Origin of the sequence: Streptomyces lacrimifluminis, assembly GCF_014646095.1 — a bacterium.
GTDB lineage: Bacteria > Actinomycetota > Actinomycetes > Streptomycetales > Streptomycetaceae > Streptomyces > Streptomyces lacrimifluminis.
Genome location: NZ_BMMU01000003.1, coordinates 114636 through 172306 on the forward strand (window position 1 = coordinate 114636; position 57671 = coordinate 172306).

53 protein-coding genes and 1 tRNA gene (2 of these 54 cut by a window edge) are annotated in these 57671 nt (G+C 69.7%); 8 read left to right on the top strand and 46 right to left on the bottom strand.

All coding sequences use genetic code 11. The features are described from left to right. From IEY89_RS05915 to pyrR, 7 genes are all read right to left on the bottom strand, one after another. Nucleotides 1-79, bottom strand: partial view of a quinone-dependent dihydroorotate dehydrogenase gene (locus IEY89_RS05915; protein ID WP_189146196.1) — the 5' portion only. Its footprint begins 1028 nt before the window's first position; 79 of the gene's 1107 nt are visible here — the first part of the coding sequence; the start codon lies at nucleotides 77-79; its stop codon lies off the left edge, out of view. Nucleotides 80-156: 77 nt separating this feature from the next. Beyond that, the gene (carB, locus tag IEY89_RS05920; RefSeq protein ID WP_189146197.1) at nucleotides 157-3465 is read right to left on the bottom strand and encodes a carbamoyl-phosphate synthase large subunit; all 3309 of its coding nucleotides are present in this window, start codon (nucleotides 3463-3465) and stop codon (nucleotides 157-159) included. Then, nucleotides 3458-4615: a glutamine-hydrolyzing carbamoyl-phosphate synthase small subunit gene (gene carA / locus IEY89_RS05925; protein ID WP_189146198.1), complete on the bottom strand. Its 1158-nt coding sequence runs from the start codon at nucleotides 4613-4615 to the stop codon at nucleotides 3458-3460. Before carA ends, carB begins: the two co-directional genes overlap by 8 nt. Further along, entirely contained in the window at nucleotides 4612-5199 is a 588-nt protein-coding gene (locus IEY89_RS05930) for a PH-like domain-containing protein (protein ID WP_189146199.1), read from the bottom strand. The genes carA and IEY89_RS05930 overlap by 4 nt, the downstream gene beginning before the upstream one ends. Continuing rightward, nucleotides 5196-6482, bottom strand: a complete 1287-nt coding sequence (locus IEY89_RS05935) for a dihydroorotase (RefSeq protein ID WP_189146200.1) — start codon at nucleotides 6480-6482, stop codon at nucleotides 5196-5198. Before IEY89_RS05935 ends, IEY89_RS05930 begins: the two co-directional genes overlap by 4 nt. A 5-nt stretch (nucleotides 6483-6487) precedes the next feature. Further along, the gene (locus IEY89_RS05940) at nucleotides 6488-7465 is read right to left on the bottom strand and encodes an aspartate carbamoyltransferase catalytic subunit (RefSeq protein ID WP_164408620.1); all 978 of its coding nucleotides are present in this window, start codon (nucleotides 7463-7465) and stop codon (nucleotides 6488-6490) included. A 91-nt stretch (nucleotides 7466-7556) separates the two neighbouring features. Next, complete coding sequence (pyrR, locus tag IEY89_RS05945) at nucleotides 7557-8138, bottom strand: bifunctional pyr operon transcriptional regulator/uracil phosphoribosyltransferase PyrR (RefSeq protein WP_189146201.1); 582 nt, start codon at nucleotides 8136-8138, stop codon at nucleotides 7557-7559. A gap of 265 nt (nucleotides 8139-8403) precedes the next feature. Between pyrR and bldD the strand changes: the two genes are divergently transcribed. Next, nucleotides 8404-8904, top strand: a complete 501-nt coding sequence (gene bldD / locus IEY89_RS05950) for a transcriptional regulator BldD (RefSeq protein WP_007380685.1) — start codon at nucleotides 8404-8406, stop codon at nucleotides 8902-8904. Nucleotides 8905-9169: 265 nt separating this feature from the next. Here bldD and nusB read toward each other — a convergent pair whose 3' ends face one another. The 18 genes from nusB to IEY89_RS06040 form a co-directional block, all read right to left on the bottom strand. Beyond that, the gene (nusB, locus tag IEY89_RS05955) at nucleotides 9170-9604 is read right to left on the bottom strand and encodes a transcription antitermination factor NusB (RefSeq protein ID WP_189146202.1); all 435 of its coding nucleotides are present in this window, start codon (nucleotides 9602-9604) and stop codon (nucleotides 9170-9172) included. 2 nt (nucleotides 9605-9606) lie between these two features. Next, nucleotides 9607-10173, bottom strand: coding sequence for an elongation factor P (gene efp, locus IEY89_RS05960; RefSeq protein ID WP_006382090.1), 567 nt, complete (start codon nucleotides 10171-10173; stop codon nucleotides 9607-9609). A 59-nt stretch (nucleotides 10174-10232) separates the two neighbouring features. After that, nucleotides 10233-11342, bottom strand: a complete 1110-nt coding sequence (locus IEY89_RS05965) for an aminopeptidase P family protein (protein ID WP_189146203.1) — start codon at nucleotides 11340-11342, stop codon at nucleotides 10233-10235. Between the two features lie 319 nt (nucleotides 11343-11661). Continuing rightward, on the bottom strand, nucleotides 11662-12567 hold the full coding sequence (locus IEY89_RS05970) for a Pro-rich N-terminal domain-containing protein (RefSeq protein WP_189146204.1): 906 nt from the start codon (nucleotides 12565-12567) through the stop codon (nucleotides 11662-11664). Nucleotides 12568-12732: 165 nt separating this feature from the next. Next, on the bottom strand, nucleotides 12733-13827 hold the full coding sequence (gene aroB / locus IEY89_RS05975) for a 3-dehydroquinate synthase (protein WP_189146205.1): 1095 nt from the start codon (nucleotides 13825-13827) through the stop codon (nucleotides 12733-12735). Beyond that, nucleotides 13824-14330, bottom strand: coding sequence for a shikimate kinase (locus IEY89_RS05980; protein ID WP_189146206.1), 507 nt, complete (start codon nucleotides 14328-14330; stop codon nucleotides 13824-13826). Before IEY89_RS05980 ends, aroB begins: the two co-directional genes overlap by 4 nt. 5 nt (nucleotides 14331-14335) lie before the next feature. Then, nucleotides 14336-15520, bottom strand: coding sequence for a chorismate synthase (aroC, locus tag IEY89_RS05985; protein WP_189146207.1), 1185 nt, complete (start codon nucleotides 15518-15520; stop codon nucleotides 14336-14338). 166 nt (nucleotides 15521-15686) lie between these two features. Next, entirely contained in the window at nucleotides 15687-16541 is an 855-nt protein-coding gene (locus tag IEY89_RS05990; RefSeq protein ID WP_189146208.1) for a shikimate dehydrogenase, read from the bottom strand. Further along, nucleotides 16516-18267 (bottom strand): endolytic transglycosylase MltG, encoded by a 1752-nt coding sequence (gene mltG / locus IEY89_RS05995; RefSeq protein ID WP_189146209.1) that lies wholly within the window; start codon nucleotides 18265-18267, stop codon nucleotides 16516-16518. The genes IEY89_RS05990 and mltG overlap by 26 nt, the downstream gene beginning before the upstream one ends. Nucleotides 18268-18392: 125 nt before the next feature. Beyond that, nucleotides 18393-18857: a Holliday junction resolvase RuvX gene (gene ruvX / locus IEY89_RS06000; RefSeq protein ID WP_189146488.1), complete on the bottom strand. Its 465-nt coding sequence runs from the start codon at nucleotides 18855-18857 to the stop codon at nucleotides 18393-18395. 17 nt (nucleotides 18858-18874) lie between these two features. Next, nucleotides 18875-21547 carry an alanine--tRNA ligase gene (gene alaS, locus IEY89_RS06005; protein ID WP_189146210.1) on the bottom strand — a complete coding sequence of 891 codons (2673 nt, stop codon included), beginning with the start codon at nucleotides 21545-21547 and terminating at the stop codon, nucleotides 18875-18877. Next, a complete protein-coding gene (locus tag IEY89_RS06010) occupies nucleotides 21547-21906 on the bottom strand; it encodes a DUF6167 family protein (protein WP_189146211.1) in 360 nt (119 codons plus the stop codon). Before IEY89_RS06010 ends, alaS begins: the two co-directional genes overlap by 1 nt. An 8-nt stretch (nucleotides 21907-21914) precedes the next feature. Next, a complete protein-coding gene (locus IEY89_RS06015) occupies nucleotides 21915-22361 on the bottom strand; it encodes a DUF948 domain-containing protein (protein WP_189146212.1) in 447 nt (148 codons plus the stop codon). Nucleotides 22362-22613: 252 nt separating this feature from the next. Beyond that, a complete protein-coding gene (gene rpsD / locus IEY89_RS06020) occupies nucleotides 22614-23228 on the bottom strand; it encodes a 30S ribosomal protein S4 (RefSeq protein ID WP_086766745.1) in 615 nt (204 codons plus the stop codon). Between the two features lie 299 nt (nucleotides 23229-23527). Continuing rightward, on the bottom strand, nucleotides 23528-24883 hold the full coding sequence (locus IEY89_RS06025; protein ID WP_189146213.1) for a replication-associated recombination protein A: 1356 nt from the start codon (nucleotides 24881-24883) through the stop codon (nucleotides 23528-23530). A 76-nt stretch (nucleotides 24884-24959) separates the two neighbouring features. Continuing rightward, the gene (locus IEY89_RS06030) at nucleotides 24960-25619 is read right to left on the bottom strand and encodes a vitamin K epoxide reductase family protein (RefSeq protein WP_189146214.1); all 660 of its coding nucleotides are present in this window, start codon (nucleotides 25617-25619) and stop codon (nucleotides 24960-24962) included. A gap of 460 nt (nucleotides 25620-26079) precedes the next feature. Further along, the gene (gene hisS, locus IEY89_RS06035) at nucleotides 26080-27342 is read right to left on the bottom strand and encodes a histidine--tRNA ligase (RefSeq protein WP_189146215.1); all 1263 of its coding nucleotides are present in this window, start codon (nucleotides 27340-27342) and stop codon (nucleotides 26080-26082) included. A gap of 13 nt (nucleotides 27343-27355) precedes the next feature. Next, nucleotides 27356-28078 (bottom strand): MBL fold metallo-hydrolase, encoded by a 723-nt coding sequence (locus IEY89_RS06040; protein WP_189146216.1) that lies wholly within the window; start codon nucleotides 28076-28078, stop codon nucleotides 27356-27358. Between the two features lie 178 nt (nucleotides 28079-28256). On the opposite strand from IEY89_RS06040, the gene IEY89_RS06045 reads away from it, so the two are divergent. Beyond that, nucleotides 28257-29075 (top strand): peptidylprolyl isomerase, encoded by an 819-nt coding sequence (locus IEY89_RS06045; RefSeq protein WP_189146217.1) that lies wholly within the window; start codon nucleotides 28257-28259, stop codon nucleotides 29073-29075. Nucleotides 29076-29209: 134 nt separating this feature from the next. Further along, a complete protein-coding gene (locus tag IEY89_RS06050; RefSeq protein WP_189146218.1) occupies nucleotides 29210-30439 on the top strand; it encodes a DUF349 domain-containing protein in 1230 nt (409 codons plus the stop codon). Between the two features lie 108 nt (nucleotides 30440-30547). Here the strand turns inward: IEY89_RS06050 and IEY89_RS06055 are convergent, their stop codons facing one another. The 15 genes from IEY89_RS06055 to pgsA form a co-directional block, all read right to left on the bottom strand. Next, nucleotides 30548-33091, bottom strand: coding sequence for a RelA/SpoT family protein (locus tag IEY89_RS06055; protein WP_189146219.1), 2544 nt, complete (start codon nucleotides 33089-33091; stop codon nucleotides 30548-30550). Between the two features lie 193 nt (nucleotides 33092-33284). After that, nucleotides 33285-33824 (bottom strand): adenine phosphoribosyltransferase, encoded by a 540-nt coding sequence (locus IEY89_RS06060; protein WP_189146220.1) that lies wholly within the window; start codon nucleotides 33822-33824, stop codon nucleotides 33285-33287. Then, nucleotides 33821-34936, bottom strand: a complete 1116-nt coding sequence (secF, locus tag IEY89_RS06065) for a protein translocase subunit SecF (protein WP_189146221.1) — start codon at nucleotides 34934-34936, stop codon at nucleotides 33821-33823. The genes IEY89_RS06060 and secF overlap by 4 nt, the downstream gene beginning before the upstream one ends. A gap of 1 nt (nucleotide 34937) precedes the next feature. Continuing rightward, a complete protein-coding gene (gene secD / locus IEY89_RS06070; RefSeq protein ID WP_189146222.1) occupies nucleotides 34938-36704 on the bottom strand; it encodes a protein translocase subunit SecD in 1767 nt (588 codons plus the stop codon). A gap of 146 nt (nucleotides 36705-36850) precedes the next feature. Beyond that, entirely contained in the window at nucleotides 36851-37354 is a 504-nt protein-coding gene (yajC, locus tag IEY89_RS06075; protein ID WP_189146223.1) for a preprotein translocase subunit YajC, read from the bottom strand. Between the two features lie 175 nt (nucleotides 37355-37529). Next, a complete protein-coding gene (gene ruvB / locus IEY89_RS06080) occupies nucleotides 37530-38603 on the bottom strand; it encodes a Holliday junction branch migration DNA helicase RuvB (RefSeq protein WP_189146224.1) in 1074 nt (357 codons plus the stop codon). Between the two features lie 187 nt (nucleotides 38604-38790). Continuing rightward, complete coding sequence (gene ruvA / locus IEY89_RS06085; protein WP_189146225.1) at nucleotides 38791-39399, bottom strand: Holliday junction branch migration protein RuvA; 609 nt, start codon at nucleotides 39397-39399, stop codon at nucleotides 38791-38793. Then, a complete protein-coding gene (ruvC, locus tag IEY89_RS06090) occupies nucleotides 39396-39995 on the bottom strand; it encodes a crossover junction endodeoxyribonuclease RuvC (RefSeq protein WP_189146226.1) in 600 nt (199 codons plus the stop codon). Before ruvC ends, ruvA begins: the two co-directional genes overlap by 4 nt. A 141-nt stretch (nucleotides 39996-40136) precedes the next feature. Next, nucleotides 40137-40889 carry a YebC/PmpR family DNA-binding transcriptional regulator gene (locus IEY89_RS06095; protein WP_189146227.1) on the bottom strand — a complete coding sequence of 251 codons (753 nt, stop codon included), beginning with the start codon at nucleotides 40887-40889 and terminating at the stop codon, nucleotides 40137-40139. 48 nt (nucleotides 40890-40937) lie between these two features. Further along, nucleotides 40938-41570 (bottom strand): pyridoxal 5'-phosphate synthase glutaminase subunit PdxT, encoded by a 633-nt coding sequence (gene pdxT, locus IEY89_RS06100; protein WP_189146228.1) that lies wholly within the window; start codon nucleotides 41568-41570, stop codon nucleotides 40938-40940. A 14-nt stretch (nucleotides 41571-41584) separates the two neighbouring features. After that, the gene (gene pdxS / locus IEY89_RS06105; protein ID WP_053744690.1) at nucleotides 41585-42499 is read right to left on the bottom strand and encodes a pyridoxal 5'-phosphate synthase lyase subunit PdxS; all 915 of its coding nucleotides are present in this window, start codon (nucleotides 42497-42499) and stop codon (nucleotides 41585-41587) included. 232 nt (nucleotides 42500-42731) lie between these two features. Continuing rightward, nucleotides 42732-43277 (bottom strand): LemA family protein, encoded by a 546-nt coding sequence (locus IEY89_RS06110; protein WP_189146229.1) that lies wholly within the window; start codon nucleotides 43275-43277, stop codon nucleotides 42732-42734. A 60-nt stretch (nucleotides 43278-43337) separates the two neighbouring features. After that, nucleotides 43338-44504: a glycosyltransferase family 4 protein gene (locus IEY89_RS06115; protein ID WP_189146230.1), complete on the bottom strand. Its 1167-nt coding sequence runs from the start codon at nucleotides 44502-44504 to the stop codon at nucleotides 43338-43340. After that, nucleotides 44501-45478 carry a phosphatidylinositol mannoside acyltransferase gene (locus IEY89_RS06120; RefSeq protein ID WP_189146231.1) on the bottom strand — a complete coding sequence of 326 codons (978 nt, stop codon included), beginning with the start codon at nucleotides 45476-45478 and terminating at the stop codon, nucleotides 44501-44503. Before IEY89_RS06120 ends, IEY89_RS06115 begins: the two co-directional genes overlap by 4 nt. Continuing rightward, nucleotides 45475-46209, bottom strand: coding sequence for a phosphatidylinositol phosphate synthase (pgsA, locus tag IEY89_RS06125; RefSeq protein ID WP_189146489.1), 735 nt, complete (start codon nucleotides 46207-46209; stop codon nucleotides 45475-45477). The genes IEY89_RS06120 and pgsA overlap by 4 nt, the downstream gene beginning before the upstream one ends. Before the next feature lie 262 nt (nucleotides 46210-46471). On the opposite strand from pgsA, the gene IEY89_RS06130 reads away from it, so the two are divergent. Further along, complete coding sequence (locus IEY89_RS06130; RefSeq protein WP_189146232.1) at nucleotides 46472-48670, top strand: elongation factor G-like protein EF-G2; 2199 nt, start codon at nucleotides 46472-46474, stop codon at nucleotides 48668-48670. Between the two features lie 219 nt (nucleotides 48671-48889). Next, a complete protein-coding gene (locus tag IEY89_RS06135; RefSeq protein ID WP_189146233.1) occupies nucleotides 48890-50557 on the top strand; it encodes an AbeC-like domain-containing protein in 1668 nt (555 codons plus the stop codon). A 97-nt stretch (nucleotides 50558-50654) separates the two neighbouring features. Here the strand turns inward: IEY89_RS06135 and IEY89_RS06140 are convergent, their stop codons facing one another. Continuing rightward, complete coding sequence (locus IEY89_RS06140) at nucleotides 50655-51248, bottom strand: HIT family protein (protein WP_189146234.1); 594 nt, start codon at nucleotides 51246-51248, stop codon at nucleotides 50655-50657. A gap of 67 nt (nucleotides 51249-51315) precedes the next feature. Between IEY89_RS06140 and IEY89_RS06145 the strand changes: the two genes are divergently transcribed. After that, the gene (locus IEY89_RS06145; RefSeq protein WP_189146235.1) at nucleotides 51316-51999 is read left to right on the top strand and encodes a potassium channel family protein; all 684 of its coding nucleotides are present in this window, start codon (nucleotides 51316-51318) and stop codon (nucleotides 51997-51999) included. Between the two features lie 40 nt (nucleotides 52000-52039). Here the strand turns inward: IEY89_RS06145 and thrS are convergent, their stop codons facing one another. The 3 genes from thrS to IEY89_RS06160 form a co-directional block, all read right to left on the bottom strand. Beyond that, nucleotides 52040-54016: a threonine--tRNA ligase gene (thrS, locus tag IEY89_RS06150; protein ID WP_189146236.1), complete on the bottom strand. Its 1977-nt coding sequence runs from the start codon at nucleotides 54014-54016 to the stop codon at nucleotides 52040-52042. Between the two features lie 122 nt (nucleotides 54017-54138). Beyond that, complete coding sequence (locus tag IEY89_RS06155) at nucleotides 54139-55362, bottom strand: hypothetical protein (RefSeq protein ID WP_189146237.1); 1224 nt, start codon at nucleotides 55360-55362, stop codon at nucleotides 54139-54141. Then, nucleotides 55359-55925, bottom strand: coding sequence for a DUF4365 domain-containing protein (locus IEY89_RS06160; protein ID WP_189146238.1), 567 nt, complete (start codon nucleotides 55923-55925; stop codon nucleotides 55359-55361). Before IEY89_RS06160 ends, IEY89_RS06155 begins: the two co-directional genes overlap by 4 nt. Nucleotides 55926-56093: 168 nt before the next feature. Here IEY89_RS06160 and IEY89_RS06165 point away from each other — a divergent pair, with 168 nt between their 5' ends. Then, entirely contained in the window at nucleotides 56094-56819 is a 726-nt protein-coding gene (locus IEY89_RS06165) for a 3'-5' exonuclease (protein WP_189146239.1), read from the top strand. Nucleotides 56820-56895: 76 nt separating this feature from the next. Here the strand turns inward: IEY89_RS06165 and IEY89_RS06170 are convergent. Together IEY89_RS06170 and IEY89_RS06175 are read right to left on the bottom strand one after the other, a co-directional pair. Continuing rightward, nucleotides 56896-56967, bottom strand: a tRNA-Val gene (locus IEY89_RS06170). A gap of 39 nt (nucleotides 56968-57006) precedes the next feature. Next, a complete protein-coding gene (locus IEY89_RS06175) occupies nucleotides 57007-57453 on the bottom strand; it encodes an SRPBCC family protein (RefSeq protein WP_189146240.1) in 447 nt (148 codons plus the stop codon). 77 nt (nucleotides 57454-57530) lie between these two features. On the opposite strand from IEY89_RS06175, the gene IEY89_RS06180 reads away from it, so the two are divergent. Further along, nucleotides 57531-57671 carry the 5' portion of an SCO7613 C-terminal domain-containing membrane protein gene (locus IEY89_RS06180; protein ID WP_189146241.1) on the top strand. 2328 nt of this gene lie beyond the right edge of the window, so only the first 141 of its 2469 coding nucleotides appear in the window; its start codon is at nucleotides 57531-57533; its stop codon lies beyond the right edge, outside the window.

The window sequence follows — 57671 nt, forward strand, 5'->3', positions numbered from 1 at the left end:
GGATCCAGCGGACGGCGAGGTGGTGGGCCTCTTCGGGGTCCATCCGTGTGAAGACCAGACGGAAGAAAAGCTTGTACATGGTGGTGTCCTCGCTACGGCCTCTCGGTGAGGCCTCATGAAGAGGGGGACACCGTTTCCGGTGTCCCCCTCGGGCTGCTAGTCGCGGGCCGCGGTCAGATGTTCGGCGTGTTCCTGGAGCGAACGCACGCCCACGTCACCGTGTTTGAGGGCGTCGATGCCCTGGACGGCCGCGGCGAGCGCCTGGACGGTCGTCAGGCAGGGCACGGACCGTGCCACGGCCGCCGTACGGATCTCGTAGCCGTCGAGGCGGCCTCCGGTGCCGTACGGGGTGTTGACGATGAGGTCGACCTCGCCGTCGTGGATGAGCTGGACGATGGTCTTCTCACCGTTGGGACCCGTGCCCTCGTTCTGCTTGCGGACGACCTTCGCGTTGAGGCCGTTGCGCCGGAGGACCTCGGCCGTGCCGGAGGTGGCGAGCAGTTCGAAGCCGTGGGCGACCAGTTCACGGGCCGGGAAGATCATCGAACGCTTGTCCCGGTTGGCGACCGAGATGAAGGCGCGCCCCTTGGTCGGCAGCGGGCCGTACGCCCCCGCCTGCGACTTGGCGTAGGCCGTGCCGAAGACGGAGTCGATGCCCATGACCTCGCCGGTGGACCGCATCTCCGGGCCGAGCACGGTGTCGACGCCGCGCCCGGAGGTGTCGCGGAAGCGGTTCCAGGGCATGACGGCCTCCTTGACGGAGATCGGCGCGTCCAGCGGCAGCTCGCCGCCGTCGCCGTTCGCCGGCAGCAGTCCCTCGGCCCGCAGCTCGGCGACGGTCGCGCCGAGCGAGATCCGGGCGGCGGCCTTCGCCAGCGGCACCGCGGTCGCCTTCGACGTGAAGGGGACCGTGCGGGACGCGCGCGGGTTGGCCTCCAGGACGTAGAGGATGTCGCCGGCCATCGCGAACTGGATGTTGATCAGGCCCCGGACTCCCACCCCGCGCGCGATGGCCTCGGTCGAGGTCCGCAGCCGCTTGATGTCGAAGCCGCCCAGCGTGATCGGGGGCAGCGCGCACGCCGAGTCGCCGGAGTGGATACCTGCCTCCTCGATGTGCTCCATCACGCCGCCGAGGTAAAGCTCCTCGCCGTCGTACAGGGCGTCGACGTCGATCTCGATCGCGTCGTCGAGGAAGCGGTCGACCAGGACCGGCCGGGAGGGGCTGATCTCGGTCGACTCGGCGATGTAGGAGGACAGCCTGGTCTCGTCGTACACGATCTCCATGCCGCGTCCGCCGAGGACGTACGACGGGCGGACGAGGACCGGGTAGCCGATCTCGTCCGCGATCGCCTTGGCCTCGGTGAAGGTGGTCGCCGTGCCGTGCTTGGGGGCCGGGAGACCGGCCTCCGCGAGGACCCGGCCGAAGGCGCCCCGGTCCTCGGCGGCGTGGATGGCCTCGGGCGGGGTGCCCACGATCGGTACGCCGTTGTCCTTGAGTGCCTGCGCGAGGCCGAGCGGGGTCTGGCCGCCGAGCTGCACGATCACGCCCGCGATGGGGCCGGCCAGGGACTCCGCGTGGACGATCTCCAGCACGTCTTCGAGCGTCAGCGGCTCGAAGTACAGGCGGTCGGAGGTGTCGTAGTCCGTGGAGACGGTCTCGGGGTTGCAGTTGACCATCACGGTCTCGTAGCCGGCGTCGCTCAGCGCGAAGGAGGCGTGGACACAGGAGTAGTCGAACTCGATGCCCTGGCCGATGCGGTTGGGCCCGGAGCCGAGGATGATGACGGCCGGCTTCTCGCGCGGCGCGACCTCCGTCTCCTCGTCGTACGAGGAGTAGAAGTACGGCGTCTTCGCCGCGAACTCGGCCGCGCACGTGTCGACCGTCTTGTACACAGGACGCACGCCCAGCGCGTGCCGCACCTCGCGCACGACGTCCTCGCGCAGGCCCCGGATCTCGGCGATCTGCTGGTCGGAGAAGCCGTGCCGCTTGGCCTCGGCCAGGAGCTCGGGGTCCAGACGCTCCGCGGCGGCCAGCTCGTCCGCGACCTCCTTGATCAGGAACAGCTGGTCGACGAACCACGGGTCGATCTTCGTGGCCTCGAAGACCTCCTCGGGCGTAGCGCCCGCGCGGATGGCCTGCATGACGGAGTTGATGCGCCCGTCGGTCGGCCGTACTGCCTCGGCCAGCAGCGCTGCCTTGTCGCCGATCTCGCCGACGAACGTGAACTGGCTGCCCTTCTTCTCCAGCGACCGCAGCGCCTTCTGGAGGGCCTCGGTGAAGTTGCGGCCGATGGCCATGGCCTCGCCGACCGACTTCATGGTCGTGGTCAACGTCGAGTCCGCCGAAGGGAACTTCTCGAAGGCGAACCGCGGGGCCTTCACCACGACGTAGTCGAGCGTCGGTTCGAAGGAGGCCGGGGTCTTCTCCGTGATGTCGTTCGGGATCTCGTCGAGGGTGTAGCCGACGGCCAGCTTCGCGGCGATCTTGGCGATCGGGAAGCCGGTGGCCTTCGACGCGAGGGCCGAGGATCGCGACACGCGCGGGTTCATCTCGATGACGATGACGCGGCCGTCGTCCGGGTTGACCGCGAACTGGATGTTGCAGCCGCCGGTGTCGACCCCGACCTCGCGGATGATCGCGATGCCGATGTCACGCAGGCGCTGGTACTCGCGGTCGGTCAGCGTCATCGAGGGAGCGACGGTGATCGAGTCGCCGGTGTGCACACCCATGGGGTCGAAGTTCTCGATGGAACAGACGACCACCACGTTGTCGTTCTTGTCGCGCATCAGCTCCAGCTCGTACTCCTTCCAGCCGAGGATGGACTCCTCCAGGAGCACCTCGGTGGTCGGAGACAGGGTCAGGCCCTGGCCGGCGATGCGGCGCAGTTCCTCCTCGTCGTGGGCGAAGCCGGAACCGGCGCCGCCCATGGTGAAGGAGGGCCGGACGACGACGGGGTAGCCGCCGAGCGTCTCGACGCCCGCGATCACGTCGTCCATGGAGTGGCAGATGACCGAACGGGCGGACTCGCCGTGCCCGATCTTCGCGCGGACGGCCTCGACGACGCCCTTGAAGAGATCGCGGTCCTCGCCCTTGTTGATCGCCTCGACGTTGGCGCCGATCAGCTCGACACCGTACTTCTCCAGGACACCCTGCTCGTGCATGGAGATCGCGGTGTTCAGGGCCGTCTGGCCGCCCAGGGTGGGCAGCAGCGCGTCCGGCCGCTCCTTGGCGATGATCTTCTCGACGAACTCGGGGGTGATCGGCTCGACATAGGTGGCGTCGGCGATCTCCGGGTCGGTCATGATCGTCGCCGGGTTGGAGTTGACCAGGACGACCCGGATGCCCTCGGCGCGCAGGATGCGGCACGCCTGGGTGCCGGAGTAGTCGAACTCGGCGGCCTGGCCGATGACGATCGGGCCGGAGCCGATGACCAGGACGGACTGGATATCGGTGCGCTTAGGCACGCTGGCCCTCCATCTGGACTGTGCTCATCAAAGACGTGAAGCGGTCGAACAGGTAGGCGGCGTCATGCGGGCCCGCTGCCGCTTCGGGGTGGTACTGGACGCTGAACGCGGGCCGGTCGAGCAGCTGGAGCCCTTCCACGACCTGATCGTTCAGACATACGTGCGAGACCTCGGCGCGCCCGTAGGGTGTCTCGGAGACCCGGTCGAGCGGCGCGTCCACGGCGAACCCGTGGTTGTGGGCGGTGACCTCGACCTTGCCGGTCGTACGGTCCTGCACGGGCTGGTTGATGCCCCGGTGGCCGTACTTCAGCTTGTACGTGCCGAACCCGAGCGCCCGTCCCAGGATCTGGTTGCCGAAGCAGATGCCGAAGAGCGGCGTACCGCGCTCCAGGACCGCCTGCATGACGGCTACGGGGTGGTCGGCGGTGGCCGGGTCTCCCGGCCCGTTGGAGAAGAACACACCGTCGGGATTGACGGCGTACACGTCCTCCACGGTCGCCGTGGCGGGCAGTACGTGCACCTCGATGCCGCGCTCGGCCATCCGGTGCGGGGTCATGCCCTTGATGCCGAGGTCGACGGCGGCGACGGTGAACTTCTTGGTGCCGATCGCGGGGACGACGTACGTCTCCTTGGTGGCGACCTCGGCCGAGAGGTCGGCGCCCGTCATCTCCGGGGCCTGGCGCACCTCGGCGAGCATGGTGCCGTCGTCGGGCAGCGCGCTGCCCGAGAAGATGCCGACGCGCATCGCGCCGCGCTCCCGCAGATGACGCGTCAGCGCGCGCGTGTCGACGCCGGAGATGCCGACCACGCCCTGCCGACGGAGTTCCTCGTCGAGGGAGCGCCGGGAGCGCCAGTTGGAGGGCACGCGCGCGGGGTCGCGTACGACATAGCCCGCGACCCAGATCCGCCCCGACTCGGGATCCTCGTCGTTGACGCCGGTGTTGCCGACGTGCGGGGCGGTCATGACGACCACCTGGCGGTGGTACGACGGGTCGGTGAGGGTCTCCTGGTAGCCGGTCATACCGGTGGAGAAGACGGCCTCTCCGAAGGTCACCCCCACGGCCCCGTAGGCACGGCCGCGGAAGATCCGGCCGTCCTCCAGGACGAGTACGGCGGGAGTTTTGGTGGCTCCCCGGGTGGAGGTCGTCATCGTGCGCCTTCCGTTTCCGTCGTCTTGTTGATCATCTGGTTCAGGGTGCGGACCCACTCGTTGTGCTCGGCCGCGCGGTCGGACCGGAACCCGGAGTCGAGCAGCTTGCCGCCGTGCTCCCAGGTGACGACCAGCAGGCCGCCCTCGCTGAGAACCTTGCCCGCGATGCCCTTGTCGAGCCGGGCCTCGCGCAGGGCCTCCAGAGGGACGTAGAAGTCGGCCGCCCCGGGGCGTACGACCACCAGTCCCGCGTCCGTCAGCGTCAGCTCGACCCGGCTGCGGGTGCCGAGGCCGTGCGCCACGATGCGGTCGAGCCACTGCCCCGCGGTGGTGGAGCCGTGGTAGCGCCCACTCATCGACAGCACAGTCAGTCTCGCCGCACCGGGCTCGTCCGGCGCGGCGAGCAGCTCGGGCAGGTCGCCCTGGAGCGTGCCGCGCCACTTCCAGCCCTCGCGCATCAGCCAGTAGATGAGCGCGACGAAGAGCGCCAGCCCCACCAGCCAGCCCACGCGGGCGGCCCAGTCGGTCACCTCCGCCGACTTCTGTTCGGCGGCGACGTACGTCAAATGCGGCAGTGATGTCACGCGAGCTTCCCGTCGACGAGCGTGGCCTTGCCCCGGAGCCACGTGTGCGTGACACGGCCCGGCAGCTCACGGCCCTCGTACGGGGTGTTGCGGCTGCGGGAGGCGAAGCCCGCGGGGTCCACGGACCCACGGTATGCCGTGTCGACGAGCGTGAGGTTGGCGGGCTCACCTGCCGAGACGGGGCGACCGTGGCCCGTCGCCCGCCCGATGCGCGCGGGGGCGAAGGACATACGGTCGGCGACGGTCGCCCAGTCCAGCAGTCCGGTGTCCACCATCGTCTCCTGGACCACTGACAACGCGGTCTCCAGGCCGACCATGCCCATGGCGGCGGCGGCCCACTCGCAGTCCTTGTCCTCGTGCGGGTGGGGGGCGTGGTCGGTGGCGACGATGTCGATCGTGCCGTCGGCGAGCGCCTCGCGCAGGGCCAGCACATCGCGCTCGGTGCGCAGCGGCGGGTTGACCTTGTAGACGGGGTTGTACGTCCGGACCAGCTCGTCGGTGAGGAGCAGGTGGTGCGGGGTCACCTCGGCGGTGACGTCGATGCCCCGGGACTTGGCCCAGCGGACGATCTCGACGGACCCGGCGGTCGACAGGTGGCAGATGTGGACGCGGGAGCCGACGTGCTCGGCGAGCAGCACATCGCGCGCGATGACCGACTCCTCGGCGACCGCGGGCCAGCCCCCGAGCCCCAGCTCGGCCGAGACGACGCCCTCGTTCATCTGGGCGCCCTCGGTCAGCCGCGGCTCCTGCGCGTGCTGGGCGACGACCCCGCCGAAGGCCTTCACGTACTCCAGGGCGCGCCGCATGATCACGGCGTCGTCGACGCACTTGCCGTCGTCGGAGAAGACGGTGACACCGGCCGCCGACTCGTGCATGGCGCCGAGCTCGGCGAGCTTCCTGCCCTCCAGGCCGACGGTGACCGCGCCGATGGGCTGCACGTCGCAGTAGCCGTGCTCCTGGCCGAGCCGGTAGACCTGCTCGACCACACCGGCGGTGTCGGCGACCGGGAAGGTGTTGGCCATGGCGAACACGGCCGTGTATCCGCCGCCGGCCGCCGCCCTGGTCCCGGTCAGCACGGTCTCGGAGTCCTCGCGCCCCGGCTCGCGCAGATGCGTGTGGAGGTCCACGAGCCCCGGCAGCAGCACCTTGCCCTCGGCCTCGACGACCTCGGCCCCTTCGGCGGACAGGCCGGCACCGACGGCGGCGACGGTCTGGCCCTCGACCAGCACGTCCTGCGGCTCGCCACCGAGCACCCGCGCACCACGAATAAGGATCTTGCCCATGTGTCTTACTTCTCCTCGGTACGGGTGTGGGTGACGGCGGGTTCGTTGCCGCCGAGCAGCAGGTAGAGCACGGCCATGCGGATGGAGACACCGTTGGTGACCTGCTCGATGGCGGTGCAGCGCTCGGAGTCGGCGACCTCGGCGGTGATCTCCATACCGCGGACCATCGGCCCGGGGTGCATCACGATGGCGTGCTCCGGCATCCGCGCCATGCGGTCGCCGTCGAGGCCGTAGCGCCGCGAGTACTCGCGCTCGGTCGGGAAGAACGCGGCGTTCATACGCTCGCGCTGCACCCGCAGCAGCATCACCGCGTCGGACTTCGGCAGGGTGCTGTCCAGGTCGTAGGAGACCTCGCAGGGCCAGCTCTCGACGCCGACCGGCACCAGGGTCGGCGGCGCGACGAGGGTGACCTCGGCGCCGAGGGTGTGCAGCAGGTCGACGTTGGAGCGGGCGACGCGGCTGTGCAGGATGTCGCCGACCAGGGTGATGCGCTTGCCTGCGAGGTCCTGGCCGATGCCCGCGTCCCGGCCGACGAGCCGGCGCCGCATGGTGAAGGCGTCGAGCAGGGCCTGCGTGGGGTGCTGGTGGGTGCCGTCGCCGGCGTTGATGACGACCGCGTCGATCCAGCCGGAGGTGGCGAGCCGGTACGGGGCCCCGGAGGCGCCGTGCCGGATGACGACCGCGTCGACACCCATGGCTTCGAGGGTCTGGGCGGTGTCCTTCAGGGACTCGCCCTTGGAGACGCTCGACCCCTTGGCGGTGAAGTTGATGACGTCCGCCGACAGGCGCTTCTCGGCGGCCTCGAAGGAGATCCGGGTCCGCGTCGAGTCCTCGAAGAAGAGGTTGACGACGGTACGGCCGCGCAGGGTCGGCAGTTTCTTGATCGGCCGGTCGGCGACCCGGGCCATCTCCTCGGCGGTGTCGAGGATCAGGACGGCGTCGTCACGGGTGAGGTCGGCGGCCGAGATGAGATGACGCTGCATCTTTCAGGCTCCGTAAGGAAGTTCAGGAGATTCCGGGCAGGCAGGGGCAACGTGAAGGGGCGTACGGCGCGGGGCCGCACGCGCACGCGTGCTACTGCTGGGCGGTCTGCTTCACTCCGAGCAGCACGGTGTCCCGACCGTCCTCCTCGGCGAGCTGGACCTTGACCGTCTCCCGCAGCGACGTGGGGAGGTTCTTGCCGACGTAGTCGGCGCGGATGGGCAGTTCGCGGTGGCCGCGGTCGACGAGGACGGCGAGCTGCACCGCGCGCGGGCGCCCGAGGTCGTTCAGGGCGTCGAGGGCGGCGCGGATGGTGCGGCCCGAGAAGAGCACGTCGTCGACGAGGACGACCAGTCTGCCGTCGAGTCCGTCACCGGGGATGTCCGTGCGGGCCAGCGCGCGCGGCGGGTGCATGCGCAGGTCGTCGCGGTACATGGTGATGTCGAGCGAGCCGACCGGGATCTTGCGGTCGGTGATCTCCGCCAGCTTGGCGGCGAGCCGCTGGGCGAGGAAGACACCCCGGGTCGGAATGCCGAGGAGCACCACGTCGTCGGCACCCTTGGCGCGTTCGACGATCTCGTGGGCGATGCGGGTCAGCACCCGCGCGATGTCGGGGGCTTCCAGAACGGGCCGTGCGTCGGCCTCGTACTGCTGCTTGTCCTGCTCTGAGTCCATAGGAAACGGACCTCCTTCTCCGCCTCACAGGACGGATCATTAAAGGACGTCGGAATTGCGCCATCCACGGTACCAGCCCGCGCAACACACCTGATCACCCCCCTGGCATCACGCGTCACCCGACTGCAGTAACCGCACGTCGCCCGGCGTGGAAGGGCCCGGCGGGACCATTCGGCTTGACGGGGAAGAGTAACGCTGCGTAACCTCACAGTGAGTCACCAGCCGCGCGGCTCGTCCGCACGTCGACACTGTGTCCGGGAGCTATATGTCCAGCGAATACGCCAAACAGCTCGGGGCCAAGCTCCGGGCGATCCGCACCCAGCAGGGCCTTTCCCTCCACGGTGTCGAGGAGAAGTCCCAGGGACGCTGGAAGGCGGTCGTGGTCGGTTCGTACGAGCGCGGCGATCGTGCCGTGACCGTGCAGCGCCTCGCCGAGCTGGCGGATTTCTACGGGGTTCCGGTGCAGGAGCTGCTGCCGGGCACCACGCCGGGCGGAGCCGCCGAGCCGCCGCCGAAGCTCGTCCTCGACCTTGAGCGGCTGGCCCATGTGCCGGCCGAGAAGGCGGGGCCCCTCCAGCGCTATGCCGCGACGATCCAGTCGCAGCGCGGCGACTACAACGGCAAGGTGCTGTCGATCCGCCAGGACGACCTGCGCACGCTCGCGGTCATCTACGACCAGTCGCCCTCGGTCCTGACCGAGCAGCTGATCAGCTGGGGTGTCCTGGACGCGGACGCGCGCCGCGCCGTCTCCCACGAGGACAGCTGAGCCCGACGGCTTTCAGCCGTTGAGCAGAAACGTGCCGCCGGGGTGGCCGGAACCTATGGGTTCCGGCCACCCCGGCGCCGTTTTGCGGGCTTCGCAGGCCCTCTTGGCACCTCCGGGTACGCGGATACCCCCGGCCCGTCCCCACGCTCCCCTGGTCGCACCTGGTCGCACCTGGTCGTATGAACGCCGGTGGGCCCCAGCGACACACTGCTGGGGCCCACCGGCGTTCATACGTATGACCAGACGCCCGAAGGCCTGGCTCGGCTCAGGCCTCGTCGCGGCGCAGCGTGGACTTCAGGTCCTTGAACCGGCCCAGGAGCCCGTTGACGAACGAGGGCGACTCGTCCGTGGAGAACTCCTTCGCCAGCTGCACCATCTCGTCGAGGACGACGGCGTCCGGGGTCGCGTCGACCCAGATCAGCTCGTAGGCACCGAGGCGCAGGATGTTGCGGTCGACGACCGGCATCCTGTCGAGCGTCCAGCCGACCGAGTACTGCGAGATCAGCTCGTCGATGCGCTTCGCGTGCTGCGCGTAGCCCTCGACGAGTTCCATCGTGTACTCGCTGACCGGGGGCTGGCGGGTGTCGGCCCGGGAGAGCCGGATCCAGTCCCCGAGGACCGTCTGGACATCGGCCCCGCGCTGGTCGCCCTCGAAGAGGATCTGGAAGGCACGCTTGCGGGCCGTGTTGCGGGCAGCCACGGTTAGCTGTTCACCCGGCCGAGGTAGTCGCTCGTACGGGTGTCCACCTTGATCTTCTCACCGGTGGTGATGAAGAGCGGGACCTGGATCTGGTGGCCGGTCTCCAGCGTGGCCGGCTTGGTGCCGCCCGTGGAGCGGTCGCCCTGGACGCCCGGCTCGGTCTCCTGGATGACGAGCTCGACGGCGGCCGGCAGCTCGACGAAGAGCACCTCGCCCTCGTGCTGCGCGACCGTGGCGGTGAAGCCCTCGATCAGGAAGTTGGCGGCGTCGGCGACGGCCTTGCGGTCCACCATGAGCTGGTCGTAGGTCTCCATGTCCATGAAGACGAAGTACTCGCCGTCCATGTAGGAGAACTGCATGTCGCGCTTGTCGACAGTGGCCGTCTCGACCTTGACACCGGCGTTGAACGTCTTGTCGACGACCTTGCCGGAGAGCACGTTCTTGAGCTTGGTGCGCACGAAGGCAGGGCCCTTGCCGGGCTTGACGTGCTGGAACTCGACGACGGACCAGAGCTGGCCCCCGTCGAGCTTGAGCACAAGGCCGTTCTTGAGGTCGTTCGTGGAAGCCACGGTTGCGGAATCTCCTGGACTGACGTGGACGACCCCGGGGCAGACGCGACAGCTCGAAGCTAGAGCGCGAGCAGTTCCTTGGTCGTGATGGTGAGTAGCTCGGGTCCGCCGTCCGCCTCAGGGCGGACGACGAGCGTGTCATCGATCCGGACACCGCCCCGGCCCGGGAGGTGGACCCCCGGTTCGACGGTGACCGGCACGCAAGCGTCCAGTTTACCCATGGCCGCGGGGGCGAGCTGCGGCTCCTCGTCGATTTCGAGCCCGACACCGTGTCCGGTGAGCTCCGGAAGGCGGTCCGCGTACCCCGCGGAGTCCAGCACCTGGCGTGCCGCGCGGTCCACGTCACGGTAGGCGGCGCCGGGTGTCAGGGCCTCCCGTCCAGCGCGCTGGGCTGCGAAGACGAGGTCGTAGAGCTCGATCTGCCAGTCGGCCGGCGAGGTCCCGATGACGAACGTGCGGCCGATTTCACAGCGGTATCCGCGGTAGACGGCGCCGAGACAAACAGAGAGGAAGTCTCCTTCTTCCACGCGCCGATCGGTGGGCCGATGCCCCCGGCGGCCGGAGTGGGGCCCGGTGGCGACGGCGGTCGCGAAGGCGGGCCCGTCGGCACCGTGATCGACGAGCCGCCGCTCCAGTTCGAGGGCGAGATGTCTCTCCGTACGCCCGACGAGGATGGACTCCAGCAGCTCACCGAGCGCCTGGTCGGCGATCTCGGCGGCGATCCGCAGACAGGCGATCTCCGCCTCGTCCTTGACGAGGCGGAGCTGCTCGACGGCGCCACCGAGGTCGGCGAGGCGCAGCCGGGGTGCGACCGAGCCGATGGCGCGATGCCGGGCCACGGTCAGATGGTGTTCCTCGACGGCGAGGGACTCGGCGCCCTGCGCGGCGGCGAGATCCGCGGCGGCGACGGCCGGATCACCGCCGGGCGCGGACAGGGCGTGCACGCGCAGGGCCTCGTCCGGACGGCTTCCCTCGGGGAGCCGGTCGTCCTCGGGTCCCGCCCACACGAGCAGGTCCTCGCGCTTTCCCAGCAGCAGTACGGCTCCCTGCGGGGCCGCGCCTGCGAGATACCGCACATTGGCGGCCCGGGAGACCAGCGCTCCCGCACTGCCGCCCGCGTGACACCGCTCCCGAAGCCGCGCTCTGCGCGCCGCGTACACCTCTGACATGCCCCGAGCGTAAGAGCGCGCACGGCTTGCCGCCGGTCGGAGAGGGCCGACCGGGCGGGAGGTGGAGGCACGCCGTAGGTTTCGCCCCCGCCGCCCTTGCCCGCCCCGTCTCGGGGGCGCTGCCTCCGAACCCCCGCTCCTCGAACGCCGGAGAAGCTGACATACCAGCCCGACCGAAGCTGGGGTGCGGGACGGACAGGGGCGGCGGGAGCGACCACTCGTTCGGCCCACCGGGACGTGGCGATCACCGGTCGGTGTCCGGTAGGCACGCGCCCGGAGCCGGGCGTACCCTGCCCCGCTTGCGAGGCGCGCGGCCCGTCTACCACTTGGGCGGGCTGGCCAGCAGCCGCGCGAGGACGTCGTCCAGGACTTGGGCCGTCGCCGGTACGTCGAGCTGGGAGTTGTCGATGATCGGGAGCCCGGAGCCGTACCAGCCCGCCATCCGGCCGTGGATGCGGGCGACCTCCTCGTCCGTGAGGCGGCGGTTGCCCGAGCGCTCGGCGTTGCGCTCCAGGACGATCTCCAGGCCGGGCAGCAGCACGACCGGCAACAGGCCGGGCCCGACGTGCCGCTTCCAGCCGCCGAGGCCGATGACCGGGCGGTCGGGGAAGACCGCGTCGTCGAGGATGCACGAGATGCCGTTGGCCAGGAAGTTGCGCGCGGCGAAGCCGCAGGTGCGGCGGGCGAGACGATACTGCGCCTCGGAATGGTCGTTCCACCCCGACTGCGGGTCGGCGAAGCCCGAGCGGACCCATTCGCGTACGTCGTCGAGGCTGATGTGCGCGGTGGGCACCCGGCGATGGTCCGCCCAGTACTTGGCGACACTCGTCTTCCCGGCGCCCGCGGGGCCGATCAGCAGCACGGCGAGGGGCACGGAGGCAGGATCGACGGGGCCCGTGGCGGGCGGCGGACCCGGCGTCGGGACGAAGTCGCCCTGCGGCAACCGCATATGGCCGGTGGTGTCCGGCGTGGGCGGCACCGGGGCATGCTGCGGAACGGGAGCGTGTTGGGGGACCGGCGGATGCTGTGCCTGCGGGCCCGGTCCCGAGGCGCCTGTGCCGGGGTAGACCGGCGCCGGAGCCGGTGGCCGGCTCGGGGGTGCGGAACCCGGGTGCGCGCCCGGGTGTTGCTGCCCCGCGTGCGGGGCGGCCGACGACCAGTCGGCGCCCGGTCCTTGCCCCGGCTGGTGGGGCGGCGGCAGCGGAGACCCCACTGCGTCCTGCATCCGGTGCCACTCCATCTCGTACAGGCGATTGGCGCTGGCAGGCGGGGCACGGACCCCGCTCGCCACCGAACGGTACCGTCCCGGGCCGCCGTTTGGTGAACGGCCCGGAACGGCCCGAAGTGCCCGTCGCCACACGCGAATCGGGCCAAGCGCCCGAGCGGGGAGCTACTGCCCCACTTCGCCGTAGGCGGCGAGGAGGACGGCCGGGTCGGGTCCCTCCAGGACGGTCGGCTTGGCCAGTCCGTCCAGGACGATGAACCGCAGCAGGTCGCCCCGGGACTTCTTGTCGAGCTTCATCGTCTCCAGCAGCTTGGGCCACTGGTCGTAGCGGTAGTGCAGCGGCAGGCCCACGGACTCCAGGACCGTGCGGTGCCGGTCGGCCGTCGCGTCGTCCAACCGCCCCGCGAGGCGGCCCAGTTCGGCCGCGAAGTGCATGCCGACGGAGACGGCCGCGCCGTGCCGCCACTGGTAGCGCTCGTTCTTCTCGATGGCGTGCGCGAGCGTGTGCCCGTAGTTGAGGATCTCGCGCAGGCCCGACTCCTTCAGGTCCGAGGAGACGACCTCCGCCTTCACCTTGATCGACCGCTCGATCAGCTCGGCCGTGTGCGGCCCCGCCGGGCTGCGGGCGGCCTGCGGGTCGGCCTCGATCAGCTCCAGGATCGCCGGGTCGGCGATGAAACCGGCCTTGATGATCTCCGCGAGCCCGGACACGTAGTCGTTGACCGGGAGCGAGTCCAGCGCGGCCAGGTCGCAGAGCACACCGGCGGGCGGATGGAAGGAGCCGACGAGGTTCTTGCCCTCGGCGGTGTTGATGCCGGTCTTGCCGCCGACCGCCGCGTCCACCATCGCCAGGACGGTCGTCGGGATCGCGATCCAGCGCACCCCGCGCAGCCAGGTCGCGGCCACGAAGCCGGCCAGGTCGGTGGTCGCCCCGCCGCCGACACCGACGATGACGTCGGTGCGGGTGAAGTGGGACTGACCGAGCGCCTTCCAGCAGTAGGCGGCCACCTCCGCGGTCTTGGCCTCTTCCGCGTTCGGCACCTGGATGGCGACCGTCTCGAAGCCCTGGCCCGCCAGGTCGGCGCGCAGCGCCTCACCCGTCTCCGCGAGCGCCTCGGGGTGGATCACCGCGACGCGCTTCGTCCTGGGGCCGATCAGCCCGCCCAGCTCCTCCAGGAGTTGGCGGCCGATCAGGACCTCGTACGGGTCGCTGCCCGCCGTGCCGCCGACCTGGATCCGCGTCACTGCCTCGCTGCTCATGCTGACTTCAACTCCAGTGCGTCCAGGACGGCTTGGGTGACCTCTTCGGGCGTACGGCCGTCGGTGGCGACGACCGCGTCGGCGACCTCCGTGTACAGATGGCGGCGGGCCTCCATCAGTTCCCGCCACTGCCGGCGCGGGTTGACCGCCAGCAAGGGGCGGGCCGCGTTCAGGCCGGTGCGCTGGACCGCTTCCTCGACGTCCATCGAGAGGTAGACGACCCGGTACCCGGCAAGCAGCTCACGGGTGTCCTCGTCGAGGATCGAGCCGCCGCCGAGGGCGAGGACGCCGTCGTGCTCGGCCAGCGCCCGCTGGACCGCCTGCTTCTCGACGGCCCGGAAGGCCGGCTCGCCCTCGTCGACGAAGATGTCGGCGATCGTGCGGCCCTGCTCGGCGACGATGTCGTCGTCGGTGTCCCGGTACGCGCAGTCGAGCCGCTCGGCCAGCAGCCGCCCGACGGTGGACTTGCCGACGCCCATCGGCCCGACCAGCACAATCTGCATCGCGCTCACCGGACGATCAGGTGTTCGAGGTAGGACTCCACATTGCGGCGGGTCTCGGGCACGCTGTCGCCACCGAACTTCTCCACGACCGCGTCGGCCAGGACGAGGGCGACCATCGCCTCGGCGACGATGCCGGCCGCCGGAACAGCGCACACGTCGGAGCGCTGGTGGTGGGCCTGGGTCGCCTCGCCGGTGACCACGTCGACGGTCTGCAGGGCGCGCGGCACGGTCGCGATCGGCTTCATCGCGGCCCGCACGCGGAGCAGCTCACCCGTGGACAGGCCGCCCTCGGTGCCACCGGAACGGCCGGTCGCGCGCCGGATGCCGTCGTCGGTCGGGACGATCTCGTCGTGCGCCTTCGAGCCGGGCACGCGCGCGAGGTCGAAGCCGTCGCCGACCTCGACGCCCTTGATGGCCTGGATGCCCATCAGCGCGGCGGCCAGCCGCGCGTCGAGGCGCCGGTCCCAGTGCACGTGCGAGCCCAGGCCCACCGGCACGCCGTACGCCAGCACCTCGACCACACCACCGAGGGTGTCGCCGTCCTTGTGGGCCTGGTCGATCTCCGCGACCATCGCCTTCGACGCGTCCGCGTCCAGGCAGCGCACCGGGTCCGCGTCCAGCTTCTCGACGTCGGAGGGCTTGGGGTAGACGCCGTAGGGCGCCTTCGCCGCCGCCAGTTCGACGACGTGCGAGACGATCTCGATCCCGGCCGCCGCCTTCAGGAACGAGCGGGCCACCGCGCCCAGCGCCACCCGCGCCGCGGTCTCACGCGCGGAGGCGCGTTCCAGGATCGGGCGGGCCTCGTCGAAGCCGTACTTCTGCATGCCCGCGAGGTCGGCGTGACCGGGGCGGGGGCGGGTCAGCGGGGCGTTGCGGGCGAGCCCGGCCAGGATGTCCGGATCCACCGGGTCGGCCGCCATCACCTGCTCCCACTTCGGCCACTCGGTGTTGCCGACCATCACCGCGACCGGCGAGCCCATGGACAGACCGTGCCGCACGCCGCCGAGGAAGGTGATCTCGTCCTGCTCGAACTTCATCCGGGCACCGCGCCCATAGCCGAGCCGCCGCCTCGCCAGGTGGTCCGCCACCAGCTCCGTGGTGATCGGCACGCCGGCGGGAAGACCCTCCAACGTCGCGACAAGAGCGGGACCGTGGGACTCCCCCGCGGTCAACCAGCGCAACCTGCTCAACGGTGCTCCTCATACTCGCGCCCTGGTACTGCCCTGCGTACGCGCGTCCTCGCGTACGGCGACGGCGTGACCGGGTGCGCGGCCCTGGCCCGCCACCCCGATCCTCCCACGTCCGGGCCGGATGGCTGATCGGCGGTCCAGCAAACGGACGGGGAACGGAATGGGGTCAGCGATCGGCCAGTGCCTTCTCGCCCGCCCTGCGCATCGCGCCCAGCGGGCCCGGGACGATCCCGGTCATCTGCTCCACCTGAAGCACCGCCTGGTGCACCAGCAGGTCGAGTCCGCTCACGACCGCCCCGCCGTACGCCGACCAGCGGGCCGCGAGATCGGTCGGCCAGGGGTGGTAGAGCACGTCGAACAGGGTCGCGGGCCGTTCCGGGACCGCACGGGAGAGTTCGTCCGTCGCACCGGCCGGGGTCGTGGCGATCACCAGCGGGGCGTGCAGCGCCCGGGCGGCGCCCGCCCAGTCCGCCGTACGGAGTTCGACGTCGAGGCGTTCGCCCCACTGCCGCATCTCCGCGGCCCGGGCCTCGCTGCGGACGTACACGACGACCTCGCCGGTGCAGATCCGGGCCAGCGCGGCGAGCGCGGAGGAGGCGGTGGCACCGGCGCCGAGGATCGCGGCGGAGTCGACCTGTTCGATGCCGTGCTCGCGCAGGGCGCCCACGATCCCCGGGATGTCGGTGTTGTCGCCGACGCATCGCCCGTCCGCGCCGAACACGACGGTGTTGACGGCCTCGACCGACGCGGCCGTCTCGCTGACCTCGTCCAGCAGCGGGATGACCGCCCGCTTCAGCGGCATCGTGAGCGACAGCCCCGCCCACTCGGGCCCGAGCCCTCCGAGGAACTCCGGCAGTCCCGCCTCGTCGACCTCGAAGCGGTCGTACGTCCAGCCGGTGAGCCCCAGTTCCTCGTACGCGGCGCGGTGCAGCACCGGGGAGAGGGAATGGGCGATCGGGGAACCGAGCACCGCGGCCCGGTAGCCCTCTCCGTGCTCAGCTGCCGCTTTTGCGTTGTGCATTGAATTGACGGACCAACTCTTCGTGTTCGGACAAGGTCTTGGTGAACTTCGTCGTCTTGCCGTCGAGGGAGATGAAGAACATCCACCCACCGCCGTCGGGGTTCAGTGCGGCTTTCAGCGCCTCGTCGCCCGGATTCCCGATCGGCCCGGGCGGCAGACCCTTGTAGAAGTACGTGTTGTACGGGTCGTCGTAGTTCCGGATCTCCGACGTCGAGATATCGATCTTGCTCTGGTTCTTGAGGTAGTTGTACGTCGAGTCGAATTCGAGCTTCTGGTTGGTGATGTCGTTCGACGTCTTGAGGCGGTTGTAGATGACAGAGGCCATCTTCTTGAAGTCGTCGTGCGTCACGCCCTCGGCCTGGACGAGACTCGCGACCGTGATGACCTGTAGCGGACCGTCGAGGTCGAGTTCCTTGGCCTTCGCTTCGAGGTCGAGCGTGCCGTATGTCGCGTTGGCCTGTGCCACCATTTCCTTCAGGACCTCCGCGGGTTTCATACCCTTGGCAGCGGGATAGGTCGCCGGGTAAAGGAAACCTTCCAGCGGATCCTTGATGTTCTCGCTGTCGTTCGCCCAATCCGGAAGTCCGAGGTTCCTGTAGTCCGCCTTGGCAACCTTCGCGGTGGCACCCTTGGGAAGGCCGAGTTGTTTATCGATCGCCTCGTAGACCTGGACGTTTCGCCAGCCGGGGGCAACGATCAGATTGTTCTGGCTCTTGGGGTCGAGCATCAACGCGACGGCACTCTTGGCGGACATCTCTTTGTTCAGGACATAGACGCCGGCCTGGATCTTCTTCCCGTCGGGATTCTCCGACTGCGCCGAGACAAAGGCGTCGACACTCTTGACGACGCCCTTCGCCTTCAACTCGTTGGCGATCTCGTAACCGCCCGCACCCTTGGGGATCTCGACCGTCACCGTCGCACTCGTGCCGTCACCCGCGTAGTCGGGCGCCTCGCCGAAACGATTTTGGTAGAACTGGTACCCGAAATACCCGATTCCGGCGATGCCGCCACCGAACACCAGGACGACCACCAGGCAGGCGATTCCGTTGCGGCTCTTCTTGGTCTTGCCGCCCTTCCCACCCTTGTCGCCATCACGGCCCTTCCGGTCACCCCGGCCCCGACGCCCTCCCGGCTCCTCGGGCTCGTCGCCATCGTCACCGCCCGCGAAGAAGGCGTGCTCGCCCTGATCGGGGCCGGGGTCCCAGCCGACCTGCGGTTCCCGTTCCGGCTCCGGTTCGGGTTCCGGCTCGGCACGGCGCCTGGCCGGCGGCTCGGGCGGCGGGTACGCGTCGGGCGTGCCGTAGTAGTCGGGCTGCTCACCGCCGTACGCGGCGGCCTGCTGGGCGTACGGGTCCGTGGGGTCGGCGACGTACGGGACCTGCGCCTGCTGTCCGGCGTCCCAGCCACCGTTCGCGTACTGCTGCTGACCCGGATCGATGTACTGCTGCGGGTACTGCTGATGCTGGGCTTGCTGCTGGTACTGCTGTGGGTACTGCTGGTTCGGGTACTGCTGCTGCGCCTGACCGTAGGCGGCCTGCTGGCCGTCGGTGCCCCAGTCGCCGTACTGCGACTGCTGCGGCTGTTCCTGCTGCGGGTAGTGCTGCGGCTGGCCGCCGTAGGAGGACTGGTCGGCCTGGGCCTGCTGTCCTTCCCATCCGACGTCCCCGTACAACGGGTCCTCCGGATGCCACGGTTCGGAGCCTGAGCCCCGGCCATACTCAGTCATCAATCCCCTAGAGCCGCGAGGCGGCCGATCACGCGGCCCCCACATCGCCGCTACCGTTCCGCCTCTTACTGTGCGGCTACTGTTCGAACAGAGCCACAATCGCGCGGAACGTTACCGTATCGCGATCAGATGACCACTTCGACGCCCTCGCCGGGTGCTTTACCTGACACCCGTTCGGATTCCAGGGCCTGCTGCAGGATGATCACGGCTGCGGCCTGGTCAATGACCGATCTGCCCTTTTTCGATGTCACGCCCGAAGCACGCAGTCCCTGACTGGCCGTCACCGTCGTCATACGTTCGTCCACCAGACGCACCGGGATTGGCGCGATCAGGACGGCCAGCTGCTGGGTGAACCCGCGGACTTTCACGGCGGCGGGGCCCTCGCTCCCCTTGAGGGAGCGAGGGAGGCCGACGACGACCTCGATGGGTTCGTACTCGTCGACGAGTTGCTTCAACCTGCGCTGAGCTGCGGGAACGTCTCGGCCCGGGACCGTCTCCACCGGAGTGGCGAGGATCCCGTCGGGGTCGCACGAGGCGACCCCGATGCGGGCGTCCCCGACGTCGATCGCGAGTCGACGGCCGCGGCGCATGGCGTTGTCGTCGCCGCTCACTTGGCCGTTTCCGCCACAAGGCGCTCGACGGCGTCGGCGGCCTCGCCGACGGCGGCCGGGTTCTGGCCACCGCCCTGGGCGACGTCCGGCTTGCCGCCACCGCCGCCACCGAGGGTCTTGGCGGCCGTGCGAACCAGGTCGCCCGCCTTGAGACCGCGCTCACGGGCGGCCTCGTTCGTGGCGATGACCGTCAGCGGCTTGCCGTTGGCCGTGGTGAAGAGGGCCACGACGACGGCCCGGCCGCCCTGGATGCGGCCGCGTACGTCGAGCACCAGCTTGCGCAGGTCGTCGGCGCTCGTGCCGTCCGGCACCCGACCGGTGACCAGGGCGACACCGTTGACGTCCTTGGCGCCCTGGGCGAGACCGGCGGCCGCCTGGAGAACCTTCTCCGCGCGGAACTTCTCGATCTCCTTCTCGGCGTCCTTCAGCTTGCCGAGCATGGCGGAGACCTTCTCCGGAAGCTCCTCCGGGCGGCCCTTGACCAGCTCCTGGAGCTGGGCGACGACCGTGTGCTCCCGGGCCAGGAAGTTGTAGGCGTCCACGCCGACCAGGGCCTCGATACGCCGGACACCCGAACCGATGGACGACTCACCGAGCAGCTTGACCAGGCCGAGCTGAGCGGTGTTGTGGACGTGCGTGCCGCCGCACAGTTCCTTGGAGAAGTCGCCGATCGTCACGACGCGGACGCGCTCGCCGTACTTCTCGCCGAACTCGGCGATGGCGCCCTGCTTCTTGGCCTCGTCGAGGCTGAGGATCTCGGCGTGCACGTCCAGGTCGCGCGCGAGCACCTCGTTGATCTGCTGCTCGACGTCGGTCATCACGGCCGTCGGGACGGCGGACGGGGAGCCGAAGTCGAAGCGGAACCGGCCGGGCTGGTTCTCGGAACCGGCCTGGGCGGCCGTCGGGCCGAGGGCGTCGCGCAGGGCCTGGTGGGTGAGGTGGGTGGCCGAGTGGGCGCGGGCGATGGCCTTGCGGCGGCGCACGTCGATGGCGGCCTGGGCCTTGGCCCCGACGGTCACCTCGCCGACCTGGACGACGCCCTTGTGGACGTACACGCCGGGAACCGGCTTCTGGCAGTCGCGGATCTCGATGACGGCACCGGTGTCGATCCTGATGCGGCCGGTGTCGCCGATCTGGCCGCCGCCCTCGGCGTAGAACGGGGTGCGGTCGAGGACGATCTCGACCTCGTCGCCCTCGGTGGCGGCCGGGGAGGAGACCCCGTCGACGAGGATGCCGACGACCGTCGACTCGCCCTCGGTACGGTCGTATCCGACGAACTCGGTCTCACCGGCGGCGTCGGCGATCTCGCGGTAGGCGCCCATGTCGGCGTGGCCGGTCTTCTTGGCCTTGGCGTCGGCCTTGGCGCGGTCCCGCTGCTCCGTCATCAGGCGCCGGAAGCCGTCCTCGTCCACGGAAAGGCCCTGTTCGGCGGCCATTTCGAGGGTGAGGTCGATCGGGAAGCCCCAGGTGTCGTGGAGCAGGAAGGCCTTGTCGCCGGCGAGGACCTGGCCGCCGGCGGCCTTGGTCTCCGTGACGGCGGTGTCGAGGATGTTGGTGCCGCCCTTGAGGGCCTTGAGGAAGGCGGCCTCCTCGGCGAGGGCCACGGTCTCGATGCGCTTGCGGTCGGTGACGAGTTCCGGGTACTGCTGGCCCATCATCGCGATCACGACGTCGATGAGGTCCTGGACCACCGGGCCGGTGGCACCCAGCAGACGCATGTTGCGGATGGCGCGGCGCATGATGCGGCGCAGAACGTAGCCGCGGCCCTCGTTGCCGGGCGAGACGCCGTCGCCGATGAGCATCACGGACGTGCGCATGTGGTCGGTGACCACGCGCAGGGACACGTCCGAGGCGTGGGCGTCGCCGTAGCGGACGCCGGTCAGCTCGGTGGCCTTGTCGATGACGGCCATGGAGGTGTCGATCTCGTACATGTTCTGCACGCCCTGCAGAATCATGGCGAGCCGCTCCAGGCCGAGGCCCGTGTCGATGTTCTTGCTCGGCAGGTCGCCGAGGATCTCGAAGTCCTCCTTCGAGGTGCCCTCGCCCCGCTCGTACTGCATGAAGACGAGGTTCCAGATCTCCACGTACCGCTCGTCGTTGACGGCCGGGCCGCCCTCGACGCCGAACTCGGGTCCGCGGTCGTAGTTGATCTCGGAGCAGGGTCCGCAGGGCCCGGGGACGCCCATGGACCAGTAGTTGTCCTTCTTGCCGAGGCGCTGGATGCGCTCGGCCGGGACGCCGATCTTTTCGCGCCAGATCGTCTCGGCCTCGTCGTCGTCCAGGTAGACCGTGATCCACAGACGCTCCGGGTCGAGCCCGTAACCGCCCTTGTCCTGGGGCGAGGTGAGCAGCTCCCAGGCGTAGGTGATGGCGCCTTCCTTGAAGTAGTCGCCGAAGGAGAAGTTGCCGCACATCTGGAAGAACGTGCCGTGCCGGGTGGTCTTGCCGACCTCTTCGATGTCGGGCGTGCGGACGCACTTCTGCACGCTGGTGGCGCGCGACCACGGCGGCTTGACCTCACCGAGGAAGTAGGGCTTGAAGGGGACCATGCCGGCCGGGACCAGGAGCAGAGTCGGGTCGTCCGCGATGAGCGACGCCGAAGGGACGACGGTGTGCCCGCGCTCCTCGTAGAAGCTCAACCAGCGGCGACGAATCTCGGCCGACTCCATCAGTGGTCCTCATTCCGGTTGTACGAGTGCTTGTTGTCCAGCATCCCGTAGTGCTTCTCATCGTGCTTCTGGTTTTCGGGCCCGCGGTCGAGGGCGGCGAACCGCCGCTGCGGGGGCAGGCCGCGGCCCGGGGATTCGGCGATCCCGAGGGCCTCGCCCAGCTCGGCCTCGCGCTGGGCCATCCCGGCCCGCACGTCGAGGGCGAACTCCTTGACGCGGTGGCCGGCTTCGATCGCCTTGTTGGCGGCCTGCGCGGCCAGGTGCTCGGGGGTCAGCTGCCGGATCTTGCGGTTGACCTTGGTGGTGGCCCACACACCGGCCGCGGCGCCCGCGGTGAACCAGAACGTACGGCGGAACATGACGGGGTTCAGCCCTTCTGCCTGCGGCGCTTTTGGCCCTTCGGGGCCCGTACCGTGCGACCGACGATGACCGTGCGCCGGGCCCGCTCGGGCTCGGGCACCTCGTCGGCCCTGTTGCGGCTCATCGCCCGGCGTACGCCGTATCCGAACGCGGCGACCTTGACGAGCGGGCCGCCGAAGGTCGAGGCGACGGTGGTGGACAGCGCCGACGCGTTGGAGGTGACCTCCTGGACGTCGGTCGCGATGGCGTCCACCCGGTCGATCTGTGTCTGCGCGGAGCGCACGGCCTGGGAGGCGTCGGCCAGCAGCGGCACCGCCTGTTCCGTCACCTCCGCGACCAGCTTGGTGGTCGCCCTGAGCGTCTGGGCCAGCCTCACCAGCGCCACGGCGAGGAAGGAGACCAGGATCGCCCAGAAGACGGCCACCAGGATCCCGGCAACCTCTCCACCGGTCACACCGCACCGCTCTCTGCGCTCGTAGATCGACTGAGTTCTGGGGGTACTTCACTTGGGTTTGGATACTTCGAAAGTCGCCCCCGACCCTATCGCGCCGGAGGTGGCTCTCCGTACCCGGACGGGGCCTGCCGGGGCGGCGGTGGGACACGGCCGAGGCCGTATGCGAAAGCCCGCCGCTCCCCCGCCGGCGAGGGCGGGGAAACGACGGGCCAGGGCGCGAAGCCGGTGGTACCAGGTACTACAGCCGCTGGATCAGCGGGCGTAGTACTCGACGACGAGCTGCTCGTCGCAGATCACCGGGATTTCCTTGCGGTTCGGCTCGCGGTCCAGGCGGAAGGCCAGGGCGCCGAGGTTCACCTGCAGGTAGCGCGGGGTCTCGCCGTCGGGGGCGAAGCCACCGGCGCGGGCGACCTCGAACAGCGTCTTGCTGCGGCTGCGCTCGCGGACCATCACGACGTCGTCGGGACGGACACGGAACGACGGCTTGTCGACCTTCTGGCCGTTGACCTCGATGTGGCCGTGGACGACCATCTGGCGGGCCTGGTAGATCGTGCGGGCGATGCCCGAACGCAGAACCAGGGCGTCGAGACGACGCTCCAGCTCGATGACCAGGGCCTCACCGGTCTTGCCCTGCGTCTTGGCGGCACGCTCGTAGGCGCGGACGAGCTGACGCTCGGACACGTCGTACTGCGCGCGCAGACGCTGCTTCTCCAGCAGACGGACCTTGTAGTCCGAGTTCTGCTTGCGGCCACGACCGTGCTCGCCCGGCGGGTAGGGGCGGGCCTCGAAGTACTTGACGGCCTTCGGGGTCAGCGCGATGCCGAGGGCACGCGACTTCTTGACCTTGGGGCGGGGCTGGTTAGCCACTTCTTTTCCTTTTCCTCTTCGGCTGCCTCAGGGTTACGGGAGGTCGCATCCGCAGCCGGGGATTCCCGGCAGGTCCACGAGGGACTTGCCAGGCAGCCGTTCCCCTGTGCTGGGCACATACGTGCAGCACACGAACGGCCCACCGACCGTTCCCGGAACCCGGGTGGTGGTGGGCTGCCCGCGACACCTACGAAGGTGCGCGACGCTCCTGGATCAGAAGATCCGGCTGGTTGTCCCGCCTGAGGCGCCGGCCGAAGCCGGACACGGGACGCAGCACTGCGCAGGATTCTACAGCGTGCTCAGGACCGCTTGCGACCGAGGTGTCTTCTGGTCCACTCGACCGCGTCCGCGTACCGGGCCTCGGCTCCGTGCCGGGTCGGTTCGTAGTACGTGCGGTTCTTGAGCTCCTCCGGGGCGTACTGCTGCTCGGCGATTCCCTCCGGCAGGTCGTGCGGGTACACGTACCCCTGCGCGTGGCCGAGCTTGGCGGCGCCCTTGTAGTGCCCGTCGCGCAGGTGCATCGGCACGGGTCCCGCATGGCCCTTGCGTACGTCCTCCATGGCGGCGCCGATCGCGGTGGTCGCGGCGTTGGACTTGGGGGCCAGGGCGAGGGCGATGGTGGCGTGACTGAGGGTGAGGGCGGCCTCCGGGAAGCCGATCATGGCGACGGCCTGCGCGGCGGCGACGGCTATGGGCAGGGCGTTCGGATCGGCGAGGCCGATGTCCTCGCTGGCGGAGATCATCAGACGGCGGGCGATGAAGCGGGGGTCCTCGCCGGCCTCGATCATGCGGGCGAGGTAGTGCAGGGCCGCGTCGACGTCGGAGCCCCGGATGGACTTGATGAGGGCGCTGGCCACGTCGTAGTGCTGGTCGCCGTCCCGGTCGTACTTCACGGCCGCCCGGTCGACCGTCTCCTCCAGGGTCTGGAGGGTGATGTCCGCGTCGCCCTTGTCGAGCGCGGCTCCGGCGGCGGCCTCCAGGGCGGTCAGGGCACGGCGGGCGTCTCCGCCGGCGATCCGCAGCAGGTGTTCCTCGGCGTCCCCGGGGAGCGTGACGGCGCTCTTGAGACCACGCTCGTCGGCGACCGCGCGGCGCAGCAGGCTGCGCAGATCGTCGTCGGTGAGGGGTTCGAGGGTGAGGAGGAGGGAGCGGGAGAGGAGGGGCGAGATGATGGAGAAGTACGGGTTCTCCGTGGTTGCCGCGATCAGGGTCACCCAGCGGTTCTCGACAGCGGGGAGCAGGGAGTCCTGCTGGGCCTTGCTGAAGCGGTGGATCTCGTCGAGGAAGAGGACGGTCTCCTTGCCGAAGCCACCGGTGGCACGGCGGGCCCCGTCGATGACCGCGCGGACCTCCTTGACGCCCGCGGTGATCGCCGACAGCTCGACGAAGCGCTTGTCGGTGGCCTTCGACACGACGTACGCCAGGGTGGTCTTGCCGGTGCCGGGCGGGCCCCAGAGGATCACGGACGACGGTCCGGCCGGTCCGCCCTCGCTCTCGCCGACGAGTCGGCGCAGCGGCGATCCCGGCTTCAGCAGATGCTGCTGGCCCACGACCTCGTCGAGGACACGCGGGCGCATCCGCACGGCCAGGGGACTTCCGGACGGGTCCTTCTCCTGGCGTGCTTCGGCTGCGGCGGTGAACAGGTCGGGCTCCACGCTGAAAACCCTACCTGGGGGTCCGGGGGTGTCCCCCAGAAGGCTCAGTACCGCACTGATCATGCCTGCGGCGCCGTCAGCTGGTCCAGAACTCCCACCAGCGGGTCAGGACCAGCATCCCGATGATGCCGATGTGCAGGACCGGCACGACCCAGGTGAACTCGCCGAAGAAGCTCCTGAGCCACTTCGGCGCGGGGATGAACCCGTTCCTGACGTTGAACGAGGTCACGTACCAGAACATGATGATCGTCGCGACCCAGGCCAGGGAGCACCACAGGCACAGCGCGTTGATCCGGTACAGGGACTGGAACTGCAGCCAGGTGCAGAATCCGACGCCGAACAGGGTCCCCGCGTTGAAGGTGAGCCAGTACCAGCGCGGGAAACGGGCCCGGCCGAGGAGGCTCATGCCGACGCAGATGACGATGCCGTAGGCGACGAGGCCGAGCATCGGGTTGGGGAACCCGAAGGCGGCGGCCTGCTTGCTCTCCATCACGCTGCCGCAGGACACGACGGGGTTGAGGCTGCAGCCGGGGGTGAACGTCTTGCCCTCGACCTTGGCTTCCAGCAGCTTGAACTTGTCGATCGTGATGACCCACGCCGCGAGCAGGCCGGCCGCGCCGGTGAGCAGCAGCATCACGGCGAACGCACGACTTCCGCCCACGGAACGGGATGCCTCGGCGGGGGGCTCGGGCCGGTCGGTGGAGACACCGTCCTTCATCACTGTCGTCTTGGTCATCACGCCGTTCCGTTGCTTCGAGAGGGGGGTTGGCGGGCACGGTCATTGTGCCGCACACGGGCGCGTGTCCACCGTTCGGTGGACATAAGCAGGTGCGCGCGGCCGTCCCTGTGGGCCCGGCTCGGGACGAGGCTCGACGGCATGAATGCCTGCTGGGCCCCGGCCCCGGGACGGCGGCGAGGGCACACGTGTCGGAAATCGTCCGGGGGGGACGAATCAGCACGCGCCGAGTTGACGCTGCACGAACCGCACACTTCACCCCCGCCGCCCTTACCCGTCCCGTCCCTGGGGGCCTGCGACCCCCAGACCCCCGCTTCGGCCCTGAAGGGGCCTCGTCCTCAAACGCCGGACGGGCTGGTATGTCAGCCCCTCCGGCGTTTGAGGAGCGGGGGTTCGGGGGCGCGGAGCCCCCGAGGATGGGACGGGTAAGGGCGGCGGGGGCGAAGGACACCCCGGCGCCTCAGCCCAGCCGCGATTCCAGTTCCGCCACGATCTCGTTCACGCCGATCGCCGTCTGCTCCCCGGACGCCATGTCCTTCAGCTGGACCACACCCTCCGCGAGGTCCCGCTCACCGGCGACGATCGTGTAACGCGCCCCACTCCGGTTCGCGTTCTTCATCGCCCCCTTCAAGCCCTTCGCCCCGTACGAGAAGTCCGCCGCGACCCCCACTTTGCGCAACTCCGTGACCTTCGCGAACAGCACCCGGCGAGCCTCCTCGCCCAGCGGCACCGCGAACACACTTGTCGCGGACGGGAGTTCGAGCTCGACCCCCTCTGCCTCAAGAGCCAGCACCGTACGGTCGACGCCCAGCGCCCAGCCCACGGACGGCAGCGCGGGACCGCCGAGCATCTCGGACAGGCCGTCATAGCGCCCGCCGCCGCCCACCGCGGACTGCGAGCCCAGTCCGTCGTGGACGAACTCGAAGGTCGTACGGGTGTAGTAGTCGAGGCCGCGGACCAGCTTCGGGTCGTCCTCGAAGGCGACGCCCGCCTCGGTGATCAGCTCGCGGACCTCCTCGTGGTACGCCTTGCAGGCGTCGCAGAGGTAGTCCCGCAGCAGGGGCGCCCCCACCAGTTGCTTCTGGACGTCGTCCCGCTTGTCGTCCAGTACGCGCAGCGGGTTGATGTCGGCCCGGCGCAGCGTCTCCTCGTCCAGGTCGAGGCCCCGGAGGAAGTCCTGCAGCGCGGCCCGGTAGACCGGACGGCACTCCTTGTCGCCCAGCGAGTTCAGCAGGATGCGGAAGTTCCGCAGGCCCAGCGTCCGGTACGCCTGGTCCGCCAGGATGATCAGCTCGGCGTCGAGCGCGGGATCCTCCGCGCCGATCGCCTCCGCGCCCACCTGCGAGAAGTGGCGGTAGCGGCCCTTCTGGGGGCGCTCGTAGCGGTAGTACGAGCCCGAGTACCAGAGCTTGACCGGGAGGTTGCCCAGCTTGTGGAGGTTGGCCTCCAGCGCCGCGCGCAGGACCGACGCCGTGCCCTCGGGGCGCAGGGCCAGCCTGTCTCCGCCCTTGGTCTCGAAGGCGTACATCTCCTTCGTCACGATGTCCGTCGACTCTCCGACGCCCCGGGCGAACAGTTCGACGTTCTCGAAGCCGGGTGTCTCGATGTAGCCGTAGCCGGAGTTGCGCAGCGGGGCCGCGATGGCTTCCCGCACCGCCAGGAACTTCGCGCTCTCCGGCGGGATCAGGTCGTACGTGCCCTTGGGGGCCTTGAAGGTGCTCACGGGAGGTCTCTCGTCACATTCCTCGTCGGTGAGGGGGGTTCGATCCCTCGCCGCGATCTTGAAGGCCGGCCGCCACCTGCCGCAGATACGGGTTGGTGGCGCGCTCCTGGCCGATGGTCGTCTGGGCGCCGTGGCCGGACAGCACCACGGTCGAGTCGTCGAGCGGCAGGCACACACGGGCCAGCGAGTCGAGCATCTCGGCCATGTCACCGCCGGGGAGGTCGGTGCGTCCGATGGAGCCGGCGAAGAGCAGGTCGCCCGAGAAGAACACGGACGGGATGTCCGTGGTCTCGGGCATCCTGAACGTCACCGACCCCTTGGTATGGCCCGGCGCGTGCGCCACGCTCAGTTCGAGTCCCGCCAGTTCCAGCCGTGCGCCGTCCGTGAGCTCCTTGACGTCGTCCGGCTCCCCGATGGTCAGCTCGCCCAGCAGCGGCATGCCGATGGAACGGCCGAGCGCCTTCTCCGGGTCGCTCATCATGTAGCGGTCGTCGGGGTGGATCCACGCCGGGACGCCGTGCGCGCCGCACACCGGGACGACCGAGGCCACATGGTCGAGGTGGCCATGGGTGAGGACGACGGCGACGGGCTTGAGCCGATGCTTCTTCAGCGTCTCCTCGACTCCCTCGGCGGCCTGGTGGCCCGGGTCGATGATCACGCACTCCTCACCGGCGGCGGGAGCGACGAGATAACAGTTCGTCCCCCAGGCGCCGGCCGGGAACCCGGCAATGAGCACGATCGTCCTTCGATTTGTGGTGTACGTGGTCGTACGGGGTGGATGGCAGTGCCGCAGAGCCTACCGGCGCTGCCGTTTCCTCAGCGAACCCATATACGGTACGGGGCACACGCAGGCGATCGGTACCCAAGACGCACGCGTCCCAGTTGACGTACGAGACGCATGAGGAGAGAACCCGGTGGTCACCCAGGAGCAGCGGCGGCGTCAGCTCGCCCGGGAGAAGTTCTTGCGGCAGCAGCAGCGGCGTACGGCCGCGCGGCGCAAGGCGAACGTGCGCAACTCGGTGATCGCGTCGGTCCTCGGCGTGATCGTCGTGGGCAGCGTGCTGTCGTATGCGACCGGGGTCTTCAAGAACGACGACAACAAGTCGAACGCGAGCGCGGAGGTCACTCCGAGCGCCTCGCCGAGCAAGGCCGCGGACCCCTGCGAGAAGGCGGCCGAGGGGAAGGTGAAGTCGCTGAGCTGGAAGAAGGAGCCGGCGATGACCATCGACAAGTCGGCCAAGTACGACATGAAGCTCGCGACGACCTGCGGCGACATCGACATCGCCCTGAAGACGTCCGCGGCCCCGCACACGGTGAACTCGTTCAACTTCCTCGCGAGCGAGGGCTATCTCGACCACACCAAGTGCCACCGGCTCACCACGAACGGCATCTACGTGCTGCAGTGCGGTGACCCGAAGGGCACCGGTATGGGTGGTCCCGGCTACACCCTCCCGGACGAGAACCTGAAGGACAAAACCCTCAAGAACAACATCTACCCGGCGGGCACGATCGCCATGGCCAACACGGGCCAGGCGCACACCGGCGGCAGCCAGTTCTTCCTGGTCTACCAGGACAGTCAACTTCCGCCCAGCTACACACCGTTCGGCACGATCTCCGCGTCGGGCATGAAGGTCCTGAAGAAGATCGCCGCGGCCGGTGAGGCCACGGGACAGGGTGACGGCGCACCGAACGCGACCGTTGTGATCAACAAGGCGACCGTAACGAAATCCTGACCGCCAACAGCGAAACTTCGGTCGCGCGGGATGCGGACAGCATCCCTGCCGGTCGCCTATGTTGGCCGAGACGAAACTGTGGACGATGCCCGGGGGTGCAGAGCCCTCCGCAGGCATCATGTGGAGGAGGCGCTGTGAGCAGCGACCCGTGGGGCCGCGTCGACGAGACGGGGACCGTGTACGTGCGTACAGCCGACGGTGAGCAGGTCGTCGGTTCCTGGCAGGCCGGCTCCCCCGAGGAGGCGTTGGCCTACTTCGAGCGCAAGTACGAGGGCCTGGTTGTCGAGATCGGCCTCCTCGAAAAGCGAGTCAAGACCACCGATCTGTCCGCGAAGGACGCCCAGGTGGCGATCGACCACATCCGCGAGCAGGTGGACGCCCACCACGCGGTCGGCGATCTGGCCTCGCTGAGGGTCCGGCTGGACAAGCTCGTCGAGACCGTCGAGGCCCGCCGCGAGGAGCGCAAGCAGCAGCGGGCCAAGCAGTCCGACGAGGCGCGGGGCGCCAAGGAGGCGCTGGTCGTCGAGGCGGAGGAGCTGGCGCAGTCCGACCAGTGGCGGTCCGCCGGCGAGCGGCTGCGCGCGCTGGTGGACACCTGGAAGGGGCTGCCTCGGCTCGACCGGAAGTCGGACGACGAGCTGTGGCACCGCTTCTCGCACGCCCGCTCGGCGTTCTCCAAGCGCCGCAAGGCACACTTCGCGTCCCTGGACGCGCAGCGCGAGGACGCCCGCAAGGCCAAGGAGAAGCTGGTCGCGGAGGCCGAGGCACTGTCGACGTCGACCGACTGGGGTCCGACGGCGGCGCGCTACCGCGAGCTGATGACGGACTGGAAGGCCGCGGGCCGTGCCCAGCGCGAGCACGAGGACGACCTGTGGAACCGCTTCCGCGGCGCCCAGGACGTGTTCTTCGCCGCGCGCAGCTCGGTCTTCGCCGAGCGGGACGCGGAACAGACCGAGAACCTCAAGCTCAAGGAGGAGCTGGCCGAGGAGGCCGAGAAGCTCCTGCCGATCACGGACCTGAAGGCGGCGCGCGCCGCTTTCCGTTCGCTCAACGAGCGCTGGGAGGCCATCGGCCATGTGCCGCGGGACTCGCGGCCGAAGGTCGAGGGCCGGATGCACACGGTCGAGCGGGCCCTTCAGGAGTCCGAGGAGACCGAGTGGCGCCGGACGAACCCGGAGGCACGCGCGCGTGCCGAGGGTCTGACCGGCCAGCTCCAGGCGGCCGTGGACAAGCTCGGCGCCCAGATCGAGACCGCCAGAGCACAGGGCAACAACGCCAGGGCCGACAAGCTCCAGAAGGAGCTGGACGGCCGTCAGGCGCTGCTGGACCAGGCACTCAAGGGTCTGCAGGAGTTCGGCGGCTAGGTCGGTCCGGCGGTTCCGGTTCCGGTTCGGCAGGTTTCCCGTTGCGTCGCATTGCAAGAGGGGCTCCCGTACGTCTCGTACGGGAGCCCCTCTGCGTACCGCTCGTGGTTACGGCCTGCGGGCCGAGGTCACCCGGTACACGTCGTAGACGCCCTCGACGCCCCTGACGGCCTTCAGGACGTGCCCCAGGTGCTTGGGGTCGCCCATCTCGAAGGTGAAGCGGGAGGTGGCCACCCGGTCCCTCGACGTCTGGACGGCCGCCGACAGGATGTTGACGTGCTGGTCGGACAGGACGCGGGTGACGTCCGACAGAAGGCGGGAGCGGTCCAGTGCCTCGACCTGGATGGCGACCAGGAAGACCGAGGACTGGGTGGGCGCCCACTCGACTTCGAGGATGCGCTCGGGCTCCCGGTTCAGTGACTCGATGTTCACGCAGTCGTTGCGGTGAACCGACACGCCGCTACCGCGCGTGACGAATCCGATGATGGGGTCGCCGGGTACGGGCGTACAGCAGCGGGCGAGCTTCACCCAGACGTCGTCGACGCCCTTGACGACCACACCCGGGTCGTTGTTGCTGCGGCGCTTGCGGCTGCGGGCGGGCGGAACGGCCTCGTCCATCTCCTCGGTGGCCGCCTCCTCGCCGCCGAGCGCCTGCACGAGCTTCTGTACGACGTTCTGCGCGGCCACATGGCCCTCGCCGATCGCCGCGTACAGGGACGAGATGTCGGGGTAGCGCATCTCGTGGGCGAGGGTGACGAGGGAGTCGCCGGTGAGAATGCGCTGGATCGGCAGGTTCTGCTTGCGCATCGCGCGCGCGATGGCGTCCTTGCCCTGTTCGATCGCCTCGTCGCGCCGCTCCTTGGAGAACCAGGCGCGGATCTTGTTGCGGGCGCGCGGCGACTTGACGAAGCCGAGCCAGTCGCGGGAGGGCCCCGCGCCGGCCGCCTTGGAGGTGAAGACCTCCACCAGGTCGCCGTTGTCGAGGGTGGATTCGAGCGGTACGAGACGGCCGTTGACCCGTGCCCCTATGGTCCGGTGGCCGACCTCGGTGTGCACCGCGTACGAGAAGTCGACCGGGGTCGCACCCGCCGGAAGCGCTATCACGTCGCCCTTGGGCGTGAAGACGAAGACCTCGTTGCGGGACAGGTCGAAGCGCAGGGACTCCAGGAACTCGCTGGGGTCCTCGGTCTCCTTCTGCCAGTCCAGCAACTGCCGCAGCCAGGCCATGTCGTTGAGGTGGTCGTCCTTGCCGGTGGTTCTCGGCTGGTCCGACCGCACCTTGGAGGCGCCGGCGACGGCCTCCTGCTTGTACTTCCAGTGCGCGGCGATGCCGTACTCGGCACGGCGGTGCATGTCGAACGTCCGGATCTGGAGTTCGACGGGCTTGCCGTTGGGCCCGATGACCGTCGTGTGCAGCGACTGGTACATATTGAACTTGGGCATCGCGATGTAGTCCTTGAACCGGCCGGGGACCGGGTTCCAGCGCGCGTGCACGGTGCCGAGGGCGGCGTAACAGTCGCGGACCGTGTCGACAAGTACACGAATACCCACGAGGTCGTAGATCTCCGCGAAGTCACGGCCTCGGACGATCATCTTCTGGTAGACGCTGTAGTAGTGCTTCGGGCGCCCGGTGACGGTGGCCTTGATGCGGGCCGCGCGCAGATCGCTCTGCACCTCGTCGGTCACTATGGCCAGGTACTCGTCACGCTTCGGTGCCCTCTCGGCCACCAGCCGGACGATCTCGTCGTACATCTTGGGGTAGAGGATCGCGAACGCGAGGTCCTCCAGCTCCCACTTGATGGTGTTCATACCCAGGCGATGGGCGAGCGGCGCGTAGATCTCCAGCGTCTCGCGCGCCTTCTTCTCCTGCTTCTCGCGCTTGAGGTAGCGCATGGTGCGCATGTTGTGCAGCCGGTCGGCGAGCTTGATGACGAGGACGCGCGGGTCCTTGGCCATGGCGACGACCATCTTGCGCACGGTCTCGGCCTGCGCGGCCTCGCCGAACTTGACCTTGTCCAGCTTGGTGACGCCGTCCACGAGGAGCGCGACGGAGTCGCCGAAGTCTCGGCGGAGCTGGTCGAGGCCGTACTCGGTGTCCTCGACCGTGTCGTGCAGCAGACCGGCCATCAGTGTCGCCGGGTCCATGCCCAGCTCGGCGAGGATCGTGGTGACGGCCAGCGGGTGGGTGATGTACGGGTCGCCGCTCTTGCGCTTCTGGCCGCGGTGCCAGCGCTCGGCGACCTGGTAGGCGTTCTCGATCTGGCGGAGCGTCGCCGTCTCGATCTTCGGGTCGTTGCTGCGCACCGCCCGCAGCAAGGGCTCAAGGACCGGGTTGTACGGGTTGGAACGCTGTCCGCCGAGTCGTGCCAGCCGGGCGCGTACGCGGTTCGGGGAGCCGGAGCGGGCGGGCGGCTGGCCGGAGACCGGGCGGGCGGCGGGTGCGGGAGCCGGGGTGGGTGCGGGTTCGGGCGTGGCCGGCTCGGGCGTGACCGGCTTCGGACGCGAGGGCTCGGCCGCCCGGTCGACGGGGGCGGACTGGGCGTGCTCGACCGGCCCGTGCGCGTCGACGTTCGCCGTCTCTGCGGGCGTGGCCGCGGGCTCCGAGCCGGGCTCGGGCTTGGCGGCGGTCAGGGGCTGGGCCTCGTCTGCCAAGAGGACTCCTCGTGCGCGATCCGGGTCCCCCGGTCAGGCTCCGGAGACCCCATGGTAGCGATCCCGGGCTCCGGCATCGCGTCCAGGCCGCTGAGACGGCCTTCTACCGGAGAAACGCGTGAGGCGGGCACCGGATTCCTCCGGTGCCCGCCTCCGTCGCTCCATGTGTCTGCCCGCAGCCCTGTGGGATGCCTCAGATGGTGATCAGTGCCTCCAGCAGCGCTCCCGACAGCGCGGACTCGAGCCGCTGCCTGCCGCCGAGGAAACCGAGCTCCATGAGGATCGCCACACCCGCGACCTCCGCGCCGGCCCGCCGGATCAGCTGGACCGAGGCCTCGGCTGTACCGCCCGTGGCCAGTACGTCGTCGATCACCAGGACGCGGTCGCCCGCGTTCAGGTCCTCGGCGTGCACCTCGATCTCGGCGGAGCCGTACTCCAGGTCGTACGCCTGGCTGAGCGTGGCTCCGGGGAGCTTGCCCGCCTTGCGTACGGGGATGAAGCCCAGGCCTGCCCGGACCGCGACCGGGGCACCCAGGATGAAGCCGCGGGCCTCCAGGCCGACGATCTTCGTGGCCCCGCTGCGGACGGCGATGTCCGCCAGGGCGTCGGTGAGCGCGGTGAACGCCTCGGGGTCCGCCAGGAGCGGGGTGATGTCCTTGAACATCACCCCCGGCTCCGGGTAGTCCGCCACATCGCGGATACGGCTGAGCAGCAGTTCCCTGACCGCGGTCATCGGCGCTTGCCCGAGGGCCGGCCGCGACCCCGGTTGCGGGAGGCCGGCTGGTTGCGCGGACCGACGACCGCCGGAGCGGCGTCCTCGTCCTCGTCGTCGTACGGCTGCTCGTCACTGACCGTGGCCGTCGGGGCGTCGTCCTGCCCGGCCTGCGCCCGCTTGGCCAGGACGCGCTTCTTGAGGGCCTTCATCTGCGGCTCGCGCTCCTTGAGGTCGGCGACGAGCGGCGTGGCGATGAAGATCGAGGAGTACGCACCGGCCGCGAGGCCGACGAACAGCGACAGCGAGATGTCGTTGAGCATGCCGGCGCCGAGCACACCGCCACCGATGAACAGCAGGCCGGCGACCGGGAGGAGCGCGACCACCGTGGTGTTGATGGAGCGGACCAGGGTGCCGTTGATCGACCGGTCGGCGATCTCGCTGTAGGTCCAGCGGGTCTGCTTGGTGATGTCCTTGGTCTGCTCCTTGAGACTGTCGAAGACGACGACCGTGTCGTACAGCGAGTAACCGAGAATCGTCAGCAGACCGATCACCGTGCCTGGCGTCACCTCGAAGCCGACGAGGGCGTAGATGCCGACCGTGATGGTGATGTCGTGGATGAGCGCCACCAGCGCGGCCACGGCCATGCGCCATTCGAAGGCGATCGCCAGATAGATCACGACGAGGAACATGAAGATCACCAGGCCCTGCCAGGCCTTGTTCGCGACCTGATCGCCCCAACTGGGGCCGACCAGCTCACCGGTGATGTCCTTCTCCGGAATGCCGAGGTCGGTGGCGAGCTTCGCGGAGACCTTGTCCGCCGCCGCGGTGTCGATGGTGGCGACCTGGATGCGCAGGCCGTCCTTGCCGAGCGTCTGGACGATCGCGTCGTGGCCGGAGGCCTCCTCCGCGTACTTCTCGGCCTGGCTCACCGACACGCTGGTCTTCTCGATGGTGAAGACGGCACCGCCCTCGAACTCGATGCCCATGTTCAGGCCGCGCACCGACAGGCCGAGGATGGCCGTGATGGTGATCAGGATCGAGAGGCCGTACCAGATGAAGCGCTTGCCGACGAAGTCGTAGCCGATCTCGCCTCGGTGGAGCCGGGCGCCGAGGGTGCCGAGTTTCGACATCTCACGCCTCCTTCATGTCGACGGGCGCGGACGCGCGACGGGTGCGACGGAGCGGCGGTTTGGCGCCCAGGCGCTGCGGGTCGAGGCCGGACCAGCTGTGGCCCTCCGCGAAGAACTTCTTGCGGGCGAGGATCGTCATCAGCGGCTTGGTGAAGAAGAAGACGACGACCACGTCGAGCAGAGTGGTCAGACCGAGCGTGAACGCGAAGCCCTGGACCTTGCCGACGGTGACGATGAAGAGCACCGCGGCGGCCAGGAAGGACACGAAGTCGGAGACCAGGATGGTGCGCCGGGCACGCGGCCAGCCGCGCTCGACGGCGGGCCGCAGCGAACGGCCCTCCCGGATCTCGTCCCGGATGCGTTCGAAGAACACGATGAACGAGTCCGCGGTGATACCGATCGCGACGATCGCACCACAGACGGCCGGCAGGTTCAGCGCGAAGCCGATGCCCGGACCGAGCAGCGACATGATCACGTACGTGAGGACGGCGGAGACCAGGAGAGAGGCGATGGCGACGGCCGACAGACCCCGGTAGTAGACCACCAGGTAGACGACGACCAGGGCCAGGCCGATCGCACCCGCGATCAGACCCGCCTCCAACTGCTCGTCGCCGAGCGCGGGGCTCACCGTGCTGACGCTCGACTCGGCGAAGGTGAGCGGGAGCGCGCCGTACGACAGCATGTTGGCCAGATCCTGGGCGTCGGTCTGGGTGAAGCTGCCGGAGATCTGCGCGGAGCCGCCCGTGATCGCCGTGCTCACGTACGGGTTGGAGACGACCTCACCGTCCAGAACGATGCCGAACTCGTTCTGCGGGGCCTGGTTCTGGGCGAGGCGGCCGGTGACCTCACCGAACTGCTTGCTTCCCTTGGACGTGAAGTCCATGGTGACCTGCCAACCCGCGGCACCCTGGGTGTCGAAGACGGCCTGGGCCTTCTCGACCTCGGTGCCGTCCACCTCGGACGGGCCGAGGATGAACTTCTGCCACTGGCCCTGCGAGTTCTTGCCGCAGGCCACCGTGGGCTCACTGGGCTTGACGCCGTCACCGGTGACGGCGCGGACGGCCTTCTTGGTGCAGTCGAGCGCCGTGTACTTCGCCTGGAGCGCCGCGGTGGCCGCGTCGGCAGTGGGGGTCGCCGACGGCGACGCGCTGGTGGTCGCGGACGACGAGCCGCTCGGCGTCGGCGTCGCGTCGGCCTTCAGGGCGTCGGTGACCGGACGGCCCTGCGAGGTGGCGCTGGCCGACGGGCTGGGTGAGCCGGACGACGTCGAGGTCGCCTTGTCACCCGTCTCAGAGGCCGACGGCGAAGGGCTGCCGGACGTGCTCGCGCTCGGCGTGGGGCTGGCCGTCGCGGCGACGCCCTGCACCTCCAGGGCCAGAACGGGACGGAAGTAGAGCTTGGCGGTGGTGCCGACCTGTTCCCGGGCCTGCTTGGAGTTCGTGCCCTTGGGGATGTTGACGATGATGTTGTCGGATCCCTGGGTCTGAACCTCGGCCTCGGAAACGCCAAGACCGTTGACACGGCGGTTCATGATGTCGACCGCGGTGTCCATGTTGGTCTTGTTGATCGCGTTCGGCTGGCCCGGCTCGTTCTTCGCCGTGAGCGTGATGCTCGTACCACCGGCCAGGTCGATGCCGAGACGCGGAGTCGTGTGTCCCGAGAGGAACATGCCTCCGGTGAGCGCCACGATGGCGATCAGAATGAGGGCCAGCGAGCGTCCTGGCTTGCTCTGGGAGCTCGCGCTCCGGCCCTTCTTAGGTGCTGCCACCTTCTCGTACTCCCTCTCGGGCCGCCTCGCGCCGGGTCAGCGCGGCCGGCGGCCATGACATGGTGACGGGACTCCCTGCGAGAACCGCACGTGTCGGGGGTACGGGACGCGAGCGGATCGCGCCGCGCTCCTCCCCCGGAACGCGGCTACTTCGCGTCGGACTCGCCGTCAATCTTCTTCGGCTCTTCTTCCGCCTTCACCTCAGCGGCCTCGGTCTCGCCAGCCGGCTTGTCGGCCGCGTCCTTCTTGCCGAGGTCGATGGGCTTGTCGTCGGAAGCGGCGGAAGCGTCGTCGGAGGGCTCGTCGGTCTCGGTGAGGGAGGAGGCGTCGTCCGGAACGACGGCTTCGTCGGTCTTCAGGTCGTGCTCGATGCCGTGAACGATGCGGTTGTACTCGTCGTCGCCGAGGACGGCGCCGATGGAGTTCTTCGCGAAGAGAAGCTCGACACCCGGGCCCGCGTCAAGGAGGACCGTCTCCTCGTTGACCTCCTTGACCGTCGCGTACATGCCCCCGATCGTGCGGACACCGGTACCGGGCTGCATGTCGTTACGCATCTGCGCGGCGGCCTGCTGCTTGCGCTTGGCCGAGCGGGTCATCAGGAACATGGCCCCGATGAGCACGATGAACGGGAGGAGGGTCACGATATTCACGGGACGGAATTTCCTTCGCACTACCGCGTCGGTGAGCGGCCTGGTGGATGGGGGTGTGGTCGGCGCCACCTACGAAGTTACAAAGGCGGCATCGGCGGAGTCTAAGCGAGTCCGCACTCCAGGAACAACGCTCAGCATGGCACCACGGTTCCTGAGCCTGCGAGCAGCCGCGCCCTCACGCCCCGAACAGGTCCTGTTGTCCGCTTCCCCCCGTTGTGGAACGGGGTGGCGTGAGGCCGAGATGCGCCCATGCGGCGGGTGTCGCGACCCGGCCGCGCGGGGTACGGGCCAGCAGTCCCTCCCGTACGAGGAAGGGCTCGGCGACCTCCTCGACGGTCTCCCGCTCCTCCCCCACCGCGACGGCCAGCGTGGACAGCCCGACCGGGCCGCCGCCGAACAGCTTGAGCAGCGCTTCGAGGACCCCTCTGTCGAGGCGGTCGAGACCGCGGGCGTCGACCTCGTAGACCTTCAGGGCCGCCTGCGCGATGTCGCGCGTGATGATGCCGTCGGCCTTCACCTGCGCGTAGTCCCGGACGCGACGCAGCAGACGGTTGGCGATGCGGGGGGTACCGCGCGAGCGGCCGGCGATCTCGGCTGCGCCCTCGGCACCGATCTCCACGTCCAGAAGGTTCGCGGAACGGTGGATGACGCGCTGCAGCTCGGCCGGTTCGTAGAACTCCATGTGCGCGGTGAAGCCGAAGCGGTCGCGCAGCGGGGGCGGCAGCAGTCCCGCGCGCGTGGTGGCGCCGACCAGTGTGAACGGGGGCAGTTCGAGGGGGATGGCGGTGGCGCCGGGGCCCTTGCCGACGATCACGTCGACGCGGAAGTCCTCCATCGCCATGTAGAGCATCTCCTCGGCGGGCCGGGACATGCGGTGGATCTCGTCGAGGAAGAGGACCTCTCCCTCCTGGAGGGAGGACAGGATCGCGGCCAGGTCGCCCGCGTGCTGGATGGCGGGGCCGCTGGTGATGCGGATCGGGGCCTCCATCTCGGCCGCGATGATCATCGAGAGGGTGGTCTTGCCGAGGCCGGGGGCACCGGAGAGCAGTACGTGGTCGGCGGTGGCGCCACGCGCGCGTGCGGCCCGCAGGACGAGGTCGAGTTGCTCGCGGACCTTCTCCTGGCCGATGAACTCGCCCAGGTCCTTGGGACGCAGGGCGGCCTCGACGGCCTGGTCCTCACCGTCGGCGGACGCGGCGACGAGCCGCTCGGGGGCGGTGCTCTCGTCGGTCGTGTCGTCCCAGTTCACTGCGTTCTCCTAGCTGGGTGCGCCGGCTGCGCGTGTCGGCCGGGGGTCCGGGGGTTGTCCCCCGGAACAGCACAGCATGCGTGTGCTCGCGGTCGCGGTCGGTCGGGTGGTTCGTGCGGAGGGCCCCGTACGGCGGTGGGGGGCGCCCCAGGTCAGCGGGCTCCTGCACGCCGGCAGGCCCCGTTGGTCAGCGGGCTCTGTTGAGGCTCTGCAGGGCCGCCTTCAGCAACTGGCCCACCTGGGGCGTGCCTTCGGCGGCCTCGGCCTGGGGTGCCACGGCGGCCACCGCCTCGTCGGCCTCGCGGGTCGCGTACCCGAGGCCGATCAGGGCCGCGTGCAGCTGGTCGCGCCAGCCGGTGGTGACCGGGGAGCCGATTGCGGGGCCGGTGCCGAGGGGTGCGCCGAGGCGGTCCTTCAGTTCCAGAAGCAGTTTCTGGGCGCCCCTCTTACCGATTCCGGGCACGGCGATCAGCGCCTTCTCGTCCGCCGTGGACACCGCGCGGCGCAGGGCGTCCGGCGAGTGAACGGCCAGCATGGCCTGGGCCAGACGGGGGCCGACACCGCTCGCGGTCTGGAGCAGTTCGAAGGTCTGCCGCTCGTCGTCGTCCTGGAAGCCGTACAGGGTCAGGGAGTCCTCGCGGACCACCAGGGAGGTGGCGAGTCTGGCCTGCTGTCCCATCCTGAGGCCCGACAGGGTGTTGGGAGCGCACTGGACGGCGATGCCGATACCGCCCACCTCGACCACAGCGGAGTCGGGAGCGAGGGCGGCGACCGGGCCGCTGACGAAGGCGATCATGCGGGGCGGCCTTTCGAGGCGGGTGCTGTTGGCGAAGCAGTTGCTTTGACGGCCTGCGCTTTGTGGAGAGCGACGGCCTGCTGGAGCCGGTTCTGCGCGACGGCCTGCTGAAGGCGTGTCTGGGCGGGCGCGCGCCAGATGTGGCAGATGGCGAGCGCGAGGGCGTCGGCGGCGTCGGCGGGTTTGGGGGGCGCGTCGAGCCGGAGCAGCCGGGTGACCATCGCGCCGACCTGGGCCTTGTCGGCGCGTCCGCTGCCGGTGACGGCGGCCTTGACCTCGCTGGGGGTGTGCAGGGCGACGGGGATGCCGCGCCGGGCCGCACACAGCATCGCGACGGCGCTGGCCTGGGCCGTGCCCATCACCGTACGGACGTTGTGCTGGCTGAACACCCGCTCCACGGCGACGAATTCGGGCCGGTGCTCGTCGAGCCACCGCTCGATGCCCTGCTCGATGGCGACGAGACGCAGGCCCAGTTCGGCATCGGCGGGCGTGCGTACGACACCGACGCCGACCATCGTCAGCGGGCGCCCGGGGACGCCCTCGACGACACCGACCCCGCATCGGGTCAGTCCCGGGTCAACTCCGAGTACGCGCACCCGCCCCACCCCTCTGTCCGGTCGCGGTCCGTCGACGGTGATCTTTGCCTGCCGTCAGGCTATCCGCTGCCACTGACAACAGCGGCGGGCCGGTAGGACGTGTCCCACCGGCCCGCCGGAACCGCTCGGTTCGCGCCGGAGCTACGCGTCGACCTTCTCCATGACCTCGTCGCTGACATCGAAGTTGGCGAAGACGTTCTGCACGTCGTCGCTGTCCTCCAGCGCGTCGATCAGCTTGAAGATCTTCCTGGCACCGTCCTCGTCCAGCTCGACCTGCATGGTCGGGACGAAGTTGGCGTCGGCGGAGTCGTAGTCGATGCCGGCCTCCTGGAGCGCGGTGCGCACCGCGACCAGGTCGGTGGCCTCGGAGATGACCTCGAAGGACTCACCGAGGTCGTTGACCTCCTCGGCGCCGGCCTCCAGCACGGCACCCAGGACGTCGTCCTCGGCCAGCTCACCCTTGGGGACGACGATGACGCCCTTGCGGTGGAAGAGGTACGAGACGGAACCGGGGTCGGCCATGTTGCCGCCGTTGCGGGTCATGGCGACGCGGACGTCCGAGGCGGCGCGGTTACGGTTGTCGGTGAGGCACTCGATGAGCACCGCGACCCCGTTGGGGCCGTAACCCTCGTACATGATCGTCTCGTAGTCGGCGCCACCGGCTTCGAGGCCGGCGCCGCGCTTGACCGCGGAGTCGATGTTCTTGTTCGGAACCGAGCTCTTCTTGGCCTTCTGAATGGCATCGAACAGCGTCGGGTTGCCGGAAGGGTCGGCGCCGCCCGTACGTGCCGCAACCTCGATGTTTTTGATCATCTTCGCGAAGAGCTTGCCGCGCTTGGCGTCGATCACGGCCTTCTTGTGCTTCGTCGTAGCCCATTTAGAGTGGCCGGACATCTGCCTGTCTCCTTCGCGTAACCCGTCTCTGTACGAACCCCAGAGATCCTACAAGGACTCCGCTGTACGGTCCGCGCCCACGGCGCGTGCCATGTGGGCCCGCACCATGTCGACGAACAGGGAGTGGACGCGGTGGTCGCCGGTCAGTTCCGGGTGGAACGACGTGGCGAGCGCGTTGCCCTGGCGTACGGCGACGATGTGACCGGCGTGCTCGGCGAGCACCTCGGCCTCGGCGCCCACGGACTCGACCCAGGGGGCACGGATGAAGACGCCCTCCACAGGATCGCCCGCCACACCCTTCACGTCGATCGCCGCTTCGAAGGACTCGTTCTGGCGTCCGAAGGCGTTGCGGCGCACGATCATGTCGATGCCACCGACGGTCTCCTGGCCCGAGCGCGGGTCCAGGATCTTGTCGGCGAGCATGATCATGCCGGCGCAGGTGCCGTAGACGGGCAGTCCGGCGCGCACGCGCGCGCGGAGGGGCTCCATCACGCCGAAGAGAACAGCCAGCTTGGAGATGGTGGTGGACTCACCGCCGGGGATGATCAGGCCGTCCACCTCGGCGAGTTCCTCGGGGCGCCGGACCGGCCTGGCCAGGGCGTCCGCCTCGGCCAGGGCGATGAGGTGCTCCTGTACGTCGCCCTGGAGGGCCAGGACACCTACGACGGGAGTGTCGTACATGGGTGACATGAGTGCTACCAGCCCCGGTTCGCGTAGCGCTCGGCCTCGGGCAGCGTGTCGCAGTTGATGCCGACCATGGCCTCGCCGAGGTTGCGGGACGCGTCCGCGATGATCTTCGGGTCGTCGTAGAAGGTGGTCGCCTTCACGATGGCGGCGGCGCGCTTGGCGGGGTCGCCCGACTTGAAGATGCCGGAGCCTACGAAGACGCCCTCGGCTCCCAGCTGACGCATGAGCGCGGCGTCGGCGGGGGTCGCCACACCGCCGGCGGAGAACAGCACGACCGGCAGCTTGCCGAGTTCGGCGACCTCCTGGACGAGCTCGTACGGGGCGCGCAGGTCCTTGGCGGCGGCGTAGAGCTCGTTGTTGTCGTAGCCGCGCAGGCGGGCGATCTCGTTCTTGATCTGCCGCAGGTGACGGACGGCCTCGACGACGTTGCCGGTGCCGGCCTCGCCCTTGGAGCGGATCATCGCGGCGCCCTCGGCGATACGGCGCAGTGCCTCGCCGAGGTTGGTGGCGCCACAGACGAAGGGGGTGGTGAAGGCCCACTTGTCGGAGTGGTTGACCTCGTCGGCAGGGGTCAGCACCTCGGACTCGTCGATGTAGTCGACGCCGAGGGACTGCAGGACCTGGGCCTCGACGAAGTGGCCGATGCGCGACTTCGCCATGACCGGGATGGACACGGCCTCGATGATGCCCTCGATCATGTCCGGGTCGGACATCCGGGCCACGCCGCCGTCCTTGCGGATGTCCGCCGGGACGCGCTCCAGGGCCATGACGGCGACAGCGCCGGCGTCCTCGGCGATCTTGGCCTGCTCGGCGTTGACCACGTCCATGATCACACCGCCCTTGAGCTGCTCGGCCATACCGCGCTTCACACGGGCGGTGCCGGTTTCGGGCGTCTGGGCGGAGTTGGAGAGCGTGCTGGACACGGTTTGACCTCACTCGGTGAAAGAGGGTTGCTGCGACTCTGAGGAAACGCTGGGGAAGCAGGCCACAGCAAGGGCCAATGGGTAGCCGGTGGATCGTTTTCCTCCCCGGAGCCGGTTTCGGCCCGTCCGGCGTTTGAGGACGAGGCCCGTTCCGGGCCGAAGCGGGGGTCTGGGGGCCGCAGGCCTCCGGGGATGGGACGGGCAGGGGCGGCGGGGGGCGAGAAAACCGCCCTTACGCCGCCGCACGCTCCCCCAGCGCCGCCGGCGCCTCGTCGTCCATCTCGAACGCCAGAGGGAACGGCGCATGCCCCGCCAGCCGGAACCACCGCACCTTCCGGTGCCGCCGCAACGCCCGCGCCGCCCGCACCGCGTCGTTGTGGAACCGCCGGGCCATCGGCACCCTGCGCACCGCCTCGGTCAGCTCGCGCGTCGCCGCCTCCCCGCCGGGCACCTCCCGCACCGCCTCGACCTGCGCCGCCTCCCCGAAGACGGCCCGCAGTGCCTGGCTCAACTCGCTCTCGGCGACCTCACGCTGCTCCTCCTCGGCCTGCCGCGCGGCGTGCGCCGCCTCGTACAGCACGATCGAGGCAGCCGGGTCGAGGACGCCCGACGTCGCCAGTTCCTGGGCGACGGAGGCCCGGCGCAGCAACTGCGCGTCCAGACCGGCGCGCGTGGCGTCGATCCGCGCGTGCAGACGGTCGAGCCGCCCCGCGGTCCAGCTCAGGTAGAGGCCGATCGCGACGAGCCCGACAAGGATCCAGATGAGGGTTGCGGTCACGGGCGGCAACGTTACCGTTCACCGGCACCGGTCCCTCGCCCCCCCTGGCGGATGCCTCGCTCAGTCCCGCGCCAGCCCCAGCCGCGCCCGCAACCCCGTCGCCGTGCGCTCGTCCGCCGCGACCGCGGTCGTGCCGTCCGTCACCGTCTCGTACACGGACAGGATGTCCGCCCCCACCGTCGACCAGTCGAACCGCCGCACATGGGCGCTGCCCCGCTCCCGCAGCTCGTCGCGGCGGCCGGGGTCGCCCAGCAGCCGTACGGCCGCGTCGGCCAGGGCGTCCGCGTCCTCGTTCGTGAACAGTTCGCCCGCCGCTCCCTGGTCCAGGACCTGGGCGAAGGCGTCGAGGTCCGAGGCAAGGACCGGCGCGCCCGCCGACAGTGCCTCGACCAGGATGATCCCGAAGCTCTCCCCGCCGGTGTTGGGGGCGATGTACACGTCCACGCTGCGCAGCAGCCGTGCCTTGTCCTCGTCGCTGACCATGCCCAGGAACTCGACCCGCGAGCGCATCTCCGGCGGCAGGCTCTCCACCGCCTCCTCCTCGTCACCGCGGCCGACGACCAGCAGCCGCGTCGCGGGCCGGGCGGCGAGGATCTTCGGGAGTGCCTTCATCAGGACCGGCAGACCCTTGCGGGGTTCGTCGATGCGGCCGATGAAGCCGATGGTGTCGCCCTGCCACTCGGGCTTCGGCTTTGCCCCCGCGAAGAAGTCGACGTCGACACCGTTCGGGATGACGACCGCGTCGCCGCCCAGGTGTTCCACCAGCGTGCGCCGGGCGTACTCGCTCACCGCGATCCGGGCGCTGATCTTCTCCAGGGCGGCCTGCAGCATCGAGTACGCGGCGATCATGGCCCGGGAGCGCGGGTTCGAGGTGTGGAAGGTGGCCACGATCGGCCCCTGGGCCGCCCAGCAGGCCAGCAGACCCAGCGAGGGCGAGGCCGGCTCATGGATGTGGAGGACGTCGAACTCGCCGTCGTGCAGCCACCGCCGCACCCGGGCCGCCGACAGGAAGCCGAAGTTGAGGCGGGCCACCGAGCCGTTGTACGGCACCGGGATGGCGCGACCCGCCGAGACGACGTACGGCGGGAGCGGGGTGTCGTCGTCGGCGGGGGCGAGGACGGAGACCTCGTGGCCCAGGCGGATGAAGTACTCGGCCAGGTCGCGGATGTGGAACTGGACGCCGCCCGGCACGTCCCAGGAGTACGGGCAGACGATGCCGATCTTCACGGGGTCCCCTTTCCGGGGTCCCGCACGACGTCCTGCCCACTGCCGGGGTTCTTCCCCGGGTTCGTCTCCGGATCCTTCTCGGGGTCGAGATCCGCGAGCCACAGCCGCTGAAGCATGTGCCAGTCCTCCGGGTGGTCGGCGATCCCCGTGGCGAAGGCATCGGCCAGCGCCTGTGTCATCACTGACGTCTTCTCGGCCCTCGTACCTGTCTCGGGTACCTCGATCGGGGGATGAATCCGGCCGCGCATGATCGGCGACTCGTCGTACCACAGGGTCACCGGGAGCAGGAGTGCGCCGGTCTGCTGGGCGAGCATGGCCGGACCGGCCGGCATCCGGGCCGCGTCGCCGAAGAACTTCACCTCGACGCCCGAGGCGGACAGGTCCCGGTCGGCCACCAGGCAGACCAGGCCGCCGTCGCGCAGCCGCCGCGCCAGGGTGCCGAACGCGGTGCGGCCGGTGTGCGGCAGGACCTCCATGCCCAGGCCCTCGCGGTAGGCGACGAAACGGTCGTACAGCGTCTCCGGCTTGAGGCGCTCGGCGACCGTCGTGAGCGGCGTCTCCAGCTTGGTGGTGGCCCAGGCACCGGCCAGATCCCAGTTGGCCAGGTGCGGAAGCGCCGCGATCACGCCCCGGCCCGAGGCCAGAGCGTCGGTCAGGTGGTGCAGGTCCGTCGGCTCGAAGCCCGTCTTGACCCGCTCCTGGCTCCACGCGGGGAGGCGGAAGGACTCCATCCAGTAGCGCAGGTACGAACGCATGCCCGCGCGGGACAGTTCGGCGAGGCGCTCCGGTGTCGCGTCGGGCACCACGCGCGCGTAGTTCGATTCGAGGCGTAGTACGCGCTCTCCGCGCCGTTTCCAGGCGAGGTCGGCGATGGTCCGCCCGAGCCGGACGGCGACGGGCTCCGGGAGCTTCTTGACGGCGCTCCAGCCCAGCGCGTACGCCCCGTCGGTCAGCCGGTCCCGCAGGTCGCTCATGATGGCGTCTCGCTGTTCTGCGTGGTGCTCTCGCCGACGGCTGCCGCGTCCGCCTCCGCGGACTCCCGGCGGACCGTGACGACGCGCTGGATCAGCGTGACCAGGCTGCCGACGGCGACGATCCACAGGGCGACCGGCAGCAGGTACTGGATGCCGGGCACCCCGAACTCGTGCATACCCGAGAGACCGGCCGCGACCAGCGAGATCACCAGGCGCTCGGCGCGCTCCACCAGGCCGTTGACGGCGACCGGCAGGCCGATCGACTCGCCGCGCGCCTTGGTGTACGAGACCACCTGGCCGCTGGTCAGACAGAAGATGGAGACCGCGCACAGGACGATGTCGTTCCCGCCGCCCGCGTACCAGAGGGCGAAGCCGCCGAAGATCGCGCCGTCGGCCACCCGGTCGAGGGTGGAGTCCAGGAAGGCGCCCCAGCGACTGGAGCGGCCCATCTGGCGGGCCATGTTGCCGTCGACGAGGTCCGAGAACACGAACAGCGTGATGACGATCGTGCCCCAGAAGAACTCGCCCCTGGGGTAGAAGACCAGCGCGCCCGCGATCACTCCGGCGGTGCCGAGGAGCGTGACCGTGTCGGGGCTGACGCCCCGGCGGATGAGAAACGCTGCGAACGGTGTGAGGACACGCGTGAAGAATGCACGCGCGTACTTGTTCAGCATGGCCTTCCCGAGGGTCGGTGTCGCCGTGCGGCCCCTGCTGGCCACCGGCTGGCCCATCGTAGCCACGCGCGCGCATGTGCGACGTTCGGGCACCCGCGCCCCGTGTCACGGCCTGACGGCATCCGGGTCACAGCGGGATGTCGGCAGCCCGGATCACCCCACGCGCACCCCCGTCCGCGCGATCGCGTCCGCCGTATGGACGCACCGTGACGCGAGTGCAAAGCTCGAAAGCACCGCGGGCGTCATCAGAGCCGCCACCACACGCGGATGTGGCACGTCCGCGCCCACAGTGACCTCACCGTGCACGGGAGGCAGGACCATGGGCGACAAGGCGAACGCACACCCCGGAGCCGCCGGCAGGGCTACGGCGGCCGACCACCCCGCGTCCGTACGGAATGTGGTGCTGGTCGGCCACTCCGGATCGGGCAAGACCACTCTGGTGGAGGCTCTCGCGCTGACCGCGGGGGCCGTCAACCGGGCGGGCCGTGTGGAGGACGGCGGCACCGTCTCCGACTACGACGAGATCGAGCACCGGCAGCAGCGCTCGGTGCAACTCTCCCTGGTGCCCGTCGAATGGGGCGGATACAAGATCAACATTCTGGACACTCCCGGATACGCCGACTTCGTCGGGGAGCTCAGGGCCGGTCTGCGCGCGGCGGACGCGGCCCTTTTCGTCGTCTCGGCCTCGGACGGGGTGGACGGCTCGACGCGCATGGTGTGGGAGGAGTGCGCGGCCGTCGGTATGCCGCGCGCCATCGTCGTCACGCATCTGGAGTCGGCGCGCGCGGACTTCGACGACATGACGCGCATCTGCGCGGAGGCCTTCAGCGCGGACGACCCCGACGCGGTACTGCCGCTCTACCTGCCGCTGCACGGCGCGCCGGGGCCCGACGGGCACGCGCCCGTGACCGGGCTGACCGGGCTGCTGTCGCAGAAGCTGTTCGACTACTCCTCCGGGGAGCGCAAGGAGGCCGAACCCAGCCCCGACCAGCTCCCGGGCATCGAGGAGGCCCGCAACCGGCTCATCGAGGGGATCATCGCGGAGAGCGAGGACGAGACCCTCATGGACCGCTACCTGAGCGGCGAGGAGATCGACTTCGACACGCTGGTCGAGGACCTGGAACGCGCCGTCGCGCGCGGGACCTTCTTCCCCGTGCTCGCCGCCGCCCCGGCCGCCGCGGGTGCCCGGCAGGGCCTGGGCACGGTCGAGCTGCTGGAGCTGGTCACCGGCGGCTTCCCGACCCCGCTGGAGCGCGAGGCGCCCGGGGTCACGACGGTGGACGGCCGCCCGCGGGAGCTGAAGCCCTGCGATCCGGACGGCCCGCTGGTCGCGGAGGTCGTGAAGACGGCCAGCGACCCCTACGTCGGCCGGGTGTCGCTGGTCCGCGTCTTCTCCGGCACCCTGCGGCCCGACCAGACGGTCCATGTCTCCGGGCACGGGCTCGCCGACCGCGGCCACGAGGATCACGATGTCGACGAGCGCGTCGGAGCCCTGTCCGCGCCTTTCGGCAAGCAGCAGCGCGCGCTCACGCACTGCATCGCGGGCGACCTGGCCTGCGTGGCGAAGCTGAACCGGGCGGAGACCGGCGACACCCTCTCCGCGAAGGACGACCCGCTGCTGATGGAACCGTGGGAGATGCCCGACCCGCTGCTGCCGCTCGCCATCCAGGCGCACAGCAAGGCGGACGAGGACAAGCTCTCCCAGGGCCTCGGCCGGCTCGCCGCCGAGGACCCCACCATGCGGCTGGAACAGAATCCGGACACCCACCAGGTGGTCCTGTGGTGCCTGGGCGAGGCACACGCGGACGTCGCCCTGGAACGGCTGCGCAACCGGTACGGCGTCCAGGTGGACGTCGTACCGCACAAGGTCTCCCTGCGGGAGACGTTCGGCGGCCGGTCGGCGGGGCGCGGACGTCATGTGAAGCAGTCCGGCGGGCACGGGCAGTTCGCGATCTGCGCGATCGAGGTGGAGCCGCTGCCCGGCGGTTCGGGCATCGAGTTCGTGGACAAGGTCGTCGGCGGTGCCGTGCCCAGGCAGTTCATCCCGTCCGTGGAGAAGGGCGTCCGGGCCCAGGCCGGCAGGGGAGTGGCCGCCGGCTATCCGCTCATCGACGTGCGGATCACCCTGCTCGACGGCAAGGCGCACTCGGTGGACTCCTCCGACGCCGCGTTCCAGACCGCGGGCGCGCTCGCACTGCGCGAGGCCGCCGCCGACGCTCAGATCCATCTCCTCGAACCCGTGGCCGAGGTGACGGTGCTGGTCGGCGACGACTACGTGGGGTCCGTGATGAGCGACCTGTCCGGGCGGCGCGGCCGGGTCGTCGGCACCGAGCAGGCGAGTGGCGGGCGAACCCTCGTACGGGCCGAGGTGCCCGAGATCGAGATCGGCCGGTACGCCGTCGATCTGCGCTCCCTGTCGCACGGCACCGCCCGCTTCGACCGCCGGTACGCGCGGCACGAGCCGATGCCGCCGCAGATCGCCGAGAGGGTCCGCGAACAGGCCCGGGGCACCGCTTAGTTGGCGACCGGGACCCGACAAGCGGCCCTTGCGGAACGCTTTCCTCCACATCGGCGGACGGCTTGTGCCGTCCGCCGCCCATTTGTCGGTGGCTGCGGATACGCTGATCACCTGATCAAGTTGTGACTCGATCAACGCGATGACCTGTTCAACAGGTGTGCGGAGCAAGGAAGTCGGGAAAGGCCGCAGAAGCGGGTCAGGCGGCGAGGGGGCGGCACAGTGGCGGACGACGGTTTCGATTTCAGTCCCGGGGCACAGGTGCCCCTGACGGGCTCCGCGGGCCAGACGGCGGCGACCTTCGCGCTGGCCTCGGCGGTCTACCGGGAGGACGACGAGGTCACCAAGATCCTGGAAGCCGACAACGAGTGGCACAAGTCGACGGTCAAGCCGCCCCGGGGCGCTTGGGGGAAGATCTTCCGGCCCAAGCTCGGTGAGGCCTTCTCCAGGGCCGTGATCGACCGCATGCTGGGCGCCGGGCGCAAGCCGCTCATCCAGTCCTTCGGCACCGAGCCGCAGGTCATCGTCGAGCATGCCCTCGCGGCCCACCGTATCCGGCGCGAGCGCGACAACTGGCTCTCCGCGGTGACGGTGCTGTGCGGGGTGCTCTTCCTCCCCGGACTTCTGCTGTGGCTGCTGGTGTTCGTCGGCCGCGCGAGCCTCTCCAAGCGTCCGGACAAGCGGGCCTCCGCGCTCGCCACCACCCTGCTGGTCGCCGTGGGTGCCTTCGCCGTGATCTTCCTGGTCCAGATGCCGTTCACCGGCTTCTGGGCCTGGTACGCACGCGCGTGCGTCGTCCTGCCGGTCGTCGGCTGGCTGTGGGCCAAGCAGATCTGCGAGCGCACCGCGCAGGACCTCCGCGGCCGCTGGGCCGCCCTGCTGTCGGGCGGTGGCGTCGGCGCCAAGATCCCCGAGGCGGTGCCCGGCAGCCCCGGTGAGACCGCCGCCGAACACCTGCGCAAGGAGCTGGCCCGGCTCAGCGCCGAGCAGCAGTCCAACTCCGTCTTCTACGCCGGCCCCAAGGGCATACTCGGCATGGGCACCCGATGGGGCAGCTGGCAGCTCGCCGAGGACCTGGTCCCCCGGGATGCGGGCAAGGAGATCCACCCGTTCCGCAGCTGGGACGTCATACGTTCGATCCACGACCAGCTGCGCATGCTGGAGCGCGGCCCGCTCAACACCGGCGGATTCACCAAGCCGTCCCTGAAGCACTGGATCGTCACGCCCGTCGGCGAGGGCGCGAAGGAGGTCTCCCGGCCCAGCGGCACGGACGTGGACGCCTACATGATCAAGAACCACGCGATACAGGACATCTGCAACAAGCAGCAGTTCGGCAGTGGTCAGCGGCACTATCTCGGGGTCCAGTGGACGCTCTGGGACGGCCAGTTGATCATCACGATGCTCATCACGGTCACCGTGCTGCACGAGACCCTGCGCATCGAGGTGACCGGGCACGCGCTCGGGCCGGTGCACTCCCTCTTCACCAGCAAGCCCGCGGCCAAGGAGAAGGAGGTACAGAAGTCGGTCAGGTTCTGGGAGACCCGGAAGGTCAAGCTGCCCCTGGTCGACGCGGACGAGGTCGTGCGGCTCGCCGCGCGTGCGCCGCTGACCTGGTATCCGCCGCTGCTGAACTGGCTCGGCGGCTCACTGGGCCTTCCTGAACCCTTCGGCCTGCGTCACTCGTGGGCGGACCAGCCCTGGCGCCACCGCTTCATGGCCGACGACGCGCTCCGGGCGGCCACGCCGGTGCTGCGGGTCGTGCACGCGGCGGCGATCAAGGTCCTGGAGGAGAACGGCGTGGACACGGAGAAGTTCGGCAACCGCTCGTCGTTCCTCAGCACGGCGGTACAGGACCCGATGCCCCGCAAGGCCGACGTCTACGACGCGTAGACCTCCGGCGGTTCGGCGGTGTGGGTCGGTTGGGGTGGCCGTTACTGGGGGCTGCCGCCCCCCAGGCCCCCGCTTCGGCCCTCAACGCACCTCGTCCTCAAACGCCGGACGGGCTGGGGGTGCCCGGGCCCGCACTTGGGGGCCACGTCTCCGCCAGCATTTTCCTCGTGTCGCCCAGCAGTTGCGGCAGGACCTTCGTGTGGCCCACCACCGGCATGAAGTTCGTGTCGCCGCCCCAGCGCGGGACGATGTGCTGGTGCAGGTGGGCCGCGATGCCCGCGCCCGCCACCGTGCCCTGGTTCATCCCGATGTTGAAGCCGTGTGCGCCGGACGCCCTACGCAGCGCCGTCATCGCCTGCTTGGTCAGCCCGGCCAGTTCGGCGGTCTCGGAGTCTGTCAGGTCCGTGTAGTCGGCGACATGACGGTACGGCACGACCATCAGATGGCCGCCCGTGTACGGGTACAGATTGAGCACGGCGTAGACCTGCTCACCACGCTGGAGGATGAGACCGTCCTCGTCGGACTTGGCCGGGATCGAGCAGAAGGGACAGCCGTCGTCGGCGCCCGGACCGGTGGGCTTGTTCTCGCCCTGGATGTAGGCCATCCGGTGAGGCGTCCACAGGCGCTGAAACGCGTCCTGCGTCCCGACTCCGATCTGCTGCTCCGGCTCACTCGTCATGCCATGCAGCATATTGCTTCGCCCATATGGAGCGTGTCGCCGGGGCACACGCCGGGACACTCACGGCCAAGCTGGCGGAATGGACGACGACAGCCGCACGAAACGCTGGGAGCGGCGCACCGAGGTCCCGCTCGGGACGGCGTCACTGCTCTATCTCGCCGCGTACGCGGTCCACGTACTCGCCCTCGGCCTGTCCGGCGCCGGACAGGCTCTCTGCCTGGCCGTGCTGCTGGCCGCCTGGGTGCTCTTCGCGCTCGACTACGCGGTGCGCTGGCGGCTGAGCGGCGACGGCGCCCGGTTCGTACGCACGCACTGGCTGGACACCCTCGTCCTGCTGCTGCCCCTGCTGCGCCCACTGCGTGTCGTCAGGGTGTACGAGGCCGTACTGCACCGGCGTGGCAGACCCCGGCTCACGTTGCACGCGCGCGTGATCGTGTACGCCGGTCTGTCGGTGGCACTGCTCGGATTCGCGGGCGCCCTGGCCGTCTACCAGCAGGAGCACGCCGAGCCCGGCGCGACGATCCGGACGTTCGGCGACGCCGTGTGGTGGACCTGCGCCACGCTCGCGACCGTCGGGTACGGCGATGTCTCTCCCGTGACTCCGCTCGGCCGGCTGGTCGCGGTGGGCCTGATGGCGTGTGGTCTCGCGCTGCTGGGGGCGGTGACGGGGTCGTTCTCGTCGTGGCTGTTGCAGGTGTTCTCGCGGGAGGAGGAGCCGACACGGGACGGGCCCGGGGACAGTGAGGGGCCCCCGGGGAAGTGACTTCCCCAAGGGCCCCGGACAGCTGCCGATCAGCTGCCGATCAGACCTGCGCCCGCTCCTCGACCACCTTCGCGATCTTCGCGATGGCCTCCGTGAACGGGATGCCGTTCTCCTGTGAACCGTCGCGGTAGCGGAAGGACACCGTGTCACCGTTCATGTCGTCGTCGCCGACGATGACCATGAACGGCACCTTCTGCTTCTGGGCGTTGCGGATCTTCTTCTGCATACGGTCGGACGACGAGTCGACCTCGACCCGCAGCCCCTGCTTCTTCGCCTCGGCGGCGAACTTCTGCAGGTACTCCACGTGCCCGTCGCCGATCGGGATGCCGACCGCCTGGACGGGCGCCAGCCATGCCGGGAACGCGCCCGCGTAGTGCTCGAGGAGTACCGCGAAGAACCGCTCGATCGAGCCGAACAGGGCGCGGTGGATCATCACCGGGCGCTGCTTGGAGCCGTCGGGCCCCGTGTACTCCAGGTCGAACCGCTCCGGCAGGTTGAAGTCCAGCTGGACCGTCGACATCTGCCAGGTACGGCCGATCGCGTCCTTCGTCTGGACGGAGATCTTCGGACCGTAGAAGGCCGCGCCACCCGGGTCGGGAACGAGCGGCAGCCCCTGCTTCTCGGCCACCTGACGCAGCGTCTGAGTGGCCTCTTCCCAGACCTCGTCCGAGCCGACGAACTTCTCCGGGTCCTTGGTCGACAGCTCCAGGTAGAAGTCCGTCAGACCGTAGTCGCGCAGCAGCCCGAGCACGAAGGTGAGCGTGCGGTCGAGCTCCTCCGCCATCTGCTCGCGGGTGCAGTAGATGTGCGCGTCGTCCTGGGTGAAGCCCCGGGCACGGGTCAGGCCGTGCACGACGCCCGACTTCTCGTACCGGTACACCGTCCCGAACTCGAAGAGGCGCAGCGGGAGTTCACGGTAGGAACGGCCGCGGGCGTCGAAGATCAGGTTGTGCATCGGGCAGTTCATGGGCTTGAGGTAGTAGTCCACGCCCTCGTCGAGCTGCATGGGCGGGTACATGCCGTCGGCGTACCAGTCCAGGTGGCCCGAGGTCTCGAAGAGCTTCCCCTTCGTCGCGTGCGGGGTGTAGACGAACTCGTAGCCCTCCTCCTCGTGCCGGCGGCGCGAGTAGTCCTCCATCACCCGGCGGATGACGCCGCCCTTGGGGTGGAAGACGGCGAGGCCGGAGCCGATCTGGTCCGGGATGGAGAACAGGTCCAGCTCGTTGCCCAGCTTGCGGTGGTCGCGCTTCTCGGCCTCGACGAGGAAGTCGAGGTGCGCCTTCAGCTCCTCCTTGGTCGGCCAGGCGGTGCCGTAGATGCGCTGGAGCATCGGGTTCTTCTCGCTGCCCCGCCAGTACGCGGCGGCGTTGCGCATGAGCTTGAACGCCGGGATGTTCCGGGTGGTGGGCAGGTGGGGACCGCGGCAGAGGTCCTTCCAGCACAGGTCGCCGGTCTTCGCGTCGAGGTTGTCGTAGATGGTCAGCTCGCCGGAGCCGACCTCGACGTTCGCGCCGTCGTCGGTCGAGGCGGCGCCCTTGATGCCGATCAGCTCCAGCTTGTACGGCTCCGACGCGAGCTCCTCGCGAGCCGCCTCGTCGGTCACCACACGGCGGGAGAACCGCTGCCCGCGCTTCTGGATCTCCTGCATCTTCTTCTCGATGACCTTGAGGTCCTCGGGAGTGAACGGCTTCTCGACGTCGAAATCGTAGTAGAAGCCGTCCTTGACCGGCGGGCCGATGCCGAGCTTGGCCTCCGGGAACAGCTCCTGCACGGCCTGGGCCATGACGTGGGCGGTGGAGTGGCGCAGGATGTTCAGGCCGTCCTCGGAGGAGATCTCGACGGGCTCGACCTCCTCGCCGTCCGCCACCGCGTACGCGAGGTCCTTGAGCTCCCCGCCCACCCGCGCGGCGACGATCGAACGTTCGCCGACGAAGAGGTCGGCGGCCGTAGTCCCCGTCGTCACCACGCGCTCTTCCCGCTCGGAATCGCGATGGATGATCACACGGACGTCTGACACCGGTCTCTCCTGACTGAAGGTGGGTGCGGCGCCATACCGAAGCGCGCGCAGTTAGGGATCGTACCGACCCATGCCCGCCCACCGCGAAACAGATAAGCCGGAGGCCCTCGTCAGCACCGCCCTCAGTCGTCCCCGCTGCACGCCTCCTCGAAGAAATCGAGGTTCTCCTGCAGCGACTTCATCAGCCGGTCCCGCTCCGCCTCGTCCACCTGCACGGGTACGACCCCGGATGCCTGGGTCAGCCGGCGGAAGCCGCCCCGGCTCTCCAGCCGGCCGTGCACCCGCACCGGCAGCCCGACGAGGTGCGCGTGCCCGGCGATCCGGTACGCCTCCTCGTCCAGTGTCATCCGCACGTGCGGGATCTCGGCGCCGGCCAGCACCCGCAGGCGTACGGCGCCCTCGCCGCGCGGCCCCGACCTGCGCATCCTTACCACGGTGCCGGTGATCCGGACCGGTACCGCCGGTTCCTCGCGCAGGTACCGGGAGCCGGCCGCACGCAGGGCGGGCAGGTCGCCGGGGGAGAACTCGACGGGTTCGGGGCGGGCCGAGCAGCCCTCGGGGACCTCCGCGCCGGGTGCCCACTCGACGGCGATCCGGGCGCCCTCCGTACCGCGTACGAGGGCGACGAGGGCCTCGGTCAGCTCGTGGCTGACGCCTGCCTCGACGGCGCCGTCGAAGGCGTCCATGCCGCCGGTGGCCCGGTGGTAGTCGATGGCCTCGCGGGCGGCGTACAGGGCCTGGTGGAGCCGCACGGCGAGGGGGCGGCCCGTGCCGACGGGGACGAACGCGGTGAGACTGCGCCCGGCGGGGGCGGCGCCGACGAGGACGTGTTCGAGGAGGGCGTCTGCGGTCCTGCGGTGGCGGGCGCCGTAGTAGCCCGCACGCGCGCGTGTGGCGAGCGCTCCGGCGAGCATCATCCGCCGGGCGGCCGAGCGCAGTTGTTCCTCGACGGGCCAGGAGGCGACGCCCGCGGGGCCGGTCGGGACGTCCCGCCACCAGCGGATCTCGTCGCTGGGTACGGCGAGGCCGACGAGCACCTCGCGCGCGGAGGGCGATCCACTGCGGGCGAGCGCGACGAGGGCCTCGGCGAGCAGGTCGTCGCTGTCGGGGAAGGCCCGGCTCTCGGGCACGAGGAGGCTCGTGCCGTTGCCGCCGGGCCCTGGTGGGGTCCAGCGGCCGTACCGCCCGACGGCTCCCCCGCGCCGCTGCCAGCCGTGCCGGCGCAGGAGGGCGCCGAGGACTGCGGGGTCGACCTGCTCGGGCGGGGGCGGTTCGTCGTGCCAGGGGGTGTCCACGGGATGCGGCCGGACGGGCCGCAGGGGGTCCTCGGTGGGCCGGTGCGTCACGGTCTGCCTCCCGTCCCGACGCGCGTCATGATCTCGCAGAGCGCGCGGTCGTCGAAGATGCGTGAGGTCGGTATCCGCACGGTGGTCCGGTGCCGGCCGGTCGGGCGCTGGCCGGCCAGGTTGATCCAGTAGCAGCAGTGCCGCAGGTCGAGGCGGTCGTGACCGGCGCGCAGCCAGTCGTCCTGCGAGCGCGGAACGAGCATCACGACCAGGATCTTGTGCACGGAGACCGGGGTGCGGGCGAGTTTCGTCAAATGGGCGTTGTCGAGCGTGAAGGAGAAGTACGGGCCCGGCGGGTTCGGTGCGATCTGGTACGTGCACTTCAGCTGGACCTTGATGGTGACCTCGTCGTCGACCGTGTGCCCGGGGGCGCCGTGGCTGACGTGCCAGTCGATGCCGTTGTCGGGGAACGGCTGGGACAGCGAACAGCCGGCCGCCGCGGCCACGGCGTGCAGATAACCCACCTGCAGTGTCTCCATGCAGGCGGTGGTGGCGAGGTTGCCTCGATGGGGTGCCGTCCGCTCGGGCAGCAGCCCGCCCCGTTCGGGCTGCGCTATCGCCATGACCAAATGCCTTCCAAACCAGGTGAATTCCCATGACAGGTCACTGAAGTGCGTAAACCTGTACCTCTGTTGTCTCCTTCCGGCGTACGGCGCAAACAGCCCGGGTATCACCAAACAGGCAGAAGACGGTGCGTCAGCTGCCGTGGGAGAACGAGGAGTTGCATAGGTATGACGTGCTGGTACGAGGGCCCCTTGGCCGCGTTCGACACGGAGACCACGGGTGTGGACGTCGAGACCGACCGGATCGTGTCGGCTTCCGTCGTGGTCCAGGAAGGTCCGGCCATCCGGCCGCGGGTCAGCCGCTGGCTGATCAACCCGGGTGTGCCCGTGCCCGCTTCGGCGACGGCGGTGCACGGGCTGACGGACGAACATCTGCAGCACAACGGCCGCTGGCCGTCCCCTGTGCTGGAGGAGATAGCCAGGGCGCTGACGGAGCAGGCCGTGGCGGGCCGTCCGCTGGTCATCATGAACGCGCCCTTCGATCTGACCATGCTGGACCGGGAGTTGCGCCGCCATCGCGCCTCGTCGCTCGACCACTGGTTCGGCTCGACACCGTTGCTGGTGCTGGATCCCCGGGTCCTGGACAAACACCTGGACCGCTACCGCAAGGGCCGCCGCACCCTCACGGACCTGTGCGCGCACTACGGCGTCACTCTGGAGGGCGCCCATGACGCGGCGGCGGACGCGATGGCCTCCCTGGAGGTCGTACGGGCGGTCGGGCGCCGTTTCGCGACCCGGCTGGAGCGCCTCTCCCCCGCCGAACTGCACACCCTCCAGGCGGGGTGGCACGCGGCGCAGGCGCGCGGCCTGCAGGCGTGGTTCGCGAAGAGCGGTACGCCGGAGGCGGTCGATCCGGCGTGGCCACTGCGTCCGGAGATGCCCGCGGCGGCATAGCCGTACAAGCCGTACAACAGGTGTGCGAACGCATGAAAAAAACCGGTCCGTCGACGACGGACCGGTTTTCTCCCGGTGGGCGATACTGGGTTCGAACCAGTGACCTCTTCGGTGTGAACGAAGCGCTCTCCCACTGAGCTAATCGCCCGGGAACGCACCGAACAATACAGGTCCGGGCGGGCTTCGTTCAAACCGCTTGGAGGTGGGCCGCCAGTCCGCGCCGTCCCGCGCGCATCATCAGGGCGTGGTTGGCGCGGAAGAGGGGCCGACCGGGGACGGCGAGACGGCGCATCAGTGGTTTGGTGACGTCGACTTCCTGGTCGTACTGGGCGAGGGTTCCGGAGCCGGTTTCCCTGAGTGTCCAGAGCGCCCAGCCGTCGAGGTCGCCGGTCATGGCGATCTCCAGGACTCCCGCCGCCGGGTCGCGCCGCACCTCACGGGCCGTGAAGGTCAGGTCGTACGGAAGGAGGGAGCGGACACGGACGACGCCGGTCGTGTCGTCGACGCGGTTCACCTCGCGCACCTGGCGCCACCAGCGCGGATACTCCTCGGCCCGTTCAAGGGCGTCGTACACGACGGCGGGGGCCGCGGGCAGCCGCCACCGGCTGCGGAAGCGGTAGTGGGTCCATTCCATGAGCGGAGTGTGCCCCGGACGGGGCCCAGAGGCGCACATCTGAGGCACATCTGAGTACGTACTGAGTACCCGGACTCATGCCGTACGAAGTGGCGCGAACCACACTCGTCAGCATGACGCATTTTCCGCCCCCGGCCGAGGAGCTGCGGCTCATCGACGCCGAGCTGTGGCAACTGGACGCCCGCCGGACCCAGTTGCTGACGCGCCGCGCCTGGCTG

Coding starts and splice junctions, on each gene's coding strand:
- IEY89_RS06060 (WP_189146220.1), bottom strand. CDS start 33,824: ATGACCGCGGTCAGGGAACTGCTGCTCAGCCGTATCCGCGATGTGGCG.
- mltG (WP_189146209.1), bottom strand. CDS start 18,267: ATGACTGAGTATGGCCGGGGCTCAGGCTCCGAACCGTGGCATCCGGAG.
- pgsA (WP_189146489.1), bottom strand. CDS start 46,209: ATGGGCCAGCCGGTGGCCAGCAGGGGCCGCACGGCGACACCGACCCTC.
- IEY89_RS06130 (WP_189146232.1), top strand. CDS start 46,472: ATGGGCGACAAGGCGAACGCACACCCCGGAGCCGCCGGCAGGGCTACG.
- IEY89_RS05970 (WP_189146204.1), bottom strand. CDS start 12,567: ATGCAGGACGCAGTGGGGTCTCCGCTGCCGCCGCCCCACCAGCCGGGG.
- pyrR (WP_189146201.1), bottom strand. CDS start 8,138: ATGGACTCAGAGCAGGACAAGCAGCAGTACGAGGCCGACGCACGGCCC.
- aroB (WP_189146205.1), bottom strand. CDS start 13,827: ATGAGCAGCGAGGCAGTGACGCGGATCCAGGTCGGCGGCACGGCGGGC.
- IEY89_RS05990 (WP_189146208.1), bottom strand. CDS start 16,541: ATGCACAACGCAAAAGCGGCAGCTGAGCACGGAGAGGGCTACCGGGCC.
- IEY89_RS06145 (WP_189146235.1), top strand. CDS start 51,316: ATGGACGACGACAGCCGCACGAAACGCTGGGAGCGGCGCACCGAGGTC.
- IEY89_RS06160 (WP_189146238.1), bottom strand. CDS start 55,925: ATGGCGATAGCGCAGCCCGAACGGGGCGGGCTGCTGCCCGAGCGGACG.
- IEY89_RS06095 (WP_189146227.1), bottom strand. CDS start 40,889: ATGTCCGGCCACTCTAAATGGGCTACGACGAAGCACAAGAAGGCCGTG.
- pdxT (WP_189146228.1), bottom strand. CDS start 41,570: ATGTACGACACTCCCGTCGTAGGTGTCCTGGCCCTCCAGGGCGACGTA.
- IEY89_RS05965 (WP_189146203.1), bottom strand. CDS start 11,342: ATGTCAGAGGTGTACGCGGCGCGCAGAGCGCGGCTTCGGGAGCGGTGT.
- IEY89_RS06175 (WP_189146240.1), bottom strand. CDS start 57,453: ATGGAATGGACCCACTACCGCTTCCGCAGCCGGTGGCGGCTGCCCGCG.
- secF (WP_189146221.1), bottom strand. CDS start 34,936: ATGTCGAAACTCGGCACCCTCGGCGCCCGGCTCCACCGAGGCGAGATC.
- IEY89_RS06030 (WP_189146214.1), bottom strand. CDS start 25,619: ATGACCAAGACGACAGTGATGAAGGACGGTGTCTCCACCGACCGGCCC.
- IEY89_RS06165 (WP_189146239.1), top strand. CDS start 56,094: ATGACGTGCTGGTACGAGGGCCCCTTGGCCGCGTTCGACACGGAGACC.
- IEY89_RS06010 (WP_189146211.1), bottom strand. CDS start 21,906: ATGTTCCGCCGTACGTTCTGGTTCACCGCGGGCGCCGCGGCCGGTGTG.
- IEY89_RS05940 (WP_164408620.1), bottom strand. CDS start 7,465: ATGCAGCGTCATCTCATCTCGGCCGCCGACCTCACCCGTGACGACGCC.
- ruvX (WP_189146488.1), bottom strand. CDS start 18,857: ATGCGCCGCGGCCGTCGACTCGCGATCGACGTCGGGGACGCCCGCATC.
- IEY89_RS05935 (WP_189146200.1), bottom strand. CDS start 6,482: ATGGGCAAGATCCTTATTCGTGGTGCGCGGGTGCTCGGTGGCGAGCCG.
- alaS (WP_189146210.1), bottom strand. CDS start 21,547: ATGGAGTCGGCCGAGATTCGTCGCCGCTGGTTGAGCTTCTACGAGGAG.
- bldD (WP_007380685.1), top strand. CDS start 8,404: ATGTCCAGCGAATACGCCAAACAGCTCGGGGCCAAGCTCCGGGCGATC.
- ruvA (WP_189146225.1), bottom strand. CDS start 39,399: ATGATCGCCTTCGTCAGCGGCCCGGTCGCCGCCCTCGCTCCCGACTCC.
- IEY89_RS05980 (WP_189146206.1), bottom strand. CDS start 14,330: ATGCAGATTGTGCTGGTCGGGCCGATGGGCGTCGGCAAGTCCACCGTC.
- carA (WP_189146198.1), bottom strand. CDS start 4,615: ATGACGACCTCCACCCGGGGAGCCACCAAAACTCCCGCCGTACTCGTC.
- IEY89_RS06120 (WP_189146231.1), bottom strand. CDS start 45,478: ATGAGCGACCTGCGGGACCGGCTGACCGACGGGGCGTACGCGCTGGGC.
- IEY89_RS06140 (WP_189146234.1), bottom strand. CDS start 51,248: ATGCTGCATGGCATGACGAGTGAGCCGGAGCAGCAGATCGGAGTCGGG.